The sequence below is a fragment of the Polaribacter sp. KT25b genome (genome assembly GCF_900105145.1).
GTDB lineage: Bacteria > Bacteroidota > Bacteroidia > Flavobacteriales > Flavobacteriaceae > Polaribacter.
This window is the reverse complement of the sequence record NZ_LT629752.1, coordinates 2,188,088-2,245,758: the sequence shown is the minus strand read 5'-3', so window position 1 is coordinate 2,245,758 and position 57,671 is coordinate 2,188,088. Positions and strand designations below refer to the sequence as shown.

Genomic DNA, 57,671 nt, shown 5'->3' with positions numbered 1-57,671 from the left:
CTATTTTTTCAGGCTTTCCGTCCACGTAAACTTTAAATTCCGAACTATTTTTTTTTATGACTTTTATATAAGAGGCATAAGTCAGAGCTTCGGATAAATCTGTTGTTATCAAAGTGTCAATTTCAATAAATTTGGCAGAGTTAATTTGATTATTCTCTTTTCGGTTTTCAACCCAATAAGACGCAAGTCTATTTTCCGACAAAAAATTCCCACTCATTCGATTTCCACCTTGAGAGGAAAAAAGTATTATTTTCTCATTTTCATTTAATAAACCTAAATCACGAATGTATTTTAAATCTGATTTTGATAATTCGTTTCCTTTTTTAATTCCGTTTTCACACGAAACCAAAAAAAGTAATAAAATTAAAATTATATGATTCAGTTTGTTGATTTTCATTTAATTGTGGGCAACGTTGTTGTATAAGCTTTGTTGCGTGGTTTAAGCAGTGAATTTAGTAAATAAAACACGAACGGCGAAATTCCGGAGGAATTTCCCAAGTGAGCTAAAACTAGCAATAAAGTTTATACGGTGTTGCCAACAGTACTTATTTCCACAATTCAAATTTTCCTTTTTTAAATATAAATATTTTATCAGAAACTAAATGGTCTCCATTCTCATTAATTTCTCCAATTGAATTCTCTAATTTTTCAATATTCTCTTTTTCATTTGTTCCCGTAATTATTAAAATGTCTCTTGCTGGAATTCCAATTATTAATTCACCATCTACTGGGAAGTTTTCTTTATTCCAAATATCAAATAATAATAAACTTGTTTCATAATCTCCTCCTGCAGTTAACATAAAATAACCATTTTCTCCGTGACTTTCCATTTTTGAAACTATAGAATTCAGGTTTTCAATTGCTTTTTCTTTTAGTTTTTCAATTCCTATGTTCAGTTGCTCAATTCTTTCTTTTGTTAAATAACTTATTGAGTGATCCTTATCTTCTGCATAAAATATATACAATTCCGAATTGTACTTTTCATAAACGTGAGTATTCTCAAAATTTTCAACAAGTTTTGAGCTTTCTATTAAATATCTTTTGTCTTTTATTATAGGAACAATTCTTTCCAATTTAACAGGTTCTTCTGGAAGAAAAAGTTCTTTTGAGGCTAATGTATATTTTTTAATTATTTTTTTTAAATCTTTCGGTTCGTTTTTATATTCAGCGTATGAATTGTCTAAAAAATGTCGGTAATTATCTGAACCTTTTAGTTTGGTTGTAACTTCCAAACCATTAATTGAAACTAATACTAATCCTTTAACTTTCCGTTTTAATTCAGCGAAAAATTTCTCCGAAAATTCAGATTCTGATAAGTTCGACTTTGATTTAAATAAGGAAAACATAAATATTATCGATTCGTTTTGTATTATACTGATATAGGTTGACCTTTTTTTTTATTAATTTACCCGTTCAAACTATTTTTTTTAGCCGTTTAGAAGGCAAAAAAATAATTTGAACTAGCTTTTAGATTAAATTTTAAGTTCAGGTAAATTTACTTTATTTTTTCGATATGATTTGTATTTGATGTTAGGATTTAAATGTACGTCAGCAGGATTTCTTAAATCTAGGCTAAAATGCTTTCTCAAATTATTGTATATATCTACAGCTTGTTTTGTGATTTCTTGAGCAATAGCAGTGTTTTTAATACAGTTTCTAAGTCCATATTCATATTTTAAAGTTCTATTAATTCTCTCAGCGATTGCATTTTCGTAAGGATCATATTGTTCTGTCATACTCATTATCATTCCATTTTCTTCGGCAAATGCTGTGTATTTAGGATTACAGTATTGAAAACCTCTATCGGAATGATGAATTAGTTTTTCATTAGGATATTTTCTGTTTTTAATAGCCATAGCAAGAGCTTCTGTACAAAGAGATGTTTTCATGTTGTTATCTAATTTATAGCCCATAATTTGCTTGGAATAAGCATCTGTTACGATTGCTAGATAATTGTGTCCATTTTCTGTTTTAATGTATGTTATATCGGTTACCCAGAGTTGTTCTGGTCTATTAGGCACTTGGTCTTTAATCAGGTTTTTATATTTTCTAAATTGATGATTCGAATCTGTTGTTGTCACGTAATTTTTAAGCTTAGGGACGAGCAAATTATGGAGCCTTAAAAAGTCGTAAAATTTATCTCTTCCCATCTTTATGTTTTGTTTTATGAAGTCAGATTTTAGTTCATCATACAGCTTAATACCACCAGTTCTCATGCCTACTTTTTTGCGATAATCTAGTACCATTACAATAAGTTTATCATAATTTATTTGTTTGATTTCTTGCTCTTTACATCTTTTGTAGAAGGCTTGTTTACTAATCCCAAAACATTCATAGAACCACTTTCTTTTAAACGGTTTTTCTTTTTTAGCTCTATCTCTTTTACTAATGTTTTGGGCAGCGACTTTTTTGATAAATCGACTCCTGTAATGATTTCCATATCGGCAATAATATCTTGCTGAAAGTCTTTGATAAACTCAAGGGCTTCAATACGTTCCTTTAATTTTTTTATTTCGTTTATTTTGCTCATTCCTGTATTTTGTTGCACTAAAGTACTATATTTTTTAATCCAATAGCCAATGGTAGTTCTAGGAATGTCATATTTTTTAGAAGCGAAGTTGGTTGAGATCTGACCATTTTGAATTTGGTCAACGACTAATAATTTAAGCTCTAAAGTTACTTTTTCGTAAGTTTTTTTTCGGCAGTGTTCATTTTGTGTTTTCATAAGTGACTATAATTAAGTGTTTAATTTTTAGTCAACCTATTTCAGGAAAGTATATTTTTCAAATTGGTTACAACGGTTTTGTGTATGGTTAGTTGCGTGGTTAAGCACGTAATTTAGCAAATAAAAACCGAATAGAAAATCCGCGAGGATTTTCGTAAGTAAGCACGAACCAAGCAATTAATTATACACGGTGTTGTAAAATCGTACTTTATATCAGACTTCGATTGAAATGTTAACTTTTCCACCAAGTCCTTTTTCTACGATGTCAAATAAGGTTTTTAAAGTCAGATTACTGCCATTATTTTCTACACGAGAAATGTAAGTTCGTTTTTTGTCAATCAATTCGCCAAGTTGTTCTTGAGTCAGATTTTTTTCCTCACGTGCATTTCGTAAAAGCAAACCGATTTTAAACGATTCAAAATCTCTGTCGAGTTCGTCTCTGCGTTCAGTTCCTTTTTTTCCGTAAACTGTGTCTTTTATGTCTTTCCAACTTTTAGTTTCCATTGCTTTTGTTTTTTTCTTCGTAATACTCTTTCATTAATCGAACAGCTTTGTCGATTTCTTTTTTCGGTGTTTTCTGTGTCTTTTTAGTAAATCCGTTCAAGAGTATAACTAATTTACCTTTATCGAAGAAGCAAAAAACTCGCCAAATATTCGAACCTAATTTTATTCGAGCCTCAAATAATCCTTTGTGAGTTTTCATTGGTGCTAAATACGTTTTCGGCACGTGCTGATAAGTTTCGATTATTTCAATGACCTTAAATATTTTGTCCTGAACCTTTTTCGGTTGAGCAAGTAGAAACTCCTCGAAATAATTTTTGTATTGTATTACTTGCCTAACTTTTTCCATTCCGACAAAGGTAACTTAAAAGTTACTATTTTCAAAATATTTCAAAAGTTTAATTCGAAATTCGAGGGTTTTGTATTATACTGATATAGGTTGACCTTTTTTTTTATTAATTTACCCGTTCAAACTATTTTTTTTAGCCGTTTAGAAGGCAAAAAAATAATTTGAACTAGCTTTTAGATTAAATTTTAAGTTCAGGTAAATTTACTTTATTTTTTCGATATGATTTGTATTTGATGTTAGGATTTAAATGTACGTCAGCAGGATTTCTTAAATCTAGGCTAAAATGCTTTCTCAAATTATTGTATATATCTACAGCTTGTTTTGTGATTTCTTGAGCAATAGCAGTGTTTTTAATACAGTTTCTAAGTCCATATTCATATTTTAAAGTTCTATTAATTCTCTCAGCGATTGCATTTTCGTAAGGATCATATTGTTCTGTCATACTCATTATCATTCCATTTTCTTCGGCAAATGCTGTGTATTTAGGATTACAGTATTGAAAACCTCTATCGGAATGATGAATTAGTTTTTCATTAGGATATTTTCTGTTTTTAATAGCCATAGCAAGAGCTTCTGTACAAAGAGATGTTTTCATGTTGTTATCTAATTTATAGCCCATAATTTGCTTGGAATAAGCATCTGTTACGATTGCTAGATAATTGTGTCCATTTTCTGTTTTAATGTATGTTATATCGGTTACCCAGAGTTGTTCTGGTCTATTAGGCACTTGGTCTTTAATCAGGTTTTTATATTTTCTAAATTGATGATTCGAATCTGTTGTTGTCACGTAATTTTTAAGCTTAGGGACGAGCAAATTATGGAGCCTTAAAAAGTCGTAAAATTTATCTCTTCCCATCTTTATGTTTTGTTTTATGAAGTCAGATTTTAGTTCATCATACAGCTTAATACCACCAGTTCTCATGCCTACTTTTTTGCGATAATCTAGTACCATTACAATAAGTTTATCATAATTTATTTGTTTGATTTCTTGCTCTTTACATCTTTTGTAGAAGGCTTGTTTACTAATCCCAAAACATTCATAGAACCACTTTCTTTTAAACGGTTTTTCTTTTTTAGCTCTATCTCTTTTACTAATGTTTTGGGCAGCGACTTTTTTGATAAATCGACTCCTGTAATGATTTCCATATCGGCAATAATATCTTGCTGAAAGTCTTTGATAAACTCAAGGGCTTCAATACGTTCCTTTAATTTTTTTATTTCGTTTATTTTGCTCATTCCTGTATTTTGTTGCACTAAAGTACTATATTTTTTAATCCAATAGCCAATGGTAGTTCTAGGAATGTCATATTTTTTAGAAGCGAAGTTGGTTGAGATCTGACCATTTTGAATTTGGTCAACGACTAATAATTTAAGCTCTAAAGTTACTTTTTCGTAAGTTTTTTTTCGGCAGTGTTCATTTTGTGTTTTCATAAGTGACTATAATTAAGTGTTTAATTTTTAGTCAACCTATTTCAGGAAAGTATATTTTTGGGTATGTTTTACAACGTGTTTATATATGGTTTGTTGCGTGGTTTAAACACCTAATTTAGTAAATAATTACTGACAAAGAAAATCCGCGAGGATTTTCGTAAGTAAGCTTTTTACCAGCAATAAATTATATATGTTGTTGTAACCAGTTTTTTATTTTTTCTCTTCTTAATTCAAAATGTTCTTTTCGATTTAAACAATATTCTGAATTTGGATCATTTCCTTCAATTTTCTCTTTTTTTTCATACCAGCTCCTATTTTCTTCAAAAAACATATTTGCTTCACTCCACTTATTTTGAATTATGTAAAAATCAATAATTGATTCAAAATTTGCTATTGGGTATTTTTTTAATTTATTTATTGCAGAATCTAAAGATTTAAAGTTATCAAAGAAATCTTTTCCAGATGTTTCAAAGTTTTCACAAATTCTTTTCATTACTTTTTCATTGTCATCTTTGACTAAATCATACCAACCTGAATAATAATATTCTTTATTCCAATTTTCAATATAATCAACTCTTGTTCCATCTATTCCTCTTTCTCGCTTTTCGCCAAGATTATAAAATTCTTTTTCCCATTTTCTGTATTTAGTTGAAGTAACATTTAAGACAATATCAAATTCTACACTCAAATTTCCTTCATTGTATTTTCTACCATACCAATGAACGCTGTATAGAAAAAAATCATTTCGTTTTTTAAATTCTTGTTGTGATTTAAGGTATTTAAATTCGTTTTTTTCAAAATATGGAAATGTAAATTCTAAAAAAAGTTTAGTTATTCTTTCCATTGGTTTTAATTCCGAATAAATATGTTTTGGTTTGCTTTTTAAGAAATTAAAATTCATAATTTATGTTCAAATTTTATTTCGCTGGTAAATTGGTTACAACGTTGTTGTGTATGATTAGTTGCGTGTTTCAAGCACTAAAGTTAGTAAATAAAACACAGATAGAAAGTCCGCGAGGACTTTCGTAAATTGGCTGAAACCAAGCAATTAATTATACACGGTGTTGTAACACGTTTTTTGATTCCTTTTCACAACTGATACAACATTCTAATCCAAATTTTTCTAATGTCAAAATGTTAAAATCTTTTTCATTAGCTTTATAATTCCACCTAATATATTCTAATAGCAAGGAAATTATTTCATAGACAATTCCTTTTGATGCTTTAAATTTTTCTTTTAAGTTTTCAATTCCATAATTTTTTGTAAAACCTTCAACAAATACTTCGTCTATTTTCTGTTGAATTTCCAAATCGCTCATTTTAAGAAGGTATTTAAACTTCGATAATTTTCTTGATATTTTACATTGAAATATATTTTGAAACTGTTTCTTTAATTCGGTGATTTTATTTATAAATTCAACTTTGTTGTACTCTTTTTCAATATATCTAATACTTGAATTAGGAATTTCTACAATTAATAAATTAGAGTTGTCTTCAATTTTTTTTATATTATATGGCTCTTTAGTATATTTATCATTAAAAGCCTTAATAATCAAATCTTTTCCGATTGTTTTATTTTTAAATCTATCTGCAAAATTATTATCTCTAAACCAATCTCTATATTCTTCAATGTTTTTATCTCCTAAATCTTGAATGTCTTGAGGAATAGCGAAATCAAGATAATCTTTTTTCAAAAGTTTGCAATTAGATGAAAGATGATATTTCATTTTTCCACCTTTATTGAATACAAATGTTTTACTGTCTTCTTTTTCTGCAACTTTTTCAAAATATTCAGCGAAAAACTCATCTTCATTATCTAACATCATTTTATATTTAAATAAATACTCAATTTCAATTCGATTTAGTATATAATATATTTCTTTGTCGTTGTATATGTTATTCACAAATATATCTAAATCAATCTCATTATTGATTTTAAGTTTTTGACAGAGTTTTCCTAAATTTGATTTTGTTAGATGCGCCATTTGTATTATACTGATATAGGTTGACCTTTTTTTTATTAATTTACCCGTTCAAACTATTTTTTTTAGCCGTTTAGAAGGCAAAAAAATAATTTGAACTAGCTTTTAGATTAAATTTTAAGTTCAGGTAAATTTACTTTATTTTTTCGATATGATTTGTATTTAATGTTAGGATTTAAATGTACGTCAGCAGGATTTCTTAAATCTAGGCTAAAATGCTTTCTCAAATTATTGTATATATCTACAGCTTGTTTTGTAATTTCTTGAGCAATAGCAGTGTTTTTAATACAGTTTCTAAGCCCATATTCATATTTTAAAGTTCTATTAATTCTCTCAGCGATTGCATTTTCGTAAGGATCATATTGTTCTGTCATACTCATTATCATTCCATTTTCTTCGGCAAATGCTGTGTATTTAGGATTGCAGTATTGAAAACCTCTATCAGAATGATGAATTAGTTTTTCATTGGGATATTTTCTGTTTTTAATAGCCATAGCAAGAGCTTCTATACAAAGAGATGTCTTCATATTGTTATCTAATTTATATCCCATAATTTGCTTTGAATATGCATCTGTTACGATTGCTAGATAATTGTGTCCATTTTCTGTTTTAATGTATGTTATATCGGTTACCCAGAGTTGTTCTGGTCTATTAGGCACTTGGTCTTTAATTAGGTTTTTATATTTTCTAAATTGATGATTCGAATCTGTTGTTGTCACGTAATTTTTAAGCTTAGGGACGAGCAAATTATGGAGCCTTAAAAAGTCGTAAAATTTATCTCTTCCCATCTTTATGTTTTGTTTTATGAAGTCAGATTTTAGTTCATCATACAGCTTAATACCACCAGTTCTCATGCCTACTTTTTTGCGATAATCTAGTACCATTACAATAAGTTTATCATAATTTATTTGTTTGATTTCTTGTTCTTTACATCTTTTGTAGAAGGCTTGTTTACTAATCCCAAAACATTTATAGAACCACTTTCTTTTAAACGGTTTTTCTTTTTTAGCTCTATCTCTTTTACTAATGTTTTGGGCAGCGACTTTTTTGATAAATCGACTCCTGTAATGATTTCCATATCGGCAATAATATCTTGCTGAAAGTCTTTGATAAACTCAAGGGCTTCAATACGTTCCTTTAATTTTTTTATTTCGTTTATTTTGCTCATTCCTGTATTTTGTTGCACTAAAGTACTATATTTTTTAATCCAATAGCCAATGGTAGTTCTAGGAATGTCATATTTTTTAGAAGCGAAGTTGGTTGAGATCTGACCATTTTGAATTTGGTCAACGACTAATAATTTAAGCTCTAAAGTTACTTTTTCGTAAGTTTTTTTTCGGCAGTGTTCATTTTGTGTTTTCATAAGTGACTATAATTAAGTGTTTAATTTTTAGTCAACCTATTTCAGGAAAGTATATTTTGGCAATGAATTACAACGTTGTTGTGTTATGGAAAGTTGCGTTTAAAGTGAACGGCTATTTTCCGCAGGAAAATAGAAGTTTACAAAAATGCTACTAACTTTGTTTAAGCTAAAAATAAGCAATTTTTTATACACGGTGTTGTAATTTCGTTGTGAAACATAAGAGTGAGCAATTTTTGATTCCGTTTTCAACTTTTCAGCATTCGAGTAAATTCATACATTTTAACTTTATAAGATCTTTAAAAAAAAACGCAAAAAAAATCTGCATTTTTGGTTTCACGTTTAAGTAGCTCAAACGTATTGATTCCGCAATCATTTTCAATTCAGCATATGGATTATTTACCGTTTTAATTTTATTCAGTTTGATTAATTTCAGTTAAAATTTCTTTAACTCTTTCTAAATCTCCTTCAGAAACTTGTAATTCAACTAAAGCTATATGTGGCATTATTTGAGATGTAAATTCATTTCGTAAATAGCATTTAATTCCTTCGGATTCTAACTTGCCTTTTAAAATGAATATTTCAGATTCATTATTTGACTTTTTAATTGTTATTAAGCTCATTATTTTATTTGTTTAAATTCGTATTATTGAAATTCATTATTTTAAATTCAAAATTTGATTTGTTTTAGATTCAATTCACTATTTTTTCCTAACGTTAGTTTTTTTTGAACAATGAATTACAACGTGTTTGTACAAGGTTAGTTGCTGTGGTTAAGCAATAAAGTTACTAAATAATTACTGACCAAGAAAATCCGCGAGGATTTTCGTAAGTAATCTAAAACAAAGCAATTAATTTTGTACGGTGTTGTGCCCAGTTATTTTAAAAGGTAAATTGTTTTATTTTTTTCTCCTATTTTTTTAAATAAATTTAATTCAGCACCTTTTTTTAAATCTCTACTTGCTGTCGCTGAAGAAATATCTTTAAAAATATCCATATAATCTTTTCTCGTAAATTCAGTTTTATTTAAAGAAACAAAATATTCTAACCTATCTTTTTCATTTAATGTTCGATTATTGAAATTCAATAACTCACTTATTGAAACATCAATTACGTTTAACATATATTCAATAAATTTTGTTGATTTTCCTGAATTATCACTTTCTGCCAAAGCTTTGTAATATTCTTCTTGTCCTTTACTAATTAAAGTTTCAAAAGGTAAAAACTCAAATATTGGATATTTTTCCATTAAAATTAGAGTTTGCCATAATCTTCCCATTCTACCATTTCCATCCAAAAATGGATGTATAAATTCCATTTCGTAATGAAAAACACAACTCTTAATTAATTCAATTTCGTCTGACTTCTGCAAGTATTCAAAAAGGTCTTTCATTAAATAAGGAACATTTCCAAAAGGTGGTGCTAAATGCTCAACTTTTGAACCTTTTACAATTCCGACACTTTGTTTTCTGTATTTTCCAGAATTTTCAATTAGACCTTCCATTAAGTTTTTATGTGCTTTTAAAAAAGACTTCTCATTAGAAGGATTATATTGATCTAAATTTTCATAAATATTAATTGCATTTAAAACCTCTAAAACATCTTTTTTGGGGCCAATAACTTTTTTGTTTTCTAAAAGTGCCGTTATTTGTTCTTCGGTAAGTGTGTTTCCTTCTATTTTTAATGAAGAATGAATAGTTTTGATTCTATTCTGTTTTCTTAATTTAGGCGAGGGTTTGTTTAATAAATTAGCATTTACTTCTCCAATTTTCTCCGAAATAGAAGTTATTAATTTTAAAATAGAAGATGTTATTTCGTAAGGTGGTTTCATTTTTGATACTATCATTTGATACTATCAAAGATACAATCATTTAACTGGAATTATGTGATGAAACGGATTTTTTAATTGGGCACAACGGTTTTGTATATGGTTTGTTGCGTGATTCAGTAACTAAGTTAGCAAATAAAAACCGAATAGAAAATCCGCGAGGATTTTCGTAAGTAGGCTAGAACTAGCAATAAATTATATACGGTGTTGGCAAATCGTTTTTTCTTTTTACATTAACATTTTAAATTCAGATTATGAAAAATAAACTAAATATTAAATTATTAGATAAATTAAGCATTGAAAATTTACAAATTATAAAAACCGAAGCCGAATTAAATCTTGAAGACTTATCAAGTTCGGAAGATATTATTACAAACAAATCAAATACACTTTTTCAAGTTCTCGTTGTTATTTTCACAACAATAGTCGGCTATTTGGTCAGTCAGATTAATTCTTTTGACATAAAGTCTATTTTAATCCAAATCAGCATTGTTTTATGCATTGTTTTTGGATTCGTACTGTTCTTATTGATAAAAGTTATTTATCCGAACAAAGTCGCTTTAAAAGGTGCTTCTCCAAATAATTTAATTCAAGATTTCCTTTTTAATAAAAAATCCGATAAAAGTCAGACAAAACAGATTTTAAGGAATAGAGTTTATTCCTTAAATATCGCTATTGAAAGTAATAAAGAAAATTTAAAAAATCGTGTTCGACTTTTTGATTGGGCAAATAAATCAATTCTTATCGGACTAATAATCGTATTAATTTATTCAGCAATTTATTTCTTTACACTTCCGTCTTGATTTTCAGTTCTTTCAACATATGTATTCGAATCACGATAAGGTGTTGAATTTCCTGAACTACTATTTGAATCCGAATCGTTTGATGATGAATTGTTATTTTCGTCTTTATCACTCATAATGTTTAATTTTTGCGTTATGTCGGTCAAATGTTTGCCAACGTTGTTGTATATGGTTTGTTGCGTGTTTCAAGCACCTAATTTAGTAAATAATTACGGACAAAGAAAGTCCGCGAGGACTTTCGTAAGTAGGCGAGAAGCTAGCAATAAATTATATACGGTGTTAGCTGTAGTTTTTATTTCACATCTTCTAAAAAACTTAATTCCTTTGGATATTTTTCAAATTTTTTCACTTTGTTTTTAGCTTCTACAAAATATCTTTCCATTACATAGATAGTATTCATAGAATCCCAACTTTTCTTAATTTTTAGAATATCTCTATCGATATTTAATTCAGACTCTTCTTTCGTTAGAGTTATTTCAATTGTATGTCTTATTTTTTCATATTCAAGACCAAGTTTTCTATGAATATCTGATTTTTCATTAGGTTTTAAAAAAGTTTGTAGACCAGTAAATAAAGCAACTATAAATAATAGAAATGGTAAGAAATAATCCTTATCAAGGAAGAATAAATAAGTATTAAACCATTCATTTTTTATTTCAGGAAACTTATAAGAAAAAGCTACCATTGTTGATAAAACAAAAGCTGAAATTCCTATTCGTTTTTCAATTTTTCTATAATATTCAGATTGATAACAATGAGCATATTCTAATTGATGAACTTTTCTCATCCAATCTAAAAGCATAGTTTTTTTCTTTTCCATTTTATAGTAACTGTTTATCAATTTTTTTTAATAGTTCTGTTGGGTCTATAATCATTTTTCTATTAATAACAGATTCTGAAATATGCTTTGGACCAATCACAATAGATTTATCTAAGCCATTTTTACCTGTAAAAGAAAAAAACGTTGCAGAAGGTAAGGGTGAATTTTTATGTCCCGATTTATGTAATTTACCAGCTTCGATTTTATAGTTTCCATTCTCTAAATGTAGTTCTTCGGATGTTTGATAAAGTTCTATATCTATTTTTTCATTTACTGCTTTGGATGTGTGTTGGTTTACTTCGTTTAATGAACTGTTATAAACTACTTTGAAAAAAGAGTGATTAGAATTCTCTGAATTAATATTATAGTCAAATCTATTATTAATTATTTTTCCTGCTATAACCCAACTTTCTGCAAAAAATGTATGTGTATGAATTGAAAAGTTTTCGCATTTTTCTAAATCAATATATTCATTCAATGAATCATCCCAAATATGTAATCTTAGAAAATCAAAACTTTCTAAAGATTCATCAAATTTATAAAGTGGGATTGATAAAAATCCTTGTGAGCCGATTGATGAAATTGTATATTCTTTTGGAATAATTTTAATTGATTTTGAAATTAATTCCCAAACAGACTTTACGTCTAATTTTTGTTTGTTTTCTCTACAGTAAATTATTTCTCTAACTCCAATTAATCTATAAATCATAGATTTTATATAAATATCGGACTCTTTCTCAATGTTACTTAGAAGTTTCTCAATTGATATTCTTTTCGAATCTAAAAATATTAGTTTACAAATATCATTTTTAGACTTGATAACATCTTTAAATTCTTCTCCATAACCTTTGAGTAAAGGTTCGTAAAAAGTTTTAAATTCAGAATCGGTAATGTTTATATTTTGATTCATTAATTCGTTGGTTTTGAGTTTTGTGGCAAATTACAGCTAACGTTGTTGTATATGGTTTGTTGCGTGTTTCAAGCAACTAATTTAGTAAATAATTACGGACAAAGAAAGTCCGCGAGGACTTTCGTAAGTAGGCGAGAAGCCAGCAATAAATTATATACGGTGTTGGCGGTAGTTATTCTTTTATTCCGAATTTTTCAAGTATTTCATTAAATGAATCTACATAATTATCCTGTAATATCTGACTATCTGCAAAAGACGAATAGTCAATTACATTTACGTTTTCAAGTTTTAAATACTTTGCTGAATCATATTCTTCATCTTTTAAAGTAGAAGTCAATATAACTTGGTTGTCAAGTTTTATATATTCTTCAATCATAATATTTTCTTTTGTAGAAGATAATTCTCCTTCTCTGAAAGAATCAATTATTATAGGAAATTCAATGTTTAAAATTTTATTTAAAGCTAGTATTTTGCAAAAATAATATTCTTGTTCTTCACTTCCTGAGTATGTTTCTCCTGATTTAGTAAATAAATCTTCAAAATCTAATAATCCATCTTTATCAATTATTTTATAATAACGCATCATTTCGGATATAACACTTTCCATAATGAGTTTTTGTAAATCTTTATTTGATACAATTTTACTTTCGTTGTTATTGATTTTCTTTTGAACTTCTTCAAGTTGTTTTTGAAGTTCTGACACTATTTTATCTATATCTTTTGAATCTATTATTTCATCTTGAAATAGAATGTAATTTTTTACATCAGGTGTTGAAGTTTTTAATAATTTCTGAATTTGAGATTGTTCTTTATTTATTTCACTATTAAATTCTTGAACAATTTCTTTTTTCATAGAAATACTTTCTTGTATAGACTTTAATATGTTTTGGCGGACATAATTATTGCTTACTTCAAATTCAAATTCCTGATTAGCGAAGATAATTTTTGAACTACCGCAATCAGAACATTTAACTTTTCCTTCATTTAAACTTCTATTCAGAGAGTTTAATTCAATAATTAGATTTTCTAATTTAATCTTTCTGTTTTCTTCTCTATTTCTTTGTTTTTGTAAATCTGCAATACTTTTGTGTAATTCACTAAGTCGTTTAGATGTGTTTTTAAAATCAATATTATTTGCTGTTGAACTAATAAATGAAGCTATTTCTGGATTCTTCTTTAGAATCGTAATTTTTCTTTTTTCTGTTTTGATTTTTAAATCTATAGATTTTTTTTGTTCTTTAAGTTCTTCTATGTCATATTTGTTTGTGCTAGAAATAAGAACATTTTGCATTGCAAAAATCATATTCTTAAAGTCTTGTTTGTTGTTACGACCTTTAATGATTAAGTTAGAAGAGTTTCTTTTATCTTGACCTAAGAAAAATAATTCGTAGAATAATGTTAAATCTACGGGTTTTAATTCGCCATCTTTTTCAATCTTAGGTAATGTGTATATGTATTTGTCGAAATAATATTTAAACTCACTAATACTATTAAATACATTAAGTATATCATTCTCAAGTAGAATAATTGAGTTTCCTTTTCTTAGAAATTCGTAGCTTATTTGGTTAATAATGATGTTAGAATAAAAAAAATAACTTTTATAGTTAAAACCACTAGGGAAAATGGAATCGTAACCAATAGAATGCATAAGTCCTTGAATAACTAAGGTTTTTCCTCTGTTATTATCATTACTGAATATAATGTTAGTTGTGTTTTTAAATCTATCTTCAATAAATGCTTCTTGGCTATTTCCAAATGCTGTTTTTTTTATAATCATTGTTTTCCTTCGATTGTAATAGCAATTAAATATTTAATAGTTATTGGGGTTAAATAAGATATTCTAGGTTTATAATTATTGAATATTGTTTTAAATATTTGTTCTACGTCTGTAATGTTGTTTGATTCTATAAATTCAATTATTACCTCGCATATTTTCCAAAACTCACGATTACTATTTTTGTTAAAAAAAGCTCTTGATAAATTTGAATTACATTCTTGGACAGTATCTTTTACGTCTTCCACATCTAGTGCATTTATTAACGGATAAAAATAGAATGGAATCGATTTGTATTCGAATACTTCACAGCCGATTATTCTACTTATTATTAAGGTTTCTACATCTTTCGAAAATAAGTGTCGGTTGAACTTTAAAACATCTTTTATATTTGTTATAATCTCGTTTTCAATATAAGAATTCTTTTTACTTGATTGAATATCTCTTAAATCTTGAAAAATACTTTGATAAAATGCGTCAGTTTTAATTTCTGTTTTCTTAAACTTTGTAACTGTTTTTATATATTCATTATCAAGTTCTGTATCCTCAACAATTATTACTTTTTTAAGAAAATCCTCTTGCTTTTTATCATAATTTATAGAAGTTCCTTTTACTCTTATTACCTCTAGATTTAAACCATTTTTAATCCTCGTTAGCGTTTTATCTGCAATATTTTCAATTCCATAAGTATTTAGTTTAGCATCAATTTTATATTCAGTTTTTAAAACTGGACAAAAGAAAATAAACTCTTTAAAATCAAATGAAGAAGTGAAATTGTCAAAAAGTGTGAAAAAATATTTTCCAATCTTTTTTGGGTTTAGGTTTTTTTCATTTTTTGATTGAATATCCCAAATTTTATCTGATTTTTTATTAATTCCACTAACATCATTAAAACAGTCAAAAGCAATATATTCAACTTCTTTACTATCCTTTCTCTTTCCAATTAAATAAAGTAAAGATTTTGTTTCAAAGTCAGTAGCCTTCTTGTTATTTATTTCAGTATTTTTAAAGGTGTAATTCATTGACTTTACTTTTTCTATATGTCGTTCGTTTTAATTACCGCCAACGTTGTTATATATGGTTTGTTGCGTGGTTAAGCAACTAATTTAGTAAATAATTACTGACCAAGAAAATCCGCGAGGATTTTCGCAAGTAAGCAAAAAGAAAGCAATAAATTATATATGGTGTTGGGCTTTCGTTTTTTATTTTTCTCCAACCCAAATTTTTCCTTTTTTCAGGAAGTAAATTATGTCTTTCTCTTCATTTGGATTATCAATTAATTCTTTTCTATAATTTCCGTTTTCCAATTTTTTCAACAATTTTCTGTCAGAATAACACTCTTCAATATTTTCATACTGTTCAGATGGCCAAAGTAATTCACTTTTCCAATATTGTACTTCGTCAATTTTAGATTCCCATTTAAATTCAGAACTTAAACTATTTGTAAATGATGAGTTATTTTGTTTATAATTTACTTTTTCAAACAGGTTTTCGTAATATTCAATTCTGTCTCCGATTGCGCAAACTACTTGAGATTTAGAGATTCTTGGTTCGTAAATCCAGATTTTTAAATAATATGGTTTCTCCGATTTATCTAATTCTACTTTCCAACTATCATAGATTTTTTCAAGACCATTTAGTATCTCATTTTTAGCTTTTCCTTTCGGTTCTGGAATTTGGCTATTAGTCAGACTTATATTGTCCCAAGGTTGAACGTAAACTTTAGAGTAATGATATTTATATTCAGATAATTGTTCAATATCTAATTTCAAGTATTCTTCAACCCAATTTTGGATTTTAGCTACTTTCTTTTTTAAACCTCTAATTTTCTTGTATTTCACGATTTTTCTTAAATGAAGCCCAACGTTGTTTTGTATGGAAAGTTGCGATTTTGTGAACGAGGAATTTCCAGCGGAAATTCAGAAGTTTACAAAAAAGCAACAAGTTTTAAATTAAACTAAATTAAGCAATTTTTTATACAAGGTGTTGGCAATAGTTATTAGTTATATTCTTTTATGTTTATTAAAAACTTTTTTTCGTTCTTTTCTAATATGTCACCATATTCTATATCTGTATTTTCGTGCTTGAAGCTTAAACAAATTTTTTCTATATAATTCATATTAACTTTTGGATGGATTAGTTTAGAAAGTTCACAACCAATTTTAGTAAATGATAATACTTGGATATTTCTTTCTGGTGAATTCTGTTTTCTTTTTATTTTAAATCCTTTATTGCCATAAGTAATATAAATATTTTTATCATTGTTATTAGTTGGTTCAAAACTAATTACAAAACTGTTTTCACTTGAAATTAAACCTAATTCAACCATTAATAAACAATCATTAAACGTAATGCCAAATTCTTCTTTTATAAATTTTCCTTTGTCATTATTTATAATTACAGTATATTCATTAACTTTAATTTTTAATTCCGCAAATTTTGTAAATATTTCAGCTTCTTCTTTAGAAAGGTTTTTCAATACTTCTAAAGTTCGTTTAGAATAGGATTTTGGTTTTTTTGTTTCTCCTGCAAGAATTCTTCCCCACAAAGCCTGCATTTCCTCATCAGTAGTATCTTGGACTAAATTAAAAAATCTTTTAGACCAATCTTTATCTACAGGTTCTTCAGATATATTATCTTCATTTTTTAGCTGTTCAGCAGCAATTTCAACAACATTATCTATGCTCTTTTGTCTTTCAGTTTCGTTAAAAAGTAATCTTTCTTGAATTCTTAAATACGTTTCCGCTTCTAGTACTTTTCCTTCTGCAAGAGCTTTTGATTTAGCTTGTTCAATAATTCCAATTTCATAGGCTTTAGAATCTGCCTCTTTTCTGATTGCTCTAGGTTTGTATAAGGTTCCTATTCCTTTACTAATAACGTCAATTAGTTTTTCAAAGGGTTTTCCTTCTAATTTGATAAGGTTAATTTCAGGCATAGATTTTTTTTTTAATTATTGCCAACGGTCTCGTATATGAAACGTAGCGTATAAAAAGACGCTAACTTTTCAGATTATGCACGAGCCAAATTTTTAAATTTTACTTTTTATCTTTATTTATCTAAAAGCCAAATTTAAAAATTTGGCGTTCTTGGCAAATACACACAAACCTCTCGGAAAGCCTGTAATAGCTATGTTTTATATACATTGTTGTAAGTAGTGCTTTTTTCATTCACTTACTTAATTTCAAAATCCGAAACGCTCCTTGAATTACCAAAATAAAAACGATTGTTCCGATAATCAAATCAGGTTTACTCGAACTCAACCAGTTTACCAAAATCCCAGCAATTATTACTCCTAAATTGATAATCACGTCATTTGATGTAAAAATCATACTCGCTTTCATATGAGCCTCTTCTTTGCTTTTTGACTTTTGCAAAATATAAAGACAAATTCCGTTTGCGATAAGTGCAAAAATCGAAACGATAATCATTGTCGAAAAATCGGGAAGTTTCTCGTCTCCAAAAAACCTTCTTAAAACTTCCACAAATCCAATAATCGCAAGTGTTATTTGAAAATATCCAGCAAGTTTTGCAATCCGCTTTTTCTTAACTATAGTTCCTCCAACCGCAAACAAACTAATTCCGTACACGAAACTGTCGGCAAGCATATCCAAACTGTCTGCAACAAGTCCCATTGATTTTGAGATAATTCCTGTTGTCATTTCGATAATGAAAAAGACAAAATTGATTGCAAGTACAGACCAAAGTAGCTTTTTTTGGTTTGCGTTTTCTTTAAATTCCGTTTGGTCGGTTTGTTCCGTTGAGATTTTTTTTCCGCCTAAATTTAGTTCAATAACGGACTTTTCGATTTGGTCAGATTCTCCGCTGTGAAAAACAGTCAGTTTTCGGTTCGGAATATCAAAGTCCAAATTCGCAATACTTGAAATTCCGTCCAATTTCATTCGGATTAGATTTTCCTCTGAAGGACAGTCCATTTTGGTAATTTCAAATATTGTTTTATTCATTCGGTTTCTGGGTTTTTCGGCATTACTTACAACGTGTTTGTATATGGTTTGTTGCGTGGTTTAAGCAACTAATTTAGTAAATAATTACCGACCAAGAAAGTCCGCGAGGACTTTCGTAAGTAGGCAATAAGCCAGCAATAAATTATATACGGTGTTGTGCATAGTGCTTATCCTTTCAGTTTTGATATAGCACTTAATATTTTTTCAAATGCAGGAATAGATAAACCTTCAGATTCTTTTGTGTCTAAAAAGTCATTGTCCTTACTATTGCCAAAATATTTTTCTACTAATTTTTCTTTAATAATTTGTTTTTTATCATCTGAAAGACCTTCAATGAAAGGGTTTATTGAGGCTAATTCTAATTCAGCATTTCTGTTAATCGTTTCTAACTTTCTATGTTTTGATGACTCACGTGCAGCATAAGTCGCAGGATAAGAAAGAGCAGCAGCAGCAACTAACCTAATTAAAGACTTTGTCCAGTCAAATCCTAATGAACTTAAATCAATAATTGTCCATACTAAAAGACCTGAAAAAATACTCATAAATACAATAGCAAATCCTCTCCAAAAATTAGCACTTTCTTTATGACTGTTCGCTATATTTTGATAGTTACCAGTAACTCCAACATTTCCGATAAGATTAACCAATTTTTTTGCTTCTGAATGTTTTGTCTCTAATTTTTCTACTAAACCAGTTGTGTCAGTATCAATACTGCTTTTTAATTCGTCAATTTCTTTACGAAAAACTTCCTTTGATTTATCTATTTCCGCACGATAAGTTTTTTTATCGTTTTCGAAATTTTGATTATGTTCTGATTTTATATTATTAAAACTGGTTTGGAAAGTGGAATTAAGATTTAGAATTTCTGTTTCTTTTCCATCTATTAATTTTAGTAATCTTTGAATTTCCGATTCTTTAGTTGTTAAATCAGTCTTAAACTTAGTGATTTCAGTTTTTAGCTCGTCTTTTTCTTTTTCTAAAGATTTGTATTTATTCTTAACTGTTTTTTCAAATTCGGCAATTTTTCGGGAAAAATTAAAATCTGCTTTTGCAACAGGAATAGGGAAATTTTTTATTTTAGTTATTGCAGCATTAAAATTGTTTGTGGCATTTGTTAAATGTCCTTGGTTGTTATTTCCTATAAATTTATTTATGTTAGAAATACCTGCATTTAATTCGGCACTTAGAGAGTCTAATTCCGTTTGTAGAACTAAATCAGGAATTGTTAATTTTACTCGCTGATTAATGTATGAGAAAACTGTTTGAAAAAAAGAGAGCTTTTCTAAATCAATTTTCTCTTTGTTTTCTTCATTCTCTAAAATTTCTTTTAACGAATTTAATCTGTCAAAGATGTTATGATTTTCGAAGCTTTCTGATGTCATAATTTTATTAGTTTTCGTTGGTTTTTCGCATTATGCACAACGGGTTATATGCAATCAAATATATTGTTTTTTGGTTAAATATTTCGGGATAATAAAACATTTTCCTTGTCTTTATTTATCTTATTTAGTTTTTGCAAAGCAATATCTAACGGATTTTGAATTTCCATTAAATCTTTTCGCTTTACATGAGTATAAATCATTGTTGTTTCTGGTTTTGCGTGTCCTAATAAAGATTGAATATATCTAATGTCAACTCCGTTTTCTAATAAATGGGTCGCATAACTATGCCTTAGCGTATGCGGAGTGACAGTTTTTTTTATTCTAGCTTTAGCGCAACTTTTCCTTAAAAATTGTCTTACACTTTCGGCACTATATTTACCATCATTTTGACCTTCTACAAAGTATTTTTTTGGTTTGTATGAATGATAATAATTAGATAATAAAGGTAAAAAACTATCAGCTAAACTTATATATCTGTCTTTTCTTCCTTTACCATTTTTTACAATTAATTGTTTTCTTTCAATATGAAAATCTACTAATTTTAAATTAATTAACTCACTAATTCTTAGTCCACAAGAGTAAATTAATGTTAAAATAGCTCTGTGTTTTAGGTTTTGTGTGCATCTAATAATTTCTAAAACTTCTTCTTGTGATAAAACACTAGGAAGCTTTCTTGATTTTTTAGGTCTCTCTAAAATTAAATCATTAATTTTTGTATGTGGATAAAAAGCTATGAAAATTTTTAATGCACTAACAAACTGCCTTTGAGAACTAATCGAATAATTTCGTTCTATAAAAACTTTTTCTATAAAGAGTTCAACATCTCTATTTGTTAATTCATCTAAAGACCTTTTTGTATAATAACTAACAAAATCAGCAACAAAGAAAGTGTAGGTTTGTATAGTACTTTTGCTATATCTTTTTCCTTTTAGATATAAGTAAAAATTATTTAAAAGTTTTTTTTGATTATTTGTTAAATCTCTTTTAAAAAGCACTTTTTTTGGAAGTTTACTATCATCAATTGTGGTTATATTTTTAAAAGTATTTAAAATTATATCTAAATTTTCTTTAGAGTATTTTATTTGCCAAGATCTTAATGTTTTATTCCAACTGGCATCAGGAATTTTTCTCATTAAATTAATTATAGTATCACTATACTTGAACTTTACAAGCAGTTGAGATACTTTTTTATAATTCTCTTGTTCTAAAAATATAGTAGGATTTTTTTTCATAGCTTTTAAATTTAATGAAAATTATCTTAATAACGCAATTACTTAAAGAAATGTTAAAAATTAACTATTATTTAACATTTTTAATTTAAACCATAAATAAGTATTCTATGTCAAAGAAAGCGAATACTAATCAACACAAACTGAAAATGAAAAGAGCATTACTATTATTTTCGTTATTTATTTCTATATCATTATTTTCTCAAAAATTTACCTTAGAAGGTGTCCTAAAAGATCAATATTTTGATGTTTTAAATGGAGCAACTGTTTATTTGCAAAGTATAAAAGATAGTATTCCTATTGCATATGGTATTACAAATAAAAAAGGTGAATTTTCTTTACCTGTAAATGCAGGAACCGACACAAAAATTATTTTTAATATCGCGTATTTAGGTTATAAACCTTACGTAAAAAATATTGATGTACCCAAAGGAGGAGAATTAAATATGGGAGATATTATATTAAGTAATCAAATAGAAGAATTGGATGTTATAACTATCATTTCACGTGCGCCTCCTGTATTAATAAAAAAGGATACAGTAGAATATAATGCCGATAGTTTTAAAACTTTACCTAATGATAAGGTGGAAGATTTATTAAAAAAATTACCTGGTGTAGATATAGACTTAGATGGTGTTATAACCGTAAATGGCATAGAAGTTTCTGCTATAAATGTTGATGGAATGAAGTTTTTTGGTGAACAAAAAGGAGATATCGCTTTAAAAAACTTGCCAAGTAATGTTGTTAATAAAGTTCAGGTTACAGATTATAAAACAGATAATCAAAAATTTACAGGAGAGGAATCTGATTCTGGAACCAAAGAGATCAATTTTACAATTAAAAAAGGAAAAAACAGAGCTACTTTTGGTGATGTAAAATTAGGATATGGAACCGATGAAAAATATCAAGCAAATGCAAATATTTTTAAACTAATTGATGGAAAACAAATAGGTCTTATTGCTGGTACAAATAATATAAATTTATCAAAAGGTTTTAATTCTTTGCCAGATACAGATACTAGTAATGGGTATATTGAGTCAGATTTTATTGGTGCAAATTACACAAAAGGAAAATGGAACGAAAACAGAATAAATGGTAATTATAGATACAGTGCTCAAAGTAGAGATTTTGATCAGGTAAGTCATAAAGAAACTTTTTTGCCTAATTTAAATTATATTACAGATTCTAAGAATAGTAGTTTTACAGATTCTGAAGGTCATACTGCAGGTGCGGATTTAGTCTTTATTTTAAAACCAAAAAAGAATATTTCTACTAAAAAAGTTAGGCTATCAAACAAAATGGATTTTAAAAATTCTAGTAAAGAATCTGGTGCCATAGTAGATAAAGATTCGTATTATAATAATGGTGATTTAGTGAGCGATTTTAATTCAAAAAACGAATCGACATCTTTAAGTAATGAATTTAAAAATGATTTTAGTGTAACTTCTGTTTTAAATAATAAAGCAGATTATTTTAATATAAATTTAGGTACAGATTTTAGTAAAGATGAATCAGATAGTAAAAAGTATTCAGAAAATATACTTACAAGTAGTGGTGAAACTATTGTTCAAAATCAAGTAACTACATCAGACAGTAATAATAGTAATATTAGTTTTAATGCCTTTTTAAGTAAAGAGCTTTTCACTAATTTTAGGTTGATGCCAAGATACAACGCAACAATTAATTCTAAAAAAACAGAAAATTATATTTACGATTTTGATAAAACATCAGAAGAATATAATAATTTTAATGATCTATTAAGTTCTGATAGTAAATACGTTACAACTACATTAAAACCAGCGTTAAAATTAAGGTATCAATATAAAGAATTTCGTTTTGATGTAGAAGGTGCTTATACAAATACATATAGAAATTATGAAGACGAGTTGGTAACTGCTCGCGATTTTAAGGCAGATTTTCAATATTTTACCTATTCAGGAAGAATTCGTTATAAGGATATAAATGGATATAAAAACATTTCTTTGCAATATGATCAAAATGTAGATTTACCATCAGTAAGTCAATTACAACCTGTAGAAGATGTTAGTGATATTACTCATGTAGTTGTTGGTAATCCACTTTTAGAACCAGGAGTAATTCATAATGTAAGATTTCTTTATCAGAATAATTTAGCATATAATAACATAAATATTTCTGGAAATGCGAAAGCTCAATTTGTTAAAAATAAAATAATTAATTCTACTACTACAGATGTAGATTTAAATAGATTTACAACATATAGTAATATAGATGGAGATTATTCATACTCAGGAAATTTTGCTGTTTCGAAATCTTATTTTAGTAGAAAAACAAACATTAATTTAAATGTACGTTTTAATGCGAGTTATAAAAATAGTTTATCAATTCAAAATGAAGTAAAATTTACAGCAAAAACAACTGTATTAAGACCTTCATTTTCTTTTAGATATGCATATGATAATAAGATTGATGTAAGCACAACATATAGTTACAGTAAAAATAAGAGCGTTTATGATACCGATGAATTTAATGATAATAGCTATTTTGTGCAGAACTTAGATTTAGAAACTAATGTGTTTTTTCTTAAAAATGCATTCTTTTCTAATAGAGTTTCATATCGTTATAACAGTAGAGTTGGAGACGAATTTGATGGAGATGCTATTTTTTGGAATGCAGGTTTAGGTGTTGAATTATGGGATAATCAAGCAACACTTTCTTTGGTTGCTTATGATATGCTTGGAAAAAATAATGGTTATAGAAGATCTGTAACAGAAACATATATTCAAGATGTAGAAAATAAAATTTTAGAACAATATTTTATGCTAACCTTTACATATAAATTTGGAACTTTTGCAGGTCAAAAAATAAATGTAAAAGGAGTTAAGAAAGGTGGTAGAGGACGATCCAGAAAAAAGTTTTAAAAATTTGTATTATACTGATATAGGTTGACCTTTGTTTAGGTGTACTTTATACCATTCAAATTATTTTTTTAGCTGTTTAAAAGGTAAAAAATATTTTTAATTAGGTTTGTTTTAAATTGTTAGTTCAGTCAAATTCACATTATTTTTTCAAAATGATTTATATTTGATATTCGAATTTAAATGTACGTCAGCTGGTTTTTCTTAAATCTAGGCTATAATGGGGTCTTAAATTATTGAAAGTATATACAGTTTTTTGTTAGCTTTTGAGTAATAACAGTATTTTTAATACAATTTCTCAGTCCACATTTATATTTTAAAGTTGTATTAATTCGCTTTGCAATAGCATTTTCAAACGGATCATATTATTCTGTTATACTGATAGTTATGTTGTTTTCTTCAGCAAAGGCTGTATATTTAGAATTACAATATTGAAAACTTTATCATATACATTTTCCATTCTTTCTAGTTTTCCTTTTTTTGGATTTCGGAAGGAGAAATAGATATACCAACGCTTGGATAAATCTCCTTTTGCTGTATAGAATTTTGGGGAGGAAAAAGGTGCTAAAATTTTAGAATCGTGTTCCAAATCGTGTTCAATTTTAGTTGTAAAGATAAGGTAATCATAAATTGATTGCATAAAAAAACAGTTTAGAGACCTAAACTGTTGTTTTTTACTGATTTAAAATAGTAGCGAGAACGGGATTTGAACCCGTGACCTCAGGGTTATGAATTTGATATAAAATTCAAAATTTCACCCTTTTACGTGCTTTTTTAACCAAATCGTGTACTGAATCGTGTACTCTGATTTATAAATAATTTCTACTCAAATGTAATAATAAATGAGATACAAAAAATGAATTTGAATGTTTAGTTTAAGTTTTTTAAATCATCAGGTTTTAGATGTTGAAATTATATAATAATTGTTAAATATTTTAGGATTATTTTTAATATTACAATCTTATTAAGTGGTTTTTTTTATTGATAATGTAATAATTACAAGTAATCATTTATTAATAGTTAAATTTTTAGTCAAATTAATACCGTTTATATATATTTGACAAAAAAAAGCTATGAAAAACATATTCTCTTTATTTGTTGGTGTGTTTACTTTAAACGTTAAATATTCACAATACGCAATGGTCACTACAATTGGAAAATCCACCAAGATAGTAGGCTCATCTTCTTTCAATATTAGGCAAATAAGTTACACTCCTTTTCACAATTTAGCCAAGGACTTCGATAGCTATACGAATTCTGTATAATTCAATTTTAAATCCCAAAACAATAATTGTAACTAATCTTTTTCGATAGAGTGACGAAGTTATTTGAATTAATTTAAGGTTCTTACGGTTAGCCGTAAGAATTAAATAAGAGAAGGTTTTAATTTTGATAAAAAATTGGAAACCTAAATTATTTTAAAATTTTTTATTGTTTTTGAAGATGCTTTCTATTCCATTGATCTTGGATTATTTGGAAAGCTTAAAATGAGTATATAAATTATGTAATATTCTACAAACAATAAAATTTCGAAAACTTTTAGAAAGATGCCTAAATTAAAATATTAAGTATTAAAAAAACGCTATGAAAAAATTAAAGAAAAAGAATTTTGTAATTACGATCTTGTTTATATTATTATTTAAATGCTCCTACACACAAATTACATTTAATAAAATCCCTTTAAATAAACAGCTAGTAGGTAGGGATCTAACAACTAATATTGGTAATATAATCATTGAAGGGTCAGTAAGTAACTTAGCAATTTATTACAGCTCAATTGAAGTTGAACTCTACCGAAATAATAAGATTCAGACTACAACAACTAAAACTCTAAATTACAGCTCTAATAGTGCATCATTTAATTTTAATATCCCAATTCTAGCAGAACTAGTTAATTATTCAATTAAGATTTATGGATTATCGGAAAGTACAAGAACTCTAGAAAAGGAGGTTACAGATATTGTCGCAGGTGATGTTTATATTATTCAAGGGCAGTCTAATGCAATTGCATTCAATTATGGAAGTTCTAATAGTTATGTTAGCAATTTCATTCGTGTATTTGGTAAAGGAACTGATAATGCAATAGATTTACAAAATAATTCCAATTGGTTTATTGGAATTGGTGATGCGGGAACCGGTACAAATGGAAATACTGGACAGTGGGGTTTAAAACTCGCTAATAACATAATTAACACCAATAATATTCCTATTGCAATATTTAATGGAGCAGATGGAGCAAAAAGTATTAACTTTTTTCAAGCCCCTGAAAACTACCAAACATCTTTAGCTTCAAATTATTCTCGATTATACTATAGGCTTAAGACTTCAGGTCTTACTGATTACGTTAGAGCTGTACTTTGGTCTCAAGGAGAAAGTGATGGAAACAGCACGACTATAACTCAATATAAAAATTTATTTATTGAATTAAAAAAATCTTGGCTAACAGATTATCCCAATATAAAACAAATTTATATTTTTCAAACAAAAAATGGATGCGGTGGTTTTTTAATGTACATTAAAGAAGCACAAAGACAGCTTGCTTATGAAAATTCAGATGTACAAATTATGGTTACAGCTGCTATGACACATCATACAGATAATTGTCATTTTCCTTTTATAGATGGTTACGAAAAATTTGCTGATAGAATATTTCCTTTAGTTCAGATGGATTTATACGGCGGAACTACATCTTCAGAGATAAACCCTCCAATGATAACCAATGCATACTTATCAAGTGAGGTTACATTAGTAATTGAAACGGATGCAAACCAATTATCAATACCAACAATTGCAGAAGATTTTGAATTATCAAATGCGGGCTCTTCTGTAATAACCAATATACAGACCTCTAAAAGTGATATCATTTTTACGCTATCAGAATACCCAGGAGCTAACCCGGAAATCTCTTATTTTGCACAAAATTCAGGCTCTGGAAACTTTATTGTCAATACTAATAATCTAGAATTAGTCTGTTTCTATAAATATCCTATAAAAACTAATATTCTATCTATTAATAATCTAAACCTAAATGACAAAATATTAGTATATCCAAACCCAACAGATGCAGTATTTTTTGTTAAGTTACCCATTACTAAAGACAAAATAAGGGTTAAAATACTAGATTTATTAGGTAAAAAGATATTTGATGAGAATTATTATTCAAATGAATTTAGAATTGAACTACCAAACGCAGAAGTTGGTATGTATTTGTTGAAGCTTGAATTAAATAATAAAATTTACACAAAAAAAATCATTATCAACTAATATTTTTGATATTAAATAAAATGCAAGAAATGAAACTTCAAAATTATTTTTTATAAAATCATATTCAAATTACAAAACAAAAATAAATCAAAATGTTGATTATGAGTTAATTGTGATTTTTGTTTATTTGATCAGAGAGATTCAATCACTTTATATTATATAATCTAAATATTGTTATGGTTTAGAATTAATCAAAAAAAAACGTCTAAATTAAGTAGGGCTCAACATTTCTAATACCTCTAAATTGATCTTTAAATATTTTAATTTTAGGAATTCATCGATGCTTGGCTGACTCTAGTATTAAGATATTTATTTTTGTTACATTTGAGAGTATATTCACAAAAGTTATAATTATAGTTTGTTATGATCTCTTTTGGTTTACCCAATATAATACAGGTGAAAAACATTAACCTAAGAAGTTTCGTCTTGATAGCTTGAAGTTTTTTTTTAGATATTTCTTATCTCTTTTAGATTTATTCTTTATGAAAGATCACATTTATCTTTTTATATAAATAATGTCCATTATATAACAGAATAAGATAAAAAGTTTAACAGCAAGTAAAATATTTAGGTTATATCCAAAAGTGAAACGATTTTATAGGAAAGTAAATTTTGGACTTTTGGTTATTATATTAACGCAATTTAAGAATATGCTAATGACAAATTATTTTAAAATATGTTAGAAATTAAGCGAGAAAAGATAAATATAAAAAAGGTTAATTCAGCCTAACTTAAATTAATTTGATACCTCGTCCCCTTGAGCTAGGTAGTTTATTTTCTTAAATTTGATTTATCAGTAATTACTAATAAAAAAATGTGTTATCATATTTCCAATACAAAACCAGCTAGAAAGTTAGAAGATTTTTTTGATGTAAAATTCAATAAGGATGTAGTGTATGAGCCAAATTATCATTTAAATGGATTTGATAATCGTTTTGTTTATATCATACCTCAAGAAAATGAATCTGCTGTAATTGAACCTGCAAAATGGGGATTGCTTCCTGAAAATTTAGAAAATCCTGTTGATTTTAAAAAACGCTTTAACACCTTAAATGCCAAAAGCGAATCCTTATTTACGAGCAATCTTTGGAAAGAACCAATAGTTAACAGAAGATGTTTGATTTTAGCGGATGGTTTTTTTGAAAGTAAGCATGTTGGTAAAAATAAATATCCACATTATATTCGATTGAAAAACCATGACCCATTTGCATTTGCAGGTATTTATAATGATCATCAAAATGGAGTTTTTTCATGTTCGATTATCACTAAAAAAGCAAATCCATTTATGGCTGAAATTCATAATTCTAAAGAAAGAATGCCTTTAATTTTAGACACATCATTTCAAAAAGAATGGATAAACCCATCCCTTTCAAAAAACAGCATTAACGAAATTATAGAAAAAGGTTTTATGACGAAGGAGTTTGAAGCTTATACGGTTTCCAAAGATGTTACCAATAGTAGAAAAAATAGTAATACAATAGATATTCTAAAACCTTTTTACTACCCAGAATTAAATACCTTATTTTAACTCATTTTTAAAGATTTTTCTAATTGTTTTAACTCAACACCAAGTCCATTAAACATCTGAATAATACTACTCAATTTCAACTCATGTTCTTCATATTCTTGCGTGTTAATACTACACGTAAATTTCCAAAGTTCTAAAACTTCTTCCATCGGAACTTGATAAGACAGATATTCTCTATTATCGGGTTTTAGCAATAACGATCCTTTTTCTTCTAATTGATTGTACACTCGTTTATAGGTCATTCCATCATTTTTAGTGACAATAATGTAGGACGTTCCGCTTTTAACATCACGAATATCTTCTACAAATTCTGCAACTACATAAGAACCATCTTTCATCGGCAACATAGAATCTCCTTTTATCGGAAAAGCTCTATGTTTTCCTGTGGGTAAAAAAGGCAATTTAATTTTTTCTAATTGTTCAATGTATTCAGGATCATCATAGCCTAATAAATATCCAGCAGAAGTTTTAGCAGAAACCACTTCAATTAAGTTTTCATTTTCAGCATCTACCGTAATCGGAAATAACACTCTTTTACTGCCTATTTCTATAAAAGAAATGTCTTTGGTTTTTGTCAAATCATTTTTTAATAGAATATCAATTGGGATTTTAAAATAATTTGAGAAATCAATTAAAAACTCTAATGTTGGCGAAGAACGATTCTCTTCATAAGAACCTATTCTTGATCGAGTTACTTTTAAATCGTCTGCCAAACGCTCTTGAGAAAGCTGTTTTAAACCTCTTAAATGTCGGATATTTTTGGATATAATTTTCATAATACTACAAATATAAGCATTAATAGTTTGTTTTTGTAGCTAATTTTGTAGTGTGAAGAAAAATATTTTACATCTCGATTTAGATACCTTTTTTGTATCCTGTGAACGACTCATTGATAGTCGTTTACAGAAAAGACCATTGCTTGTTGGCGGAACAGGTGATCGTGGTGTTGTGGCTGCTTGTAGCTATGAAACGAGAGCTTTTGGCGTGCATTCTGGTATGTCTATGAAAGTTGCCAAACGTTTGTGTCCAGAAGCGATTGTCATCCGAGGAAATACCAGTATTTATTCTAAATATTCTCACATTGTTACTGAAATCGTTAAAGAAAAAGTACCTCTTTTTGAAAAAGCAAGTATTGATGAATTTTATGCTGATTTAACAGGAATGGATACTTTTTTTGGAAGTTATAAATATGCATCCGAATTAAGACAACGCATTATCAAAGAAAGTGGATTGCCTATTTCCTTTGGAATGTCTTGTAATAAAATTGTTTCTAAAGTGGCAACAGGAGAAGCAAAACCCAACAATCAATTATTGATAAATGAAGGATTTGAAAAAGAGTTTATGGCGCCTTTATCAATTCGTAAAATTCCTTCTGTTGGAGAAAAAACATATCAGATTTTAAGAAATTTAGGGGTAGAAAAAGTAAAAGTGATTCAAGAAATGCCCGTTGAAATGTTGATGAGTGTTTTGGGTGTAAATGGAAGAACGATTTGGAAACGTGCTAACGGAATTGACAATCCGCCTTTAATTCCGTTTCATGAAAGAAAATCAATCTCTACAGAACGTACTTTTAATAAAGATACGATTGATGTTAGAAAACTGACTGAAACTATTTTTGCAATGGCAGAAAACTTAGCCTATCAGCTTCGAAAAGGAAACAAAATAGCATCTGTGATTGCTGTAAAAATTAGATATTCTGATTTTAATACGTATTCGAAACAAGTGAAAATTCCGTATACAAGTGCTGATCATATTATTATTCCGACTGTTTTAGAATTGTTTAAAAAACTGTATCAAAGACGATTGTTAATTCGATTGGTAGGTGTGAAAATTACAGATATTGTGAGTGGGAATTATCAAATTAATTTGTTTGATGATTCTGAACAAATGCTCAATTTATATACTGCTATGGATACCATCAGAAATAAATATGGGGAATCAAGTATCACCAGAGCTGCTTCCATGGGCGCAAAAACCATTGGTCGTTTTGACAATCCTTTTAATGGAGAACCGCCAGCACTTTTAGCACATAGAAAACAATAGTGTATGTATCTAAACTGTCATTCTTATTATTCTTTGCGTTATGGAACGTTTTCTGAAGTTGAATTATTAAAACTTGCCGTAGAAAATAATATTGATACGATTGCGCTTACAGATATCAACAATACTTCTGCTTGTTTAAATTTTATTCAGCAAGCAAAAAAGTTCAATATCAAACCTGTTGTGGGTGTCGATTTTAGAAATGGCAATTCACAACAATTTGTTGCGATTGCAAAAAGCAATTTAGGTTTTGAAAACATTAATCGATATTTGTCTACTTTTTTAGAATCAAAAACAGCAATTCCTGATCAACCCGAATTTTTAGAAGATGTTTTTATTATGTATCCTTTTGAAAAAGCACTGGAATTAAACTTAACTTCTTTTAAAGAAAATGAATTTGTTGGAATTTCTATTGCTGAGATAAATAAACTTCGTTTTTCCTATTTAAAAAAGTATGAAGACAAATTGGTTATACAACAACAAGTTACGATTCGCAACAAAAGTGATTTTAATGCACATCGACTTTTACGTGCCATTGATAATAATACCTTATTAAGTAAATTATCAACATCAGAACAGTGTTTAATAACAGATAAGATGTATGCTGCAACAGTTTTGCAACAATACTTTATAGAATTTCCTTTTGTTCTTGAAAACACAAAAACACTTTTGCAACAATGTATACTACATTTTGGATTTGATAAATCAAGAGAAAATCAGAATTTAAATTTGTATTACAATAGCTTTGAAGAAGATTGTAAACAGTTAATAGAACTTTGTAATACAAAACTTGAAAAGCGATATCAAAACCCAACACAACAAGTGCAAGACCGACTTCAAAAAGAATTGAAGGTGATTATTGAATTAAAATTTGTGTCCTTTTTTTTAATCAATTATGATATTGTGAGTTATGCAAAAAGTAAAGGATATTTTCATGTTGGTAGAGGAAGTGGCGCAAATAGTATTGTTGCGTATATTATTGGTATTACTGATGTAGATCCTGTGGAATTAGATTTGTATTTCGAGCGATTTATAAATCCTTTTAGAGCATCTCCTCCTGATTTTGATATTGATTTTTCTTGGAAAGATCGAGATGATGTGACCAACTATATTTTTACACGTTTTAAAAACACGGCACTTTTAGCAACGTATAATACATTTAAATACAAAGCTGTAATTCGTGAATTAGGAAAAGTGTTTGGATTGCCTAAAGAAGAAATTGATAAATTAAGTAAGAAGTCTAAACAACAAAAAATAGTTCTTAATGGTGCTGAAACGCCCCAAAATAAGGCGTTGCAACAAGATAGCAACAACACAGCAACAGGTTTGCAACCAAAAATCAACAAGTCTGCAAAAACACATCAACAAGAAAGCAACAAAAAAGCAACAGTTTATCAACAGCAAGAAATAGATAGTATTGCTAAATTAGTTTTAAAATATGGAAAGTTAATTGAAGGATTTCCCAATTACATCAGTGTACATTCCGCAGGAATTTTAATTTTAGAAAAACCGATTCATTATTATTCGGCAACACATCTTCCGCCAAAAGGATATCCTACGGTTCAGTTTGATATGAATATTGCAGATGATGTGGGGGTTTTTAAGTTTGATATTTTAGGTCAACGTGGTTTGGCAAAAATTAAGGAAGCTTTAGAAATTATCAAAAAAAATAGACCCAATGATCCGCCAATTGATATTACTGATGTAGAAAGTTTTAAAAAGGATGAAAAGATCAATCACTTATTAAAATCTGGTGGTGCTATTGGTGCCTATTATGTAGAATCTCCTGCAATGCGTGGCTTGATGCAAAAATTACAAACGCAAGATTATTTAGGATTGGTGGCTGCAAGTTCAATTATTAGACCAGGTGTTTCGGGTTCTGGGATGAAAGATGAATTTATTAAAAGACATCGTTTTCCTGAAAAAAGAAAAGAAGCCAATCCTATTTTATTAGAAATTATGCCAGAAACGTATGGTGTGATGGTGTATCAAGAAGATGTGATGAAAGTAGCAAGTAAATTTGCTGATTTAACTTTAGGTGAAGCCGATGTTTTAAGACGTGGAATGAGTGGAAAATACAGATCCTTATCAGAATTTAAAGCAGTTGAAGATAAGTTTGTTTCTAATTGTAGAAAAAAAGGACATCAGGATGCTTTAATTTTTGAAGTTTGGAATCAAATTAAAAGTTTTGCAGGCTATGCTTTTGCCAAAGGACATTCTGCTTCGTATGCGGTTGAGAGTTATCAAAGTTTATTTTTAAAATGCTATTATCCTATTGAATTTATGGTAGCAGTTTTAAATAATGGAGGTGGATTTTATTCGGCTGCACATTATATTCACGAGGCAAGAATGAAAGGTGCTATTATCCAATTGCCTTGTATCAATAAAAGTAACCATCCAAATATTGTTATGGATACTTCTATATATTTAGGCTTTGGTTATTTAAAAAATTTAGAGCATTTAACAATTCAACGTTTGTTAACGGAAAGACAATTACATGGAGATTATACTTCTTTAGAGAATTTTATAGATCGTGTTATGATTAGTATAGAACAACTAACTATTTTAATCAGAATTGATGCGTTTCGATTTACAGGAAAATCAAAAACTCAATTATTATGGCAAGCTATTTTTAAATTGAATGCCACAAAACAGAAAACAAAACAGTCTCAACTTTTTAAAATTCAGCATACAAAATACGAGCTTCCAAAATTAGAATCGCATTGGATAGAAAATGTGTATGATGAAATGGAATTGTTAGGTTTTACCATTCATAATTATTTTAAATTAGTTGCAGAACCTTTTTTGCCAAGCATCAAAGCAAAAGAAATGATTGATTTTGAGAATCAGAATGTTTTAATTTATGGTTTGTTGGTTACTACGAGATATAATACGACCTCACAAAATAAACTCATGAGATTAAGTACTTTTATTGATATTAATGGAAATTATTTTGATGCGGTGCATTTTACAAATGTGGTGCATTTATATCCTATAAATGGAATGGGTGTTTATGCCTGTTATGGCAAAATAACAGATCGTTTTGGGTTTTGTAGTATGAATGTAATTCAGTCTAAAAAGATGGGGATTTTTAGGGATCCAAGAAATTAATACAAAAAAATGAATTGTATAACAAAAACTACCTACTAATAGGTATTGTATGAAAATTGAAATATCCATATTTTTCAAACTTAAAATTAAATCATGAAAAATCTTTTCTTTATTTCAACAATCGCCACTTTATTCAATAGTTGTAATAAAGATGACTCTGAAATTATTATTGAAGAACGTAAGTACGTTATTAATTCTCTAACCCAAATAAAAGGAATTTTAATCCCAATAGATGTGGTATTTCAAAAATTTAATAAATGTGAAAATGAAAATTAATAATTTTTATTTTCAAGATATAATTAATCATTAACCAAAATAATTACTGGTATATAAAAAGCATTTAAGCATCTAGCATACCTAGCCACAAAAAAAAGAGAAGAAGTGCGCAATGCTTCAGGCGATAAATTTTAAAATAAAAAATAAAAAATGAAAATAGGAAAGAAATTTAATCAACTCAATAAAAGCGAATATTTTCAATTTATAGACCATTATAAAAAATATTCAGACTTTAACACTTTAGGCATGTATCGTTCAATCTGTGAAAATGAAAATCTTAAATTAGATGATAAAATTGAAATAAGAGATTATGCAAATTCTATTTTTGGTAAAACATTTAACTTTTATCAATTAAAAGATCCTCAAACTTATTTTGATCTAACAACTCTAGGTCTTGAGTTAACGGTTGCTGATGAAAAACAAATATGGAATGACATTATAGCCAACCAACAAAAAATATTATCAGAAAAGAAAATTAAACATAGAAATTTTGGAGCTTATTCTAAACATAATTGCGGCTATAAAGATTGCCCGTATAATGGATTGATGATTAAGCAAGGTTCTTTTTTAGCAGAAGGAGGTTTGCATTTTAAATCTGATAAAAATGCTTACTCCGCAAAATTAAAATCGAAACGAATTAAAAAGCAACGCAAAAACAAAGATCAAATAATAAAAGATGAATTTAATAAATAAACACATGAAAACAACAATAACACTAATAGCAACCCTATTTTTAATAATAGCCACAGCGCAAGCCCAAACACCAGAATTTATAAAAGTAACAGGAGGCACTTTTACCATGGGCGATGAACACGGTTTAGGAGGAGACGATGAACAACCCACCCACCAGGTAACATTAACCGATTACTACATAGGCAAAACCGAAGTAACCGTAGCGCAATACCGTAATTATTGCAACGCCACAGGTGTAAATATGCCCGAAGAACCAAATTGGGGTTGGAATAGTAACGACCCAATAGTAAACGTATCTTGGAATGATGCTATAAATTACTGCGATTGGTTAAGTGAAAAATTAGACAAAAACATAACCCTACCCACCGAAGCCCAATGGGAGTTTGCAGCTAGGGGTGGCAACCAAAGTAAGGGCTATAAATATGCTGCAGGCCGTAGCATGGCAACTGCAGGGTGGTATGAAGATAACTCGGGAGATAAGGCACATGCAGTAGCGCAAAAAAAAGCCAATGAATTAGGGCTGTATGATATGAGCGGGAATGTCTGGGAATGGTGTTTAGATTGGTATAAAAGTGATTATTATAGCACAAGCCCAAGTAAAAACCCAAAAAATACAGCTCGGGCAAATGGTAAGGTGATTCGTGGTGGTAGTTGGAACTACGAGGCTTCCTACTGTCGTGTTGCCTACCGTAGCAACCGAAGGCCAGATAACAGGTTCAGCCCCTATGGTTTTCGGGTTGTTTCTTTTTAGGTCCTAAAAAATAAGGCTATACAATAAAATGTAAACAAAAATTATGACCACAATTAAACTTAAAAAATTAAAGCTGAACAAAACCTTTTGTTGTTTTATTTTCCTTTGCTTTTGTCAATATCAGTTTTATGCACAAAGCGCACATTATTACGTTTTAATAAACAACAGCAAATTAGCCAATTGGTGTTCTGTAGATACAGGTTTTAAAACGTTTGTAATTTACGCAAAAATAAATACGGAAAAACGCAATAAAATAATAGAGGTTTACAGAAAAAGGTTAAACCCTAGTAAAGATAGTAACATAAAAACAGTGGATTTATACGTAAGTAAATCTGATTATGTAGTTGTGTATGAATACATCATTAAAAGTGATAATTGTCCATCTAAAACGTTTAAATACATTAAAGCATTTAAAGCTTCAAGCAAAGAAAAAGCCATGGAGCTTTTGCAAAAAAGAATAGCAACGGCATATACTAAAGACCGCTATATAAGTCATAAAATTCTATTAGAAACACAACCTTTTTTAGATGATAAAACAGATTTATTACAAGATGTAGAGCAATTTATACGAGAAAACACCAAAAAAGATACTATTAAAAAAACTAGAAATTCTACTGTTAGTGGAGTTAGGGGGTAAATAAAGAAATTAAAGACATGCAACTCAATTAACTTTTAACTAAAAAAACAACTATGATTAAAAAAACAATTCTTACTACCGCTCTGTTATTAATGGTTTTTGGCTTGCATGCGCAAGTAAAAGATACCCAAGGAACAACAACCTATGAGTTAGATTTAAGCAAGCCCGCAATTATAAATACTAAGGGTTTAAAAATTAAAACTAAAAAACAATTGGTTTTTAAATTAACCAATGCAAACCCTTTTAAGTATAGGTATGTTATAAAACATGAGTTTGTAAATATTTTTAAAGATGAATCTTTTGTTAATATTGAAGAGCTTCTAAAAAAACAAGAAACTACTGGTGAACAAAATGATGATAAAAACAAAGTGGTTAAACTTGTTGAAATACAAAAAAACATAAAAACAATAATTAGTTCTTACAATGCAGAGGAATTAACAAATGCTAAAACAGTACTTTCATTTGCATCCAGTGATGCTTTAACAACAAAAGATTCTCTAAAAATAGCCATTGAACTGGTAGAAAATAGCCAAAAAATACTGCTAAGTACTGTAGACAATTATTTACAAAGTTTAAAAGACTTACCCACCATAAACCAAGATGAATTTATAGAGCAAAGGACAAGCTTTAAAGAAAAATACAACAAAAACCTTACACAACAACAGTTATTAAAAATCTCTTTTGAGTTTTTTACAAAAGATGATGATTTAAAAACCTTTATAACTACCTATCAGCAAAGCATAAAAAAATATAATGATGATCTAGTTACAGCTATTAACAAAATGTTTGCTGCCAATTTTACAAGCTACACATTACCTATAGATGTACACGGTAAAAATATAGATTATGTAAATATAACTTTAGAACGCTATACTCTAGAAAGCAACTCTGAACCTGAAGTTTTCAACTATCGCTTCTGGGTTACAGGTGGCGTAAAAATAGACGTAAGTGCAGGTATGTTTATAACTTCATTGTTCGATGCTGAGTTTTCTACCATAGACAGTACTACTGACCCAGGTAAAAAAACAATTATGGAAAACGATAATGGTGCTTATGATTTTGGATTTGGTACTATGATAAATCTAAAATACAGAAGATATGGAAACATAGCTCCAATGCTAAGCTTTGGTATTTTGTTAACGGCAAATCAAAAATTTCAAATATTAGCAGGGCCAGGTATTGCCATTGGTAAAGACGAACGCATTATTATTAATGCAGGTATTGCTATGGGGCGTGTAAGCCGTTTAAGCAACACCTTATCTTTAGACACTCCAATTGAATTAGGAACAAACGAAATACCTACCAACCAAAAATTTGAAATAGGCCATTTTATTGGGATTACTTACAACTTAGCTAAACCTAAAAATAATAAATAATTATAAAAACAAACAAACAAACAAACAAACAAACAAACAAACATGAAAACAACTATTAAAACCATTTTATTAAGCTTATGCTTAACTACCACATTTTTTTGTAACGCACAAGACGCTTCTAATGATGCTACTTGGGAGGAAACCGTTGAATTTATTGAGAGTACTAAAAAGAATTATTTAAATTTCTACGTCTACAAAGAAAGTCGTTCAATGGATATAAAACAATTGTCTTTTAGTTCATTAGACTTAACGATAGAAGGTGAAGGATCTTATAATTTAGAAAGCAGCGTTAAAGAATCGATAAAACTAGTTAACATAGATCTTTCTAAACTAAAAAGAGCAGATGTGTGGTATAGAACTCTGAATCTAGAATTTACATCTGAGAAGGCGGTGGCTTATTCCCAAATATCATACTCTGTTTTTTACATACGAGATTGGCAACCATTGAGAAAACGAGATGATTTCAATAAAGATTTTATAAAGATTAAGCTTACTAAAGATGATGAAATGTTACCTAGAATAGAAAAAGCTTTCCAACACTTAGCATACCTAGCCACAAAAAAACGAGAAGAAGAACGAAATGCTTCTGGAAGTAAATTTTAAAAACAAGAAACTATGAAAAATACAATTCAAATTTTAACTATAGTCATTACCCTTGCTATAACAAGCTTAGTAAATGCGCAAAGCCCTTATGATCCTTGTGAGTGTAGCCAACGCATGGAAAAAAGCATCGTGTATGGCGGGTCTAATATTGTAAGCCATCAAGGGGTTAAATATGTGTTTTACGCATATTACAAGCCAGAAAAATACAGCTGTGCTAAAATAAATATCAACGAGAGCAGTAATATTACAGAAGAAGCTTTTGAAAAAGTACTAGAGAAAAATTCAACCTATCAAATGCTGTTAAGAGCAGGTAAAGTTTGGAACAAAGGACTTGTAGGTAAAATTTATTTTGAAGCTACTTCTGTATCCGAAATAGAAGAAAAAGTAAAAAAAGAAGCCATGCAATACGCTACACCAAATACAACGTTAAAAGCCATTAAGCTTGATGTAGACTACCAGTCTTATTTTAAAAAATTCCCAACTTGTAAAAATTAAATCATCATGAAAAACACTATTTTATTATTTACTCTTTTTACTAGCCCTTTAGCTACTTACACAGTAAATGCACAAAAACACATTAAAAAATTCAACTTTGCTTATATAGAAAGTGATTATAGAGGCACATGCCAAGGTTTAGATGTTGTCTATTTTAGCCCTGTTGTTTCTTATAAATTCGATTCTTATGATGGAATTATAGTAAAAGGGAAACAAGAATATCTTCAAGAAAATGAAATGGCAGATAAATGGAAATCTAAATGTATAAATCATTATCAATTTAATTATGACAATTGTATGACTCCTAATCATTGGGTTTGGGATAAATCATTTAATGATGTAGATAAAAAAAGAGATAATATGATTAAAGATTATAAAAACAGAGGTTATAAAGTATATGTAAATCACTCTTTTGGTTTTAGACTGCAATAACACATACTTTTTAAGGGAATGGTAATGGTAGAGATACAATTAAAGCCCTTTAAACACAAAACAACGGATATAATTTATGCTATACATTAAATTTAAAATACAGGATGCTTCAAAATTTGAAGATTTTAAAATACTATATAATCATATAGTTCAAGTAAGGCAGCCTGGTTTTAAATTTGATGATAAAGGACTCGTTGGCGCGGATTTGTAATCGGTGACCATTCCATTATAAAGTATATGTAAATCACTCTTTTGGTTTTAGACTGCAATAACACATACTTTTTAAGGGAATGGTAATGGGAGATACAATTAAAGCCCTTTAAACACAAAACAACGGATATAATTTATGCTATACATTAAATTTAAAATACAGGATGCTTCAAAATTTGAAGATTTTAAAATACTATATAATCATATAGTTGAAGTAAGGCAGCCTGGTTTTAAATTTGATGATAAAGGACTCGTTGGCGCGGATTTGTAATCCGTGACCATTCCAATGATGAATGAAAGTACAATCTAGTTTCACAATCCTTTTTTTTAGTATTTTGTTTGCAGCTTATCTCTGTCTATACACTATGCATGAAAGGATTGCAAATCAGCGCTAACGTTGTTTATAGAAACATACCCCGTTATGTTCGTCAATTTAGACCAATTACTTGTGAATTATCACGTAAAAATACAATTTGAATTCAATTCACAACGAATCAAAATAAAAATCAACCAAATCACTTCCGTTTTCAATATCAATTTTCTCTAACAAATTACTACAAGAAATTTTAAAGCCTTTTTTATTTAAAAGTTCTGTGGTTTCTGCCCATTTTTGATATTCTGTTTTATCAGGATAAGCAATAATTGCATAGTCTTTTATGGGGTGTAACATCTCTTGTTTAAAACCTGTTTTGCTTCCTGTAGCCAACCATAAAAAATTAGGCATTACAATACTCATTATAATTGCAGTTTTTTCTGATTCAACAATACAAATTGTATCACCTTTTGTAATACTAATCAAGTTGTGTAAACCAAATAAACATTGTTGTAATACAAAGTTGTTTAATTTTAGTTGTTTATGCATCCAACTAACATGATTAAAAGGTTTTTTAACCCTTTTTCCTGTATCACAATTGTATAACATAATCTTGCCACCATGTATTACATTTTTAGCATCTATTTGCCAAAATATTGTGGCATTATGCCAATAGTTTGTAGTGTCAATGTGATACAAATTAATAGCTTGTAGTACATTTTGTGTTTCAAAATGCCTTAATAAATAAGTTATAAAGTTACTTGGTTGTTTTGTATTACAAAATTCTTGCAAAACGATAGTATTATGATACGTTGGTTGTATTACTTCTGTGATACAATTTTCAATATTTGTAATACAATTAGATGTAGGTTTTTTAAAGTAACCACATTTACTTTCTCTATCACATCTTCCATCAGTAGGATTTAAATATTGATTAGTTTCATTGTTAATAAATTTTACAAATGTTTTCTTATTGCAATTAGGGCAGATAAACTTTCTGCTAGAACTATCTAAACTGTACTTATATATGTGGTTCATTTTATTAAATTCGTACCATTCGTACTTATTTTTAGGTACGAATGGTACGATTATGTTTTTTTAATTTTCCGAATATGATTTTCTAATAAATAACGTAATCCATCTTCTTTTGTGAAATCTGGTAACTCATATTTCTTTTTCAGTTTTATTTCACTTTTCTTTATATCGCATCTTAACATATTAGATAGCTTGATAAACTCTTCTTTAGAAAGAGCTTTGGCTATTGTGTATATGTCTGAAGCAACCATCTATCTTAGATATTTAGTTTTTTTCTTCTTTTTCTAATTGCTCCCTCAGACAATCCTAACCTATCCGCAATCTTAACATTTGATAATCCCTCAGAAACTAAAAAACTTATTTGCTCATTTCTTTCCTCTGAACTAGAAGAATCATAAGTTTTTAGATGTGTTTTTTCTGAATCAAAATCTTCAAAGTGAAATTCTAGAAAGTTCGTTTCCTTATCAAGACTACAAACAATTACATTTTCTGAATGATATAAATGTTCTGTATTTCGCTGTTTTATTTGTTTGATATATCTAAATGAAGCTTCTTGAGAACTACTGCCAATTGCAAAGCAGCTATCACAAAAATTCATGAGCATTTTACTTCCAGCTAAATCATTTTTGGTAATTAGTTTAGAATCATCTCTTTTAGGAGTGTGAGCTAAAACAAGAATTGAAACATTATTTGTTTTAGATGTTTTTTTAAGAGTTTTCATTAAAACTAAAGCATCCTTTGCTTTTTCATTTTCACTACTTAAAAAGGTAAGATTATCTACAATTACAACAGATGCTTTTGTTTCAATTATAATATTTGACAAAGTTGCACATAAGTATTCTTCAATGTTCTTAAATTCCTTGGGCAATTCTAATTCAGTATGTAATTCTGCTCTTAGAAAATTTTCATTAAATTGATAATGATTTTCATAATCTTCAGAACAGCGATTTTCAAATTGTTTATCAGACAATTCAAAATCTAAATAGAGTACTTTTTTAGGGGAACTTTCAAGTTTAAAACCAGGAATTGGTCTTCCTTTACTGATGCTATCTGCAATTTGAACAGCTAAAATAGATTTACCTAAATTAGTATCCGAAAATAAAATACAAACCTCATTTTCATACCATAACTCACTAAAAAGCATATTGGGTATGGGTCTGTTTTTAGCTTCTTCTACCCAAATATTTGCTTCCTTAATGATTAAACAACCAAACTCAAAACTTTTGTTTTTAAGTTTTTTTTGATGGATGCTTATGTCCTTGCTTATTATATCGATTTTATTTTCTGTCATAAAATATCGATTTATTGATTGTAATTATAATCCGCAGGAACTTCTAGAAATACTTCATGCAGCACTCTAGGTTTACAATTGATTTCCTCTTCATCCTCATAATAATTCTCGATGAAGTCTGTAATAATTTCTCTGACTAAACTGGAAACTTTAATTTCTTTTTCTTCTGCAATAAATTGAAGTTCTACTTTTAACTCCTCTGAAATTCGAAAATTGATGGTTTTTTCCATGGTACTTTTTATTTAAATATTTATTTAGAATAAATACTTGTTAAAAAGTAAGGTGATTTTACATCAAAAGATAACTGCCTAATTAACAAGAATTAACTAGGTGCAATTTCGTAATACAAAGAAATTTTTACAAGGGAAGAAAAAGGGGGAATGTGTGGGAAATGTGTGGGAAATTTAAAATTTTAAGGGAAATGGGAAAAAAGAGCTGCTAATTTGTGAAAATTTCCCATTCTTTTTTCAATTCTTGAATCCTTCGATCGTGATTATTTCCTTCGGAACCATTCAAACTTACTTCACCAAATTTGAAATTGAAATAATGGTTGATAATTTCTCCAAAGATTTTTCCAGAAGGTGTTGTTATATTTAAAATATTACTAAAAAAATCAAAAAGGCTTACAATAAATGCTCTGTTTACTTTTTCTTTTGTAATAATTTGGTGTTCTATAAATTCAACTTGCTTTAATGAGTGAAATTCGTTAGAGTGTTCTTTAAAAATAAGTTCTGATTTTGGTTTTGGTGTAAAAACATCATCTTCCTCAAACTTAAATTTTTTATTTAAATCGATCAATATTGATAACTTATTTTCAAATTCAAATATTTCAAGTAAATAGGGATGAGTGTCAATTAGTTCTCTTGTGAAATAATCATTATTACCATATAAATAGTTGGTTAAAATTATTTCTTCACCTTTTAATTTTTCAATTAAACTACATTGAACTTTTTTTAATGTAACAAATCTTTTTTCTGCTCCAGTCTCATTGTTTAAGTTTTTTCCTAGTCCAATTTGTTCTTCTTTACAAATCTCAAAAAAAAGTTTGTCAAACTTTCTGAAAGCCTCTTTTCGTTTTTTCTTTTTTGTATATCCATAAGTTTTAATATCGAAACTTCTAGTATACATTATTATATTTACTTCTATCAATCCACTAAAAAAGCTTTTAAGATATATAAAAATATTATCCAAAAGTTCTTCGCTGTATTTATACTTAATATCGCTTAACATTCCTCTTACTGTTGTTTCTAATTGTCCTTTTTCATTAGTTAATTTATCCTCTTTTTTTTTGTTGTCTAAAGTTCTATAAGCTGTTATCAGGTGCTTTTCAAGAAAAAAATTTAGTATTTGGTCTTCATCTAAGGGGTTATACATGTCTTCTGTTAGTATACCAAAATATTTATAGTTCATCATTTCAATAATTTTGAGTAATCTTCAGGAAGCACCGCATCAATATCACGCAGATACAATTCTAGTGCATCCATTGTTGCATGACCTGTAATTAATTTTAATTTACTTTTTACTTCAAAAGGAGTTGCTGTTTTTGCCATTTCTTTATACAACTTTGTAATAAAAGTATGTCTAAAGCTATACAATCCGTAATCTTTCCCTAATTCAAAATGATCTTTTACTTTTTTAAACTGTTTTGTAAAATAATCTCTTTTATTATTCTCTTTTGTATCCCATTGACCACCAATTTCATTGGGAGTAAATAGAAAATCGTTTTTATTTAAATTAGATAGATCAGGTAGTTGTTTAATTAATATATCAGGAATGATTTTAATTTTTACAGGTTTGTTTTTGGCTCTCACATATATCTTTTTATCTATTAAGTCGATATCACCAATTTTTAGTCTACAAACTTCAACAGGTCTAAGGAAATTATAGGATATAAATTGAACAAAAAGATACAATACAGCATCATGTTTTTCTAAATATTTAAAAATATCTTTCTGCTCAGTTGTAGTATATGTTTTATTCCTTTCTGGTACAGATTTTAAAACATTTATTTTCTTAACAAAATTATTTTCAATGATTTCATTGTCTTCTAAAGTTTGAAATAATGAACTGATGTCTGTACGTGTATTATTTCTATTTCTTGGGCTTGTAGACTGTAATACAGTATTTAAATATTGTATTATAAGTTTCTTATTTAGAATTGAAATGTCTTTTTTTAAATCATAGCCTTCTTTATCAAGCCATTTCTTAAATCGATTAATTCTACTTTTAAAATTTTGATAAGAAACCCCATTTAAAACTTTTGATTTAGTATTAAGAGCTAGGTCAAAAGATTTTTGGATAGAATAGGGGATTGATACTTCTTCTATAGTATTTTCTTCAATAGGTAATGGAGTATCTTTTTGTATTGGCTTATTTTTGATTTCACTTTTTTCAGTTGAAAGAAGTTGTTCAATAAATTCGGCTAATGAGGTATTATCTTCATAAGGATTGAAACCTTTTTCTAAAATATATTCTAAACTTTCTTTTAACTGATTTAAAATATACAATCTACTTTTTTTGTCTTTGTAAAGATTTACGCCTGCTTTTATATTAGTTTGTCTTTTTAATCTTCCAGTTTTTGGATTCCTAAATGAATAATATACGTACCAACTTTTAGATAATGCAGACTTTTTTTCCTTTGCGGAAAGCTTAGACCAACGTTTAATATCAACTCCACCAGTAAAGATTTTTGGTTCAGAATAATTCAATTTCATGGGCAAATCGTGTACTCTATCGTGTACTCCTTGTAAAAGTAAGAAAAAAGAAGGCATAAAAAAAACGAATTGTGAGACACAATTCGTTGATTTCATTAGCATTAAGCTTGTAGCGAGAACGGGATTTGAACCCGTGACCTCAGGGTTATGAATCCTGCGCTCTAACCAACTGAGCTACCTCGCCATTTGTTTGAGGCTGCAAATATAATTGTTTTTTAGACATTAGCAAGAAGTGTTTTAATTTTTTTTAAATAGATTTAATACCTATATTGTAAACCAAACATTTTAATAATGAATAAAATAAAATTTGAGTTAGAAATTCCTGTTCACGCATCTCCTAACATGCTGTATCAGTACATTTCATCACCTTCTAATTTACAAGAATGGTTTGCCGATAAAGTGAATTCTAGAGGTAAAATGTTTACATTTACATGGGAAGGAGTAGAAGAAAAAGCAGAATTAATTACTAAAAAGTCTGATGATAGAATCAGATTTAAGTGGATTGAGAGTGAAGATGACGAAAGTTATTTTGAAATTAAAATTCAAGTTGATGCTTTAACTAAAGATGTTTCTTTAATTGTTACAGATTTTGCAGATGATGAAGATGAAGTAGAAGAGTCTAAACAACTTTGGGAAAATCAAATTGATGAATTAAAACATACAATTGGTGCTTAATGTTTCTATAAAATAAATTAAACTCAGCAAATTGCTGGGTTTTTTTATGTCTTATTTTTATTAAAATGTGGTAATTTTGCATCTCTAAAAATATATTGATGATTAATTTTAATAGTGAATTATTAGTTGAAGAAAAAGCAAAACTTTCTTTAGAAAATAGAGGGTTTAAATATGGTGATGCAATTTTTGAAACTATAAAAGTTAGTAATAATAGAGTCGTTTTTTGGGAAGATCATTATTTTAGATTAATGTCTTCTATGAGAATGTTGCGTATGAAAATTCCTATGGAATTTACTTTAGAATTTTTAGAACAAGAAATTTTAAAAACTGTAGCCACTCAAAATAGTGCTAATTCTTATCGAGTTAGATTAAATGTTTACAGAAAAGATGGAGGTTTATACACCCCAAAAACCAATAAAATAGATTATTTTATTGTTGCAAAAGCTAATACTTATGTAACTAAAGAGGTTTATTCAGTAGATGTTTTTAAAGACTTTTATAGTTATTCTGGCTTATTATCAACCATAAAAACAAACAATAGAATGGTAAATACTTTGGCAAGTATTTATGCCAAAGAAAATGAATTAGATAATTGTGTTTTAATCAATGAAAAAAAAGGAGTAGTAGAGGTTACCAATGCTAATATATTTGTTGTAAAAGGTAATGTTGTTAGAACACCTGCTTTATCAGAAGGTTGTATTAAAGGTGTAATAAGATCAAAAGTAATTGATATAATTGCTAAAAATAAAGAGTTTACTTTAGAGGAAACAACAATTTCTCCATTCGAAATTCAAAAAGCAGATGAAGTTTTTATAACAAATGCAATTATTGGTGTTCAAAAAATTACTAATTATAAAAAGAAAAAATTTACAACAATTTTTTCTGACAAAATAAGTAAAAGTTTAAACGTTTTAGAGGTAACCTCTTCTTAGTTTAAATTAATATCACTAGGTGCATTTGCCCAAATTTTGTAATTACCGCCTTTTTGAAGTATTTTATTTCTCCAAAGAGATTCTTCTTCTTTGGATAAAATGTTCTTAATATCATTTTCTGATATAAACCATGAATTTAAGTTTAATTCATTGATAAGTTGATCTTTTTCCCAGCCAGAATAACCAAGAAAAAAACGAATATCACTTTTTTCTAATCCCCCAGAATTAAGTAAAAATTTTAAGGACTCAAAATTACCTCCCCAAAATATACCTCTATCAACTTCAATACTTTCTGGTATTAAATTGGGTACTTTGTGTATAAAATATAAATTATCTTGTTCTACTGGACCACCTTGATAAATTGTAAAATTACAATCTATTTCTGGTAATAAATCATTTAGCGTATATTCTAGAGGTCTATTAAGAATAAAACCAACAGAACTTTTGTTGGTGTGTTCTGTAATTAAAATAATTGCTCTATTAAATGAACTATCATTTAAAATAGAGGGTTCTGCTATTAATAATCTTCCTTTTAGCGGTTTTAAATGGGTCATAAGTAAATGTATGTAAAATATAGGAATAAAAAAACTCTCTTAAAAAAGAGAGTTTTCTTATAACTTTAAACTGTAATGTATTAGTTTACAGCATCGCTTAAACCTGCTCCTGCTTTAAATTTTGCTACATTTTTAGCAGCAATTTGAATAGTTTTTCCAGTTTGTGGATTTCTTCCACTTCTTGCAGCTCTGTTAGAAACAGAAAAAGTTCCGAAACCAACTAATGCAACTTTATCACCACCTTTTAATGCAGCAGTAACATTATCTGTAAAAGACTCTAAAGCTGCCTTAGCTGCTACTTTAGAAATTCCTGCATCAGCAGCCATTGCATCGATTAAATCTGACTTGTTCATAATAAATAGATTTTAAATTAATTGAATATTATATTTGTGCTTTAAAAGCTTAACAAATATAGATGGATTAAGGGTTTACGCAAGTTTGACAACGGAAAAAGTGTTGTTTTGTTAATAAATAGTGCTAAATTGTTAATAAAGGAAGCTTGTAATTTTAAAAACCCTAAAAACCTTGTCAATAAAGGGTTAAAGCATTTTTGCTTCTTTAGAAAATGTAAATCCATTTAAAAGACTTTTTGTATCCATTTTCTTTTTGCCAGAAAGCTTAATTTCATCAATAATTAAGAATCCATTTTTAACAGCTACTTTCATTTCTTTTTTAGTAGTAATTATTTTTCCTACCTTATATTGATGGTCGTAAGTTTCTTTTTTTATAGTATAAATTTTTGCTGATATTTCTTCATCCTCATTTTTTATAATTGTCCAAGCAGTAGGAAAAGGATTTAAACCTCTTATTTTATTGTAAATATTTTCTAAAGATTCTGTCCAATCTACTTTTGTGTTTTCTGGATTTAATTTTGGCGCAGATTTCTCTTCTAATTCTGGTTGTTTTTTGGTTGTAACATTTCCATCAGAAATTAAATCAATAGTTTTTGCAACTAAATCTGCTCCTAAAAACATTAATTTATCGTGTAAAGTACCAACAGTTTCATTCTCTGAAATGTCAATTTCTTCTTGTAAAATAATTTCTCCAGTGTCAATTTTATCATCAATAAAAAAGGTAGTTACACCTGTTTTTGTTTCGCCATTTATAATTGCCCAATGAATTGGTGCTGCTCCTCTATATTGTGGTAATAATGATGCGTGAAGATTAAAGGTGCCTAATTTTGGCATTTTCCAAACTGCTTCTGGTAACATTCTAAAGGCAACTACAATTTGTAAATGGGCATTTAAGGCTTTTAATTCTTGAAGAAAATCTTCGTTTTTTAAATTTTTTGGCTGTAAAATATTTAAATTCTTAGACAACGCATATTTTTTTACGTCAGATTCGTTTAGTTTTCTGCCTCTTCCAGCAGGTTTATCTGGCGCAGTAATTACACCAACTACGTTATAATTGTTGTCTACTAAATGCTTTAAAATGGTAACAGCAAAATCTGGAGTTCCCATAAAAACGATACGTACATCTTTCATAATTTTTATTTTAGTTGGTATTTATTTTGATGATTAATTTGTATTTTATCTTCGGATAAAAGCTGGCGCAAATGTATTAAAATGTCTTTTTCATTTGCCTTTAAATGTTGATTTATTTCTTGTGATGTTAAACCATTTTTCTGATTTAAAACAGCTAAAATTTCTGAAGAAATATCAACTTTTTTAGTTCTTTTTTTTGACAAACAAACATCACAAATGCCACAATCTTTTGTTGATTTTTCATCAAAATAATCTAAAATTTGTGTGTTTCTACACGTGTTATTATTATCAATATAAGCTAAAAAATCTTCTGACTTTTTTTCTTTTTGTTTTAAAAATTGATTGATTACTCTCGAGAATCTGTTGATAGTTAAATCATCTTCTCTAGGAACTAAAAAACGAATTTCTGTATCTGTTTTTACACTCTTGTAAGTAAGTATGTTTTCCTTTTCTAATTGCTCTAAATTGGCAATTACTTGTCTAGAAGTAATATTGTTTTTCTTAGCAAGTAGAAATTCGTCTACTTTAACCTCTTGTTCAAATAATCCACTGTAAGTTCTTAGTATTGAGTTTACAAAGTCCTTAATATAGATATTTCTTATAGTGTGTAAAATGATATTTTTACTACTAGAATTGAAAATAATTGTAGATTTTTGATTGTATGTATTTGTAAGTTCTATAATGCCATTATTAGATAAAATCTTTAAAATAGCATCTGTTTTAACAGCTGTAAAATTATACATTCTAGCGAATTCTAAAAGGTTAAAACTATAAAATTTATCAATTATTTCTCCCTTTGCAATTCTAAAATATTGGTATAATTGTCTGTGAACTTCTTTTACTTCTGCTATGCTTGGTAATGCTTTTTTTAGTTGTTTTTTATAAATTGAAATATCGTTTTCATTTTTAAATAAAACAGCAAAAGATTTGTTTCCATTTCTTCCTGCTCGTCCAGCTTCTTGAATGTAATTTTCGATGCTAAAAGGCAAATCAAAATGAACTACAATTCCAACATTTGGTTTGTCAATTCCCATTCCAAATGCATTTGTAGAAACCATGATTGGTGTTTTTTCTGTCATCCAATTATCAAAAGAAATTTGCTTTTCCTTGGCAGATAATCCTCCGTGATAAAAACTGCTTTTGTAATTTTTAGCGTTTAAAAAATTACTAATTTCTTCAGTTCTTTTTCTAGAAGTAACATAAATAATTGCGGGCTTTTTAGTTTTTGTAAAAATCTGTTCGAGCTTTAGTAATTTATCTTCGACAGTAAAAACTTGATATGCTAAATTTTCTCTCTCAAAAGATTTTCTAAAAATCTGCGGATTGTCTAATTCAAGATTTTCTGCAATATCATTTAATACAATTGTATTTGCAGTTGCTGTAAGTGCAATAAAATTTACATCAGGAATTAATTCTTTTAAGATTTTAATATTTCTGTAAGAAGGTCTAAAATCTTGTCCCCATTCAGAAATACAATGCGCTTCATCAATGGCAACAAAAGAAACATTTAATTCTTGTATTTTTTGCTGAATAAAAGTTGATTGCAACCTTTCTGGAGAAATATATAAGAACTTAAAGTTCCCAAATTTAATATTATCAAAAAGTATAATTATTTCATCTTGCGAAGAACCAGATTTTATTGTTGTGGCTTTTATGTTACGTTTCTGTAGATTTTCTACTTGATCTTGCATCAACGCAATTAAAGGGGAAATTACGATGCAAACGCCATCATTTACCAAAGCAGGAACTTGAAAACAAATCGATTTTCCTCCACCAGTTGGTAATAAAGCAATTACATCTTTTTGTTGTAAAACAGCATTTACAATCTCTTCTTGAGGTTCTCTAAAAGTAGAGAAATTCCAATATTCTTGTAGTATGGTTTTTGCAGAAATCATAATTCGCAAGCAAGCGAATTAATAATAAAGTTAGTTCTTTCATCGACAGAACCAAAAGGAACATTTATAATTTTATAATCTAATTCTGAATACGCATCAATTAGAAAAGTATCAATGTTTATAGAATCTTCAAAAGTTTCATAACGTTCATTATCCGTAGTATGGATTTCTTCCCAAGGAGAAAAATGGAAAATTAAATCGTATTTGTAATGTTTACTTTTTTCTAAGAAAATACTGGGATAATCGGTCTTAAAATAGTTCATATATGCATGAACATCAGGAATTCCTCTATCTAAAAAAATAATATTTTCCTTTCTTTTTTCTGCGGATAAATATTGTTCTTCTCTACCTTCTAATAACATTTCGCTAAACAAAAGTGGTTCTGTTAAAAAGAGCTGTTCAATTCCTTTTTCTTGAGCTTTTAAAATTACTTCTCTAGAAACTTCATCAAAACAGAAAAAACCTTTCTCTTTTAATTTATTTAAAACAGTTGATTTACCTGTTCCTGGGCCGCCAATTAAAACAATTTTTTGCTGATTTTTTTGCAAGTATTTTATCTTAGAATTATTAATTTTGATTTTTTACTCTAAATGAGAGTTTCACAAAAATAAATCATTCGCTTTATAAAACTAATTTTTAATGTAATTTTGTGGGCTGTTATTTTTAAAAAGTTTAAAAAAGAGGGTAATATGAGTAAAAATGAAGAATTTTATAGCAAATTAAAAATTCAGTTAGAAGATACAACGAGTTTTCCTGCTGAATATATGTATAAATTTATTGTGCCTTCTAACGAAAATCAATCCGAAGAAGTACAAGAATTGTTTAATAATACTGGCGCAGTTATAAAAACAAAAAAATCTAAAACAGGAAAATATCATAGTCTTTCTATCGTATTAAAAGTAGAAAGTGCCAATAAAGTTATCGAATATTACAGAAAAGTTGAGAAAATTAAAGGAATTATATCATTATAAATTTATGAGAAAGTTAGTATTATTAGTAGTTTTAAGTTGTTCAAGTATTGTTTTTTCGCAAAAGAAAAACAAAGTTTTAGTAACTATTGATGGTGAAAAAACAACAATTTCTGATTTTAAAAGAATCTATGAAAAAAATTTAGATGCAATAGATAATGAAGAAGCTAAAGATGTTACCAAAAATTTAGACCTTTTTATTAATTACAAGCTAAAAGTTAAAGAAGCTTATGATATAAAACTAGATACGTTGCCTTCTTATGTTAAAGAAATGGAAACTTACAGAAATCAGCTTTCTGTGCCTTATATGCAAGATTCTAGTTTTATAAATCAACTTGTAAAAGATGCTTATTATAGAACAAAATATGAAATAAAAGCAAAACATATTTTAATTAAAACGCCAAAAGTACCATCGCCAAAAGATACGTTAGAAGCGTATCAGAAAATTTTAAAAATTAGAAATAGAATTGTAAAAGGAGAAGATTTTGAAACTGTTGCAGTTGAAGTTTCTGATGATCCTTCTACTAGAGATGATAAAAAATCTGGAAGACCAGGAAATAAAGGAAATTTAGGATATTTTTCTGCTTTTAGAATGGTGTATCCTTTTGAAGATGCTGCTTATAACACAAAAGTAGGTAAAGTTTCAGAACCTTTTAGAACTCGTTTTGGTTATCATATTTTAAAAGTAGATTCTTTAAGAGAATCTAGAGGCGAGGTAGAGGTTGCTCATATTTTAATAAATGATACTTCTGCAAAAGGAGAAGAAATTGCAAATGAAGTGTATAAAAAACTAGAAGCAGATGAGCAATTTCCTGCTTTAGCAAGACAATATTCTAGTGATACTGGTACAAAATCTAAAGGTGGAAAATTAAGACAATTTGGTACAGGAGCAATGGTGAAACCTTTTGAAGATGCTGCTTTTAACTTGCAAAAAGAAGGTGAATATTCTAAACCATTTAAAACACGTTTTGGTTGGCATATTGTTCAATTAATTAAAAAATATCCAATTGCTTCTTTTAGTGAGCTAGAAAGTGAGTTAAAAAATAAAGTAAGATCTGGTGATAGAGCTCAATTATCGCAAAAAGCGGTAATTGATAAATTAAAGAATAAATATGAAATTGTAGAAAATGAACAAGCGAAAGCAATATTTAATAGAACTGATATAAAATCTATTTCTAAAGATTCTTTACAATCGATAATTTTATCAATCAATGATAAAGAATTTACGCAAGCTCAATTTGTAGATTTTCTTAAAAATAAAAGAAATACTCCTGTTTTTCAAATTTTCGAAGATTTTAAAGATGCAGAAATTTTGTCTTATTATAAAGATCATTTAGAAAAATCAGAACCAGAATTTGCATATACTTTACAGGAATATAAAGATGGTTTGTTGTTGTTTGAATTAATGCAACAAAAAATATGGGAAAAATCATCTAAAGACACTTTAGGTTTAAAAAGTTTTTTTGATGCTAATTTAAGTAAGTACGAACCAAAAGAATTAAATGAAATAAAAGGAGAAGTAATGAATGATTATCAGAACTTTTTAGAAAAAAATTGGATTGCAGATTTAAGAAGAAAAAGCGTTATTGAGGTTAATAAAAGACAGCTTAAAAAACTAATTAAATTTTATAAAAACAACTAATGAAACGTTTTATAATTGCATTTTTAACTATTCTTATCTTAAACTCTTGCAATTATTTTAAAATGCAAGAGAAGGAAGAAATAACGCCAGAAGTTGTAGCAATTGTAAATACAGTAAAGCTTTATAAAAAAGATTTAAACAGCATTTTACCAGAAGATATTAGTAAAGAAGATAGTATTATTTTAGTAAGAAGTTTTATTAATAACTGGGCATTAAAACAAATATTACTTCAAAAAGCAGAAAGTAATAACTCTTTAGAAGAAGAAAATGAAATTGCTGCGCTTGTAAAAGATTATAGAGAAAGTTTGTTAATTAATAATTATAAAGAAATACTTATTAAACAACAATTAGATACTGTAATAAAAGATATAGAAATTGCAGAATTTTATTCTAAAAGTAAAGAAAATTTTAAATTGAATGAAGAGTTAGTAAAAATTAAATTTCTTCATTTTGATAAAAAAGTAATAAATAAAAAAGAGCTTATAAAACTCTTTAAATCAGAAAAAATAGAAGATTTAGAAGCGTTAGAAAAGCAACAATTAAGTTTTAAACATTTTCAGTTTAACGATTCTGTTTGGACGCAATTAGATAAGGTTTTGTTAAAACTGCCTTTTTCTAAGGATAATATGTTAAAAAAATCAAAATTACTTCAAAAACAAGATTCATTAGGTTTATATTTGGTGGCTATAAAGGACGTTTTAGTTAGAAATGATACAGCTCCGTTAAGCTATATTAAGCCTACTATTAAACAAATGATTTTACACCAACGTAAAATTGAATTAATTAGAGATATAGAAAAAATATTAGTACAAGATGCAACAAAAAACAACAATTTTAAAGTATACTAAGTTACCCATTTTAATATTCATTTTTGGGTTGATAAGTACATCAACATTTGCTCAAAAATTAAAAATAGATGGAGTTGCTGTAGTTATAGGTAAAAACATTGTTTTAGATTCTGATATAGAAAAATTTAAGCAAGAAGTAGAAGTTAGATCAGAAGGTAAAATTACCATTTCAGATTGTGAAATGTTAGAAGAATTAATGCAGCAAAAATTATTAGCACATCATGCAATTATAGATAGTGTTCTTGTCTCTGATGCAGAAATAAATAGTAGAGTAGAGCGAAGTGTACAGTATTTTACCCAACAATATGGTAGTGAAGATAAAGTTATTGCTGCTTATGGCTTTAATGATTTAGACGATTTAAAAAAGGAATTATTTACCGTTCAAAAAGAGAATCTTTTAATTGAAAAAGAACAGGAAAAAATTACCGAGAAAATAGATGTAACTCCAGAAGAAGTACGTTTATATTTTAATGGTTTAAAAACAAGTAATGAGTTGCCAGAGTTTCCAGCAGAAATAGAATTGGCGCAAATTGTTTTGTATGCAGCACCAACTAAAGAAGAAGAAGATAGAATTGTTGCACAATTAGAAGAAATAAAAAAGGAAATTGAAGAAGGCGCTAGTTTTAAAATGAAAGCTATTATTAATTCTGATGATCCAGGAGTTACGCAAAATGGAGGTAGATATGAAGTAACGAAAGAATCTCAATTTATAAAAGAGTTTAAAGAAATGGCTTTTAGTTTAGATGTAGGTCAAGTTTCTAAGCCATTTAAATCAGATTTTGGATATCATTTAATGCAATTACATGAAGTTAGAGGAAATATGAGAGTTGCATCTCATATCTTGATTCAGCCAGATATTCCAGAAAGTAGATTAAAAGATACAAAAGAAAGAGCAGAAAAATTAGCAACAGATATTAAAGAAGGAAAACTTTCTTTTGAAGAAGCGGTTAAAAAGTACTCTGAAGATAAAGAAACTAAAAATAATGGAGGAACAATTGTAAATCCTTATACTGGTGAAACGAAGTTTGATTTAACAAGAATGGATCCAGATTTGTATGCAAGAGTTGCAGAATTAAAAAAAGGAGAACTTTCTGATGTGTTTTTTGATCAAAATAGAAATGGCGAGAAAATGTTTAAATTCATAATAATGAAAGACAGAACAAATACTCACGTTGCAGATTTGGTAGAAGATTATGTTAAGATTCAAGATTTAGCTTTAAGAAAAAAGAAAGAAGAGACTATTACAAAATGGTCTAAAGAAAAAATAAAAGATACATATATTAAAATGTCAGATACACATCGTAAATGTACTTTTGAAAAAAATTGGAAAAAAGAAATTGCTAAATAATGTCTGATTTAAAAGCTGTAGATGAATTAGTAGTTCATTATAATTCGTTAAAATCTGAAATTGGTAAAGTAATAATTGGTCAACAAGAAGCTGTAAAGTTTACACTTTTGTCGATTTTTTGTGGTGGGCATTCGCTATTAATTGGTGTGCCAGGTTTAGCAAAAACGTTACTGGTAAATACAATTTCTAATGCTTTAGGATTAGATTTTAAACGCATACAGTTTACACCAGATTTAATGCCTTCGGATATTTTAGGAAGCGAGATTTTAGATGAAAACAGACATTTTAAGTTTATAAAAGGACCTATTTTTTCTAATATTATTTTAGCAGATGAAATAAACAGAACTCCGCCAAAAACGCAAGCAGCTTTGTTAGAAGCAATGCAAGAACGTTCTGTAACCGTTTCTGGAAATCATTATAAATTAGAGTTACCATTTTTTGTGTTAGCAACTCAAAATCCTATTGAGCAAGAAGGAACGTATCCTTTACCAGAAGCGCAATTAGATCGTTTTATGTTTTCTATTAATTTAGAATATCCAACATTTAAAGAAGAAGTTGCCGTTGTAAAAAGTACAACTAGCAATATTGAGTATAACGTTAAAGCATTATTTTCTAGTAACGATATTATTGCCATTCAAAAACTGATTAGAAAAATTCCTGTTACAGACAATGTAATAGAATATGCTGTTTCTTTGGTTGGTAAAACAAGACCAAAATCTAAAGAAGCTACAGAAATGGTAAAAAGCTATTTAGATTGGGGAGCAGGACCAAGAGCATCGCAAAACTTAATTTTGGCGGCAAAAGCACATGCTGTAATAAATGGTAAATATTCGCCAGATATAGAAGATGTTAGAGCTGTTGCTATTCCTATTTTATCGCATAGAATTGTAAAAAACTACAAAGCAGATGCAGAAGGAATATCAATTGCAGATATTATTAATTCTTTGCTTTAATCTTCAGTTTCTTCTTCTGTAGCATTTTCAAAAAAACTAAAAACATTTCCTCCATAACGTTTATCGTAACTATGTTTTTCATGAGTTGATAAATCTGTATGTTTAGAATGTTCAACAATTAAAACTCCATCATCATTCAACATATTTTTAGCAAAAACAGTTTCAACAATTTCTAAAAATTTTTCTGTATCAAAGTCGTAAGGCGGATCCGCAAAAATAATATCTGCTTGTAAAGGTGTTTTTTCTAAAAATTTATACACATCACTTTTGTAAGCAATAATATCTAATTCTAGTTCTTTAGATGTGCTGTTAATGTATTTTATACAATTAAAGTTAGCATCAACAGCATAAATAGTTTTTGTACCTCTAGAAGCAAATTCGTAACTAATATTTCCTGTTCCAGAAAACAAGTCTATAACCGTTATACTATCAAAATAATATTGATTATTTATGATGTTAAATAAGGCTTCTTTTGCCATATCTGTTGTTGGACGAACAGGTAGGTTTTTAGGTGCTTTTAAACGTCTTGCTTTTAGTTTTCCTGATATTATTCTCATTAGTTTAATAAGATGAAGTTAGAGTGATTTGAAGCTTCTAAATCTTCGAAAATGGAATTTTTACTTTCTAGGAAAAAGATATTTTTAATGTATTTATACACAATTTTATAAATCTCTGATGTAGTTTCTATTTCCCCCATAAAATACAATTTAAATTCTTCTGTATTTAGTTGAAGTTGTTCTGCCGTAAATAAAATATAATAGATAAAATCTTCTTTTGAAGAATATAAAAAAGAATTTGAAAAAAGAATTTTTTTATTTTCTAAAACAATAATATCAAATGAGTTTTTATACACATTAATAAACATTGTTTTATCGCTAGAGTTTTCAATTTTTAAAAGTTTTTCTATTAAAATTGTAAGATGATGTTTGTATTCAAACTCACCAAAATTTTGAAACAAATAATTGTTAATGTTTATATAAGGAATGTAAACGTTCTTTACATCAATAGCTGTTATTTCATCAAAAGCAATAAAATCTGTTTTTAATGTTTTAATATTAAAATTAAGATACGAAGCTAAATTATTTTCATCAAAATATTTAGAAGGTACAAGTGTTGCTAAATTATTCTGATGAATTACTGTTACCGAAGAATATTCAAGTTGTAAAATTGAATTTTCCTTAAAAATAGATTCAATTTTTTCAAGTAATTCTTCTGGAGAATTTAAGGATTCTTCAAATTGATATGCTGTAAAATAGATTTTTTCTTTTGTATTAGTATCTATAACACAAAAAGAAAATCCATCCAAACTAAATTGGATGGATAATTCTATATCTTTTGTTTTCTTTAAAGAAATTTTACTATTCTTCTTTATCACCGTCTTTTTTATCATAAGAAGGAGGCCAGTTTCCACCAGTGGTAACTTCATCCAAAGAACCAACAGAAACAAATTCACCTTTTATTTGGTCATTTTCTACAGCTTCTAATTCTTGTTTAACTAACGATTCATTAAGACCTGCTAAAATACCTTCTTTAGGAGTTCTTGCTCTAAAAGTTGGTACCACTAAACCTGGTACTTTTTCAACTGATCCTATTTCAATTTCAAATTCTGTACCTTCTACACCAGGAACTTTAAACATGTTCTTGTAGTTT

The 57,671-nt window shown here is 28.1% G+C and carries 60 protein-coding genes and 1 tRNA gene (2 of these 61 running past the window's edge); 20 read left to right on the top strand and 41 right to left on the bottom strand.

Annotation, left to right across the window (positions count from 1 at the left end; translation table 11 throughout):
- The 14 genes from BLT70_RS09725 to BLT70_RS09660 form a co-directional block, all read right to left on the bottom strand.
- Positions 1 to 397 carry the 5' portion of a hypothetical protein gene (locus BLT70_RS09725; protein WP_091893935.1) on the bottom strand. The gene continues 50 nt to the left of window position 1, outside the view, so the window shows 397 of its 447 coding nt (coding positions 1-397); it begins with the start codon at positions 395 to 397; the stop codon falls past the left edge of the window.
- 148 nt (positions 398 to 545) lie between these two features.
- On the bottom strand, positions 546 to 1,232 hold the full coding sequence (locus BLT70_RS09720) for a DUF1444 family protein (RefSeq protein WP_157691874.1): 687 nt from the start codon (positions 1,230 to 1,232) through the stop codon (positions 546 to 548).
- Between the two features lie 240 nt (positions 1,233 to 1,472).
- Positions 1,473 to 2,321 (bottom strand): IS3 family transposase, encoded by an 849-nt coding sequence (locus BLT70_RS09715; RefSeq protein WP_231962852.1) that lies wholly within the window; start codon positions 2,319 to 2,321, stop codon positions 1,473 to 1,475.
- The gene (locus tag BLT70_RS09710; protein WP_091893387.1) at positions 2,267 to 2,725 is read right to left on the bottom strand and encodes a helix-turn-helix domain-containing protein; all 459 of its coding nucleotides are present in this window, start codon (positions 2,723 to 2,725) and stop codon (positions 2,267 to 2,269) included. The genes BLT70_RS09715 and BLT70_RS09710 overlap by 55 nt, the downstream gene beginning before the upstream one ends.
- A gap of 213 nt (positions 2,726 to 2,938) precedes the next feature.
- A complete protein-coding gene (locus BLT70_RS09705; protein WP_042247315.1) occupies positions 2,939 to 3,229 on the bottom strand; it encodes a helix-turn-helix domain-containing protein in 291 nt (96 codons plus the stop codon).
- The gene (locus BLT70_RS09700; RefSeq protein ID WP_091893931.1) at positions 3,219 to 3,575 is read right to left on the bottom strand and encodes a type II toxin-antitoxin system RelE/ParE family toxin; all 357 of its coding nucleotides are present in this window, start codon (positions 3,573 to 3,575) and stop codon (positions 3,219 to 3,221) included. Before BLT70_RS09700 ends, BLT70_RS09705 begins: the two co-directional genes overlap by 11 nt.
- A gap of 178 nt (positions 3,576 to 3,753) precedes the next feature.
- A complete protein-coding gene (locus tag BLT70_RS09695) occupies positions 3,754 to 4,602 on the bottom strand; it encodes an IS3 family transposase (protein WP_231962852.1) in 849 nt (282 codons plus the stop codon).
- Positions 4,548 to 5,006 carry a helix-turn-helix domain-containing protein gene (locus BLT70_RS09690; RefSeq protein WP_091893387.1) on the bottom strand — a complete coding sequence of 153 codons (459 nt, stop codon included), beginning with the start codon at positions 5,004 to 5,006 and terminating at the stop codon, positions 4,548 to 4,550. The genes BLT70_RS09695 and BLT70_RS09690 overlap by 55 nt, the downstream gene beginning before the upstream one ends.
- A 184-nt stretch (positions 5,007 to 5,190) precedes the next feature.
- Complete coding sequence (locus tag BLT70_RS09685) at positions 5,191 to 5,907, bottom strand: hypothetical protein (RefSeq protein WP_091893929.1); 717 nt, start codon at positions 5,905 to 5,907, stop codon at positions 5,191 to 5,193.
- A 151-nt stretch (positions 5,908 to 6,058) separates the two neighbouring features.
- The gene (locus BLT70_RS09680; protein WP_157691873.1) at positions 6,059 to 6,829 is read right to left on the bottom strand and encodes a hypothetical protein; all 771 of its coding nucleotides are present in this window, start codon (positions 6,827 to 6,829) and stop codon (positions 6,059 to 6,061) included.
- 269 nt (positions 6,830 to 7,098) lie between these two features.
- The gene (locus BLT70_RS09675; protein WP_231962851.1) at positions 7,099 to 7,947 is read right to left on the bottom strand and encodes an IS3 family transposase; all 849 of its coding nucleotides are present in this window, start codon (positions 7,945 to 7,947) and stop codon (positions 7,099 to 7,101) included.
- On the bottom strand, positions 7,893 to 8,351 hold the full coding sequence (locus tag BLT70_RS09670; RefSeq protein WP_091893087.1) for a helix-turn-helix domain-containing protein: 459 nt from the start codon (positions 8,349 to 8,351) through the stop codon (positions 7,893 to 7,895). Before BLT70_RS09670 ends, BLT70_RS09675 begins: the two co-directional genes overlap by 55 nt.
- A 410-nt stretch (positions 8,352 to 8,761) precedes the next feature.
- Positions 8,762 to 8,971 carry a DUF2007 domain-containing protein gene (locus BLT70_RS09665; protein ID WP_091893925.1) on the bottom strand — a complete coding sequence of 70 codons (210 nt, stop codon included), beginning with the start codon at positions 8,969 to 8,971 and terminating at the stop codon, positions 8,762 to 8,764.
- Between the two features lie 254 nt (positions 8,972 to 9,225).
- On the bottom strand, positions 9,226 to 10,194 hold the full coding sequence (locus BLT70_RS09660) for a Fic family protein (protein ID WP_231962662.1): 969 nt from the start codon (positions 10,192 to 10,194) through the stop codon (positions 9,226 to 9,228).
- A 236-nt stretch (positions 10,195 to 10,430) separates the two neighbouring features.
- On the opposite strand from BLT70_RS09660, the gene BLT70_RS09655 reads away from it, so the two are divergent.
- The gene (locus BLT70_RS09655; protein ID WP_091893921.1) at positions 10,431 to 10,979 is read left to right on the top strand and encodes a hypothetical protein; all 549 of its coding nucleotides are present in this window, start codon (positions 10,431 to 10,433) and stop codon (positions 10,977 to 10,979) included.
- Here BLT70_RS09655 and BLT70_RS17145 read toward each other — a convergent pair.
- From BLT70_RS17145 to BLT70_RS09610, 10 genes are all read right to left on the bottom strand, one after another.
- Positions 10,955 to 11,095, bottom strand: a complete 141-nt coding sequence (locus BLT70_RS17145) for a hypothetical protein (RefSeq protein WP_157691872.1) — start codon at positions 11,093 to 11,095, stop codon at positions 10,955 to 10,957. The genes BLT70_RS09655 and BLT70_RS17145 overlap by 25 nt on opposite strands.
- A gap of 176 nt (positions 11,096 to 11,271) precedes the next feature.
- Positions 11,272 to 11,799 (bottom strand): SLATT domain-containing protein, encoded by a 528-nt coding sequence (locus tag BLT70_RS09650; RefSeq protein WP_091893919.1) that lies wholly within the window; start codon positions 11,797 to 11,799, stop codon positions 11,272 to 11,274.
- Between the two features lies 1 nt (position 11,800).
- Positions 11,801 to 12,709 carry a hypothetical protein gene (locus tag BLT70_RS09645; protein WP_091893917.1) on the bottom strand — a complete coding sequence of 303 codons (909 nt, stop codon included), beginning with the start codon at positions 12,707 to 12,709 and terminating at the stop codon, positions 11,801 to 11,803.
- 172 nt (positions 12,710 to 12,881) lie between these two features.
- Complete coding sequence (locus BLT70_RS09640; RefSeq protein WP_091893916.1) at positions 12,882 to 14,486, bottom strand: hypothetical protein; 1,605 nt, start codon at positions 14,484 to 14,486, stop codon at positions 12,882 to 12,884.
- Positions 14,483 to 15,505 carry a hypothetical protein gene (locus BLT70_RS09635; RefSeq protein WP_091893914.1) on the bottom strand — a complete coding sequence of 341 codons (1,023 nt, stop codon included), beginning with the start codon at positions 15,503 to 15,505 and terminating at the stop codon, positions 14,483 to 14,485. Before BLT70_RS09635 ends, BLT70_RS09640 begins: the two co-directional genes overlap by 4 nt.
- Before the next feature lie 180 nt (positions 15,506 to 15,685).
- The gene (locus BLT70_RS09630) at positions 15,686 to 16,324 is read right to left on the bottom strand and encodes a hypothetical protein (RefSeq protein WP_091893912.1); all 639 of its coding nucleotides are present in this window, start codon (positions 16,322 to 16,324) and stop codon (positions 15,686 to 15,688) included.
- A 158-nt stretch (positions 16,325 to 16,482) separates the two neighbouring features.
- Complete coding sequence (locus BLT70_RS09625) at positions 16,483 to 17,418, bottom strand: DUF2806 domain-containing protein (RefSeq protein ID WP_091893910.1); 936 nt, start codon at positions 17,416 to 17,418, stop codon at positions 16,483 to 16,485.
- Positions 17,419 to 17,650: 232 nt separating this feature from the next.
- Positions 17,651 to 18,445, bottom strand: coding sequence for a cation transporter (locus BLT70_RS09620; protein WP_091893908.1), 795 nt, complete (start codon positions 18,443 to 18,445; stop codon positions 17,651 to 17,653).
- Between the two features lie 167 nt (positions 18,446 to 18,612).
- Positions 18,613 to 19,827 (bottom strand): hypothetical protein, encoded by a 1,215-nt coding sequence (locus BLT70_RS09615; protein ID WP_091893906.1) that lies wholly within the window; start codon positions 19,825 to 19,827, stop codon positions 18,613 to 18,615.
- Positions 19,828 to 19,901: 74 nt separating this feature from the next.
- Positions 19,902 to 21,059 (bottom strand): site-specific integrase, encoded by a 1,158-nt coding sequence (locus BLT70_RS09610; protein ID WP_091893904.1) that lies wholly within the window; start codon positions 21,057 to 21,059, stop codon positions 19,902 to 19,904.
- Positions 21,060 to 21,205: 146 nt separating this feature from the next.
- Here BLT70_RS09610 and BLT70_RS09605 point away from each other — a divergent pair, with 146 nt between their 5' ends.
- A complete protein-coding gene (locus tag BLT70_RS09605) occupies positions 21,206 to 23,956 on the top strand; it encodes an outer membrane beta-barrel protein (protein WP_157691871.1) in 2,751 nt (916 codons plus the stop codon).
- A gap of 382 nt (positions 23,957 to 24,338) precedes the next feature.
- On the opposite strand, the gene BLT70_RS09600 is transcribed toward BLT70_RS09605, so the two are convergent.
- The gene (locus BLT70_RS09600; RefSeq protein WP_091893900.1) at positions 24,339 to 24,593 is read right to left on the bottom strand and encodes a hypothetical protein; all 255 of its coding nucleotides are present in this window, start codon (positions 24,591 to 24,593) and stop codon (positions 24,339 to 24,341) included.
- Between the two features lie 944 nt (positions 24,594 to 25,537).
- Here BLT70_RS09600 and BLT70_RS09590 point away from each other — a divergent pair.
- Positions 25,538 to 27,217, top strand: a complete 1,680-nt coding sequence (locus BLT70_RS09590) for a T9SS type A sorting domain-containing protein (protein WP_091893896.1) — start codon at positions 25,538 to 25,540, stop codon at positions 27,215 to 27,217.
- A gap of 814 nt (positions 27,218 to 28,031) precedes the next feature.
- A complete protein-coding gene (locus BLT70_RS09585) occupies positions 28,032 to 28,745 on the top strand; it encodes an SOS response-associated peptidase (protein ID WP_091893894.1) in 714 nt (237 codons plus the stop codon).
- Here BLT70_RS09585 and BLT70_RS09580 read toward each other — a convergent pair.
- Positions 28,742 to 29,521: a LexA family transcriptional regulator gene (locus tag BLT70_RS09580; protein WP_091893892.1), complete on the bottom strand. Its 780-nt coding sequence runs from the start codon at positions 29,519 to 29,521 to the stop codon at positions 28,742 to 28,744. The genes BLT70_RS09585 and BLT70_RS09580 overlap by 4 nt on opposite strands.
- 52 nt (positions 29,522 to 29,573) lie before the next feature.
- Between BLT70_RS09580 and dinB the strand changes: the two genes are divergently transcribed.
- The 9 genes from dinB to BLT70_RS09530 all read left to right on the top strand — a co-directional run bounded on the left by dinB (position 29,574) and on the right by BLT70_RS09530 (position 39,159).
- Positions 29,574 to 30,788 carry a DNA polymerase IV gene (gene dinB, locus BLT70_RS09575; RefSeq protein WP_091893890.1) on the top strand — a complete coding sequence of 405 codons (1,215 nt, stop codon included), beginning with the start codon at positions 29,574 to 29,576 and terminating at the stop codon, positions 30,786 to 30,788.
- Positions 30,789 to 30,791: 3 nt separating this feature from the next.
- Positions 30,792 to 33,896 (top strand): DNA polymerase III subunit alpha, encoded by a 3,105-nt coding sequence (locus tag BLT70_RS09570; protein ID WP_091893888.1) that lies wholly within the window; start codon positions 30,792 to 30,794, stop codon positions 33,894 to 33,896.
- Between the two features lie 426 nt (positions 33,897 to 34,322).
- Positions 34,323 to 34,865, top strand: coding sequence for a hypothetical protein (locus BLT70_RS09560; protein ID WP_091893885.1), 543 nt, complete (start codon positions 34,323 to 34,325; stop codon positions 34,863 to 34,865).
- A 4-nt stretch (positions 34,866 to 34,869) separates the two neighbouring features.
- On the top strand, positions 34,870 to 35,616 hold the full coding sequence (locus BLT70_RS09555) for an SUMF1/EgtB/PvdO family nonheme iron enzyme (RefSeq protein WP_091897589.1): 747 nt from the start codon (positions 34,870 to 34,872) through the stop codon (positions 35,614 to 35,616).
- A 43-nt stretch (positions 35,617 to 35,659) separates the two neighbouring features.
- The gene (locus tag BLT70_RS09550) at positions 35,660 to 36,253 is read left to right on the top strand and encodes a hypothetical protein (RefSeq protein ID WP_091893883.1); all 594 of its coding nucleotides are present in this window, start codon (positions 35,660 to 35,662) and stop codon (positions 36,251 to 36,253) included.
- A 53-nt stretch (positions 36,254 to 36,306) separates the two neighbouring features.
- The gene (locus BLT70_RS09545; RefSeq protein WP_091893881.1) at positions 36,307 to 37,629 is read left to right on the top strand and encodes a hypothetical protein; all 1,323 of its coding nucleotides are present in this window, start codon (positions 36,307 to 36,309) and stop codon (positions 37,627 to 37,629) included.
- 42 nt (positions 37,630 to 37,671) lie between these two features.
- A complete protein-coding gene (locus BLT70_RS09540) occupies positions 37,672 to 38,232 on the top strand; it encodes a hypothetical protein (RefSeq protein WP_157691870.1) in 561 nt (186 codons plus the stop codon).
- 12 nt (positions 38,233 to 38,244) lie between these two features.
- Positions 38,245 to 38,727 (top strand): hypothetical protein, encoded by a 483-nt coding sequence (locus BLT70_RS09535; RefSeq protein WP_157691869.1) that lies wholly within the window; start codon positions 38,245 to 38,247, stop codon positions 38,725 to 38,727.
- A gap of 6 nt (positions 38,728 to 38,733) precedes the next feature.
- The gene (locus BLT70_RS09530; protein WP_091893875.1) at positions 38,734 to 39,159 is read left to right on the top strand and encodes a hypothetical protein; all 426 of its coding nucleotides are present in this window, start codon (positions 38,734 to 38,736) and stop codon (positions 39,157 to 39,159) included.
- Between the two features lie 694 nt (positions 39,160 to 39,853).
- Here BLT70_RS09530 and BLT70_RS09525 read toward each other — a convergent pair.
- The 7 genes from BLT70_RS09525 to BLT70_RS09495 all read right to left on the bottom strand — a co-directional run bounded on the left by BLT70_RS09525 (position 39,854) and on the right by BLT70_RS09495 (position 44,906).
- Entirely contained in the window at positions 39,854 to 40,720 is an 867-nt protein-coding gene (locus BLT70_RS09525) for a DUF6371 domain-containing protein (protein WP_091893873.1), read from the bottom strand.
- A gap of 50 nt (positions 40,721 to 40,770) precedes the next feature.
- Complete coding sequence (locus tag BLT70_RS09520) at positions 40,771 to 40,968, bottom strand: hypothetical protein (RefSeq protein ID WP_091893871.1); 198 nt, start codon at positions 40,966 to 40,968, stop codon at positions 40,771 to 40,773.
- A 5-nt stretch (positions 40,969 to 40,973) separates the two neighbouring features.
- The gene (locus BLT70_RS09515) at positions 40,974 to 42,008 is read right to left on the bottom strand and encodes an AAA family ATPase (protein ID WP_091893869.1); all 1,035 of its coding nucleotides are present in this window, start codon (positions 42,006 to 42,008) and stop codon (positions 40,974 to 40,976) included.
- Positions 42,009 to 42,019: 11 nt separating this feature from the next.
- Positions 42,020 to 42,238 carry a hypothetical protein gene (locus tag BLT70_RS09510; RefSeq protein WP_091893867.1) on the bottom strand — a complete coding sequence of 73 codons (219 nt, stop codon included), beginning with the start codon at positions 42,236 to 42,238 and terminating at the stop codon, positions 42,020 to 42,022.
- A gap of 208 nt (positions 42,239 to 42,446) precedes the next feature.
- Positions 42,447 to 43,421, bottom strand: coding sequence for a hypothetical protein (locus BLT70_RS09505; RefSeq protein WP_157691868.1), 975 nt, complete (start codon positions 43,419 to 43,421; stop codon positions 42,447 to 42,449).
- Complete coding sequence (locus tag BLT70_RS09500) at positions 43,418 to 44,818, bottom strand: site-specific integrase (protein WP_157691867.1); 1,401 nt, start codon at positions 44,816 to 44,818, stop codon at positions 43,418 to 43,420. The genes BLT70_RS09505 and BLT70_RS09500 overlap by 4 nt, the downstream gene beginning before the upstream one ends.
- Positions 44,819 to 44,832: 14 nt before the next feature.
- Positions 44,833 to 44,906: transfer RNA gene (locus tag BLT70_RS09495), tRNA-Met, on the bottom strand.
- A gap of 107 nt (positions 44,907 to 45,013) precedes the next feature.
- Between BLT70_RS09495 and BLT70_RS09490 the strand changes: the two genes are divergently transcribed.
- On the top strand, positions 45,014 to 45,397 hold the full coding sequence (locus tag BLT70_RS09490; RefSeq protein ID WP_091893861.1) for an START-like domain-containing protein: 384 nt from the start codon (positions 45,014 to 45,016) through the stop codon (positions 45,395 to 45,397).
- Positions 45,398 to 45,495: 98 nt separating this feature from the next.
- Entirely contained in the window at positions 45,496 to 46,329 is an 834-nt protein-coding gene (locus tag BLT70_RS09485; protein ID WP_091893859.1) for an aminotransferase class IV, read from the top strand.
- Here BLT70_RS09485 and BLT70_RS09480 read toward each other — a convergent pair.
- The 5 genes from BLT70_RS09480 to BLT70_RS09460 all read right to left on the bottom strand — a co-directional run bounded on the left by BLT70_RS09480 (position 46,326) and on the right by BLT70_RS09460 (position 50,810).
- Positions 46,326 to 46,883: a YqgE/AlgH family protein gene (locus tag BLT70_RS09480; RefSeq protein WP_091893857.1), complete on the bottom strand. Its 558-nt coding sequence runs from the start codon at positions 46,881 to 46,883 to the stop codon at positions 46,326 to 46,328. The two genes, BLT70_RS09485 and BLT70_RS09480, sit on opposite strands and share 4 nt — an antisense overlap.
- Before the next feature lie 80 nt (positions 46,884 to 46,963).
- A complete protein-coding gene (locus BLT70_RS09475) occupies positions 46,964 to 47,236 on the bottom strand; it encodes an HU family DNA-binding protein (protein ID WP_091893855.1) in 273 nt (90 codons plus the stop codon).
- Positions 47,237 to 47,422: 186 nt separating this feature from the next.
- Complete coding sequence (gene fmt / locus BLT70_RS09470; protein WP_172824408.1) at positions 47,423 to 48,367, bottom strand: methionyl-tRNA formyltransferase; 945 nt, start codon at positions 48,365 to 48,367, stop codon at positions 47,423 to 47,425.
- Between the two features lie 5 nt (positions 48,368 to 48,372).
- Positions 48,373 to 50,262: an ATP-dependent DNA helicase RecQ gene (locus BLT70_RS09465; protein WP_172824407.1), complete on the bottom strand. Its 1,890-nt coding sequence runs from the start codon at positions 50,260 to 50,262 to the stop codon at positions 48,373 to 48,375.
- Positions 50,259 to 50,810, bottom strand: a complete 552-nt coding sequence (locus tag BLT70_RS09460) for an AAA family ATPase (RefSeq protein ID WP_091893853.1) — start codon at positions 50,808 to 50,810, stop codon at positions 50,259 to 50,261. The genes BLT70_RS09465 and BLT70_RS09460 overlap by 4 nt, the downstream gene beginning before the upstream one ends.
- A 141-nt stretch (positions 50,811 to 50,951) precedes the next feature.
- On the opposite strand from BLT70_RS09460, the gene BLT70_RS09455 reads away from it, so the two are divergent.
- The 5 genes from BLT70_RS09455 to BLT70_RS09435 are packed head-to-tail and all read left to right on the top strand — an operon-like array spanning position 50,952 to position 56,021.
- On the top strand, positions 50,952 to 51,233 hold the full coding sequence (locus BLT70_RS09455) for a DUF493 family protein (RefSeq protein ID WP_091897576.1): 282 nt from the start codon (positions 50,952 to 50,954) through the stop codon (positions 51,231 to 51,233).
- A gap of 4 nt (positions 51,234 to 51,237) precedes the next feature.
- Complete coding sequence (locus BLT70_RS09450; protein WP_091897573.1) at positions 51,238 to 52,872, top strand: peptidylprolyl isomerase; 1,635 nt, start codon at positions 51,238 to 51,240, stop codon at positions 52,870 to 52,872.
- Entirely contained in the window at positions 52,872 to 53,720 is an 849-nt protein-coding gene (locus BLT70_RS09445; protein ID WP_091893851.1) for a hypothetical protein, read from the top strand. Before BLT70_RS09450 ends, BLT70_RS09445 begins: the two co-directional genes overlap by 1 nt.
- Positions 53,686 to 55,068 carry a peptidylprolyl isomerase gene (locus tag BLT70_RS09440; RefSeq protein WP_091893849.1) on the top strand — a complete coding sequence of 461 codons (1,383 nt, stop codon included), beginning with the start codon at positions 53,686 to 53,688 and terminating at the stop codon, positions 55,066 to 55,068. The genes BLT70_RS09445 and BLT70_RS09440 overlap by 35 nt, the downstream gene beginning before the upstream one ends.
- A complete protein-coding gene (locus tag BLT70_RS09435) occupies positions 55,068 to 56,021 on the top strand; it encodes a MoxR family ATPase (RefSeq protein WP_091893847.1) in 954 nt (317 codons plus the stop codon). The genes BLT70_RS09440 and BLT70_RS09435 overlap by 1 nt, the downstream gene beginning before the upstream one ends.
- Here BLT70_RS09435 and BLT70_RS09430 read toward each other — a convergent pair.
- The 3 genes in view from BLT70_RS09430 to BLT70_RS09420 are tightly spaced (each overlapping or abutting the next) and all read right to left on the bottom strand, a layout consistent with a single transcriptional unit that may run on beyond the window.
- On the bottom strand, positions 56,018 to 56,578 hold the full coding sequence (locus BLT70_RS09430) for an RsmD family RNA methyltransferase (RefSeq protein WP_091893845.1): 561 nt from the start codon (positions 56,576 to 56,578) through the stop codon (positions 56,018 to 56,020). The two genes, BLT70_RS09435 and BLT70_RS09430, sit on opposite strands and share 4 nt — an antisense overlap.
- Positions 56,578 to 57,411: a DUF3822 family protein gene (locus tag BLT70_RS09425; RefSeq protein WP_172824406.1), complete on the bottom strand. Its 834-nt coding sequence runs from the start codon at positions 57,409 to 57,411 to the stop codon at positions 56,578 to 56,580. The genes BLT70_RS09430 and BLT70_RS09425 overlap by 1 nt, the downstream gene beginning before the upstream one ends.
- Positions 57,380 to 57,671 carry the 3' end of a hypothetical protein gene (locus tag BLT70_RS09420; RefSeq protein ID WP_091893843.1) on the bottom strand. Its footprint extends 443 nt past the window's final position, so 292 of the gene's 735 nt are visible here — the last part of the coding sequence; the start codon falls outside the window, past its right edge; the stop codon is at positions 57,380 to 57,382. Before BLT70_RS09420 ends, BLT70_RS09425 begins: the two co-directional genes overlap by 32 nt.

Bases quoted from the DNA above. Each gene is read 5' to 3' on its own strand.
- BLT70_RS09580 (WP_091893892.1), bottom strand. From the start codon at position 29,521: ATGAAAATTATATCCAAAAATATCCGACATTTAAGAGGTTTAAAACAG.
- BLT70_RS09520 (WP_091893871.1), bottom strand. From the start codon at position 40,968: ATGGTTGCTTCAGACATATACACAATAGCCAAAGCTCTTTCTAAAGAA.
- BLT70_RS09620 (WP_091893908.1), bottom strand. From the start codon at position 18,445: ATGAATAAAACAATATTTGAAATTACCAAAATGGACTGTCCTTCAGAG.
- BLT70_RS09640 (WP_091893916.1), bottom strand. From the start codon at position 14,486: ATGATTATAAAAAAAACAGCATTTGGAAATAGCCAAGAAGCATTTATT.
- BLT70_RS09605 (WP_157691871.1), top strand. From the start codon at position 21,206: ATGAAAAGAGCATTACTATTATTTTCGTTATTTATTTCTATATCATTA.
- BLT70_RS09705 (WP_042247315.1), bottom strand. From the start codon at position 3,229: ATGGAAACTAAAAGTTGGAAAGACATAAAAGACACAGTTTACGGAAAA.
- BLT70_RS09665 (WP_091893925.1), bottom strand. From the start codon at position 8,971: ATGAGCTTAATAACAATTAAAAAGTCAAATAATGAATCTGAAATATTC.
- BLT70_RS09555 (WP_091897589.1), top strand. From the start codon at position 34,870: ATGAAAACAACAATAACACTAATAGCAACCCTATTTTTAATAATAGCC.
- BLT70_RS09455 (WP_091897576.1), top strand. From the start codon at position 50,952: ATGAGTAAAAATGAAGAATTTTATAGCAAATTAAAAATTCAGTTAGAA.
- BLT70_RS09490 (WP_091893861.1), top strand. From the start codon at position 45,014: ATGAATAAAATAAAATTTGAGTTAGAAATTCCTGTTCACGCATCTCCT.
- BLT70_RS09525 (WP_091893873.1), bottom strand. From the start codon at position 40,720: ATGAACCACATATATAAGTACAGTTTAGATAGTTCTAGCAGAAAGTTT.
- BLT70_RS09485 (WP_091893859.1), top strand. From the start codon at position 45,496: ATGATTAATTTTAATAGTGAATTATTAGTTGAAGAAAAAGCAAAACTT.
- BLT70_RS09540 (WP_157691870.1), top strand. From the start codon at position 37,672: ATGAAAACAACTATTAAAACCATTTTATTAAGCTTATGCTTAACTACC.
- BLT70_RS09560 (WP_091893885.1), top strand. From the start codon at position 34,323: ATGAAAATAGGAAAGAAATTTAATCAACTCAATAAAAGCGAATATTTT.
- BLT70_RS09550 (WP_091893883.1), top strand. From the start codon at position 35,660: ATGACCACAATTAAACTTAAAAAATTAAAGCTGAACAAAACCTTTTGT.
- BLT70_RS09700 (WP_091893931.1), bottom strand. From the start codon at position 3,575: ATGGAAAAAGTTAGGCAAGTAATACAATACAAAAATTATTTCGAGGAG.
- BLT70_RS09450 (WP_091897573.1), top strand. From the start codon at position 51,238: ATGAGAAAGTTAGTATTATTAGTAGTTTTAAGTTGTTCAAGTATTGTT.
- BLT70_RS09475 (WP_091893855.1), bottom strand. From the start codon at position 47,236: ATGAACAAGTCAGATTTAATCGATGCAATGGCTGCTGATGCAGGAATT.
- BLT70_RS09505 (WP_157691868.1), bottom strand. From the start codon at position 43,421: ATGATGAACTATAAATATTTTGGTATACTAACAGAAGACATGTATAAC.
- BLT70_RS09710 (WP_091893387.1), bottom strand. From the start codon at position 2,725: ATGAAAACACAAAATGAACACTGCCGAAAAAAAACTTACGAAAAAGTA.
- BLT70_RS09465 (WP_172824407.1), bottom strand. From the start codon at position 50,262: ATGATTTCTGCAAAAACCATACTACAAGAATATTGGAATTTCTCTACT.
- BLT70_RS17145 (WP_157691872.1), bottom strand. From the start codon at position 11,095: ATGAGTGATAAAGACGAAAATAACAATTCATCATCAAACGATTCGGAT.
- BLT70_RS09680 (WP_157691873.1), bottom strand. From the start codon at position 6,829: ATGTTAGATAATGAAGATGAGTTTTTCGCTGAATATTTTGAAAAAGTT.
- BLT70_RS09670 (WP_091893087.1), bottom strand. From the start codon at position 8,351: ATGAAAACACAAAATGAACACTGCCGAAAAAAAACTTACGAAAAAGTA.
- BLT70_RS09685 (WP_091893929.1), bottom strand. From the start codon at position 5,907: ATGAATTTTAATTTCTTAAAAAGCAAACCAAAACATATTTATTCGGAA.
- BLT70_RS09625 (WP_091893910.1), bottom strand. From the start codon at position 17,418: ATGCCTGAAATTAACCTTATCAAATTAGAAGGAAAACCCTTTGAAAAA.
- BLT70_RS09430 (WP_091893845.1), bottom strand. From the start codon at position 56,578: ATGAGAATAATATCAGGAAAACTAAAAGCAAGACGTTTAAAAGCACCT.
- BLT70_RS09530 (WP_091893875.1), top strand. From the start codon at position 38,734: ATGAAAAACACTATTTTATTATTTACTCTTTTTACTAGCCCTTTAGCT.
- BLT70_RS09615 (WP_091893906.1), bottom strand. From the start codon at position 19,827: ATGACATCAGAAAGCTTCGAAAATCATAACATCTTTGACAGATTAAAT.
- BLT70_RS09660 (WP_231962662.1), bottom strand. From the start codon at position 10,194: ATGATAGTATCAAAAATGAAACCACCTTACGAAATAACATCTTCTATT.
- BLT70_RS09440 (WP_091893849.1), top strand. From the start codon at position 53,686: ATGCAACAAAAAACAACAATTTTAAAGTATACTAAGTTACCCATTTTA.
- BLT70_RS09515 (WP_091893869.1), bottom strand. From the start codon at position 42,008: ATGACAGAAAATAAAATCGATATAATAAGCAAGGACATAAGCATCCAT.
- BLT70_RS09590 (WP_091893896.1), top strand. From the start codon at position 25,538: ATGAAAAAATTAAAGAAAAAGAATTTTGTAATTACGATCTTGTTTATA.
- BLT70_RS09585 (WP_091893894.1), top strand. From the start codon at position 28,032: ATGTGTTATCATATTTCCAATACAAAACCAGCTAGAAAGTTAGAAGAT.
- BLT70_RS09545 (WP_091893881.1), top strand. From the start codon at position 36,307: ATGATTAAAAAAACAATTCTTACTACCGCTCTGTTATTAATGGTTTTT.
- BLT70_RS09610 (WP_091893904.1), bottom strand. From the start codon at position 21,059: ATGAAAAAAAATCCTACTATATTTTTAGAACAAGAGAATTATAAAAAA.
- BLT70_RS09425 (WP_172824406.1), bottom strand. From the start codon at position 57,411: ATGATAAAAAAGACGGTGATAAAGAAGAATAGTAAAATTTCTTTAAAG.
- BLT70_RS09435 (WP_091893847.1), top strand. From the start codon at position 55,068: ATGTCTGATTTAAAAGCTGTAGATGAATTAGTAGTTCATTATAATTCG.
- BLT70_RS09445 (WP_091893851.1), top strand. From the start codon at position 52,872: ATGAAACGTTTTATAATTGCATTTTTAACTATTCTTATCTTAAACTCT.
- BLT70_RS09510 (WP_091893867.1), bottom strand. From the start codon at position 42,238: ATGGAAAAAACCATCAATTTTCGAATTTCAGAGGAGTTAAAAGTAGAA.
- BLT70_RS09535 (WP_157691869.1), top strand. From the start codon at position 38,245: ATGAAAAATACAATTCAAATTTTAACTATAGTCATTACCCTTGCTATA.
- BLT70_RS09650 (WP_091893919.1), bottom strand. From the start codon at position 11,799: ATGGAAAAGAAAAAAACTATGCTTTTAGATTGGATGAGAAAAGTTCAT.
- BLT70_RS09480 (WP_091893857.1), bottom strand. From the start codon at position 46,883: ATGACCCATTTAAAACCGCTAAAAGGAAGATTATTAATAGCAGAACCC.
- BLT70_RS09690 (WP_091893387.1), bottom strand. From the start codon at position 5,006: ATGAAAACACAAAATGAACACTGCCGAAAAAAAACTTACGAAAAAGTA.
- BLT70_RS09645 (WP_091893917.1), bottom strand. From the start codon at position 12,709: ATGAATCAAAATATAAACATTACCGATTCTGAATTTAAAACTTTTTAC.
- BLT70_RS09570 (WP_091893888.1), top strand. From the start codon at position 30,792: ATGTATCTAAACTGTCATTCTTATTATTCTTTGCGTTATGGAACGTTT.
- fmt (WP_172824408.1), bottom strand. From the start codon at position 48,367: ATGAAAGATGTACGTATCGTTTTTATGGGAACTCCAGATTTTGCTGTT.
- BLT70_RS09500 (WP_157691867.1), bottom strand. From the start codon at position 44,818: ATGAAATCAACGAATTGTGTCTCACAATTCGTTTTTTTTATGCCTTCT.
- BLT70_RS09635 (WP_091893914.1), bottom strand. From the start codon at position 15,505: ATGAATTACACCTTTAAAAATACTGAAATAAATAACAAGAAGGCTACT.
- BLT70_RS09655 (WP_091893921.1), top strand. From the start codon at position 10,431: ATGAAAAATAAACTAAATATTAAATTATTAGATAAATTAAGCATTGAA.
- BLT70_RS09600 (WP_091893900.1), bottom strand. From the start codon at position 24,593: ATGCAATCAATTTATGATTACCTTATCTTTACAACTAAAATTGAACAC.